51 protein-coding genes and 3 pseudogenes (1 of these 54 only partly in view) are annotated in these 55695 nt (G+C 65.7%); 24 read left to right on the top strand and 30 right to left on the bottom strand.

The genetic code is table 11. The annotated features are described in order from the left end of the window. Positions 1–995 carry the 5' portion of a F0F1 ATP synthase subunit beta gene (atpD, locus tag LJ655_RS23880; protein WP_230563777.1) on the bottom strand. The gene continues 517 nt to the left of window position 1, outside the view, so the window shows 995 of its 1512 coding nt (coding positions 1–995); its start codon is at positions 993–995; its stop codon lies off the left edge, out of view. Positions 996–1128: 133 nt separating this feature from the next. On the opposite strand from atpD, the gene LJ655_RS23875 reads away from it, so the two are divergent. Continuing rightward, entirely contained in the window at positions 1129–1740 is a 612-nt protein-coding gene (locus tag LJ655_RS23875) for a LemA family protein (RefSeq protein ID WP_230563680.1), read from the top strand. 81 nt (positions 1741–1821) lie between these two features. Here LJ655_RS23875 and LJ655_RS23870 read toward each other — a convergent pair whose 3' ends face one another. Further along, complete coding sequence (locus LJ655_RS23870) at positions 1822–2331, bottom strand: DUF1269 domain-containing protein (protein ID WP_230563679.1); 510 nt, start codon at positions 2329–2331, stop codon at positions 1822–1824. Between the two features lie 316 nt (positions 2332–2647). Here LJ655_RS23870 and LJ655_RS23865 point away from each other — a divergent pair, with 316 nt between their 5' ends. The 5 genes from LJ655_RS23865 to LJ655_RS23845 are packed head-to-tail and all read left to right on the top strand — an operon-like array spanning position 2648 to position 7226. Beyond that, entirely contained in the window at positions 2648–3793 is a 1146-nt protein-coding gene (locus LJ655_RS23865; protein ID WP_230563678.1) for a c-type cytochrome, read from the top strand. Positions 3794–3806: 13 nt separating this feature from the next. Continuing rightward, the gene (gene ctaD, locus LJ655_RS23860; protein WP_230563677.1) at positions 3807–5564 is read left to right on the top strand and encodes a cytochrome c oxidase subunit I; all 1758 of its coding nucleotides are present in this window, start codon (positions 3807–3809) and stop codon (positions 5562–5564) included. Continuing rightward, positions 5561–6172, top strand: a complete 612-nt coding sequence (locus LJ655_RS23855) for a cytochrome c oxidase subunit 3 (RefSeq protein ID WP_230563676.1) — start codon at positions 5561–5563, stop codon at positions 6170–6172. Before ctaD ends, LJ655_RS23855 begins: the two co-directional genes overlap by 4 nt. Beyond that, positions 6169–6876: a heme-copper oxidase subunit III family protein gene (locus LJ655_RS23850; RefSeq protein WP_230563675.1), complete on the top strand. Its 708-nt coding sequence runs from the start codon at positions 6169–6171 to the stop codon at positions 6874–6876. Before LJ655_RS23855 ends, LJ655_RS23850 begins: the two co-directional genes overlap by 4 nt. Positions 6877–6884: 8 nt before the next feature. Then, a complete protein-coding gene (locus LJ655_RS23845; RefSeq protein ID WP_230563674.1) occupies positions 6885–7226 on the top strand; it encodes a cytochrome C oxidase subunit IV family protein in 342 nt (113 codons plus the stop codon). A gap of 153 nt (positions 7227–7379) precedes the next feature. On the opposite strand, the gene LJ655_RS23840 is transcribed toward LJ655_RS23845, so the two are convergent. Continuing rightward, positions 7380–7937 carry a hypothetical protein gene (locus LJ655_RS23840; RefSeq protein ID WP_230563673.1) on the bottom strand — a complete coding sequence of 186 codons (558 nt, stop codon included), beginning with the start codon at positions 7935–7937 and terminating at the stop codon, positions 7380–7382. Positions 7938–8032: 95 nt separating this feature from the next. Beyond that, positions 8033–8176 carry a hypothetical protein gene (locus tag LJ655_RS23835; protein WP_230563672.1) on the bottom strand — a complete coding sequence of 48 codons (144 nt, stop codon included), beginning with the start codon at positions 8174–8176 and terminating at the stop codon, positions 8033–8035. Between the two features lie 120 nt (positions 8177–8296). Between LJ655_RS23835 and LJ655_RS23830 the strand changes: the two genes are divergently transcribed. After that, on the top strand, positions 8297–8818 hold the full coding sequence (locus tag LJ655_RS23830; protein WP_268991688.1) for a hypothetical protein: 522 nt from the start codon (positions 8297–8299) through the stop codon (positions 8816–8818). Between the two features lie 268 nt (positions 8819–9086). Here LJ655_RS23830 and LJ655_RS23825 read toward each other — a convergent pair whose 3' ends face one another. The 4 genes from LJ655_RS23825 to LJ655_RS23810 form a co-directional block, all read right to left on the bottom strand. Beyond that, positions 9087–9980, bottom strand: coding sequence for a helix-turn-helix domain-containing protein (locus LJ655_RS23825; RefSeq protein ID WP_230563671.1), 894 nt, complete (start codon positions 9978–9980; stop codon positions 9087–9089). Positions 9981–10016: 36 nt separating this feature from the next. Next, a complete protein-coding gene (locus LJ655_RS23820; protein ID WP_230563670.1) occupies positions 10017–10574 on the bottom strand; it encodes a carboxymuconolactone decarboxylase family protein in 558 nt (185 codons plus the stop codon). Positions 10575–11000: 426 nt separating this feature from the next. Continuing rightward, a complete protein-coding gene (locus LJ655_RS23815) occupies positions 11001–11297 on the bottom strand; it encodes a contact-dependent growth inhibition system immunity protein (RefSeq protein WP_230563669.1) in 297 nt (98 codons plus the stop codon). 4 nt (positions 11298–11301) lie between these two features. Beyond that, positions 11302–12135 carry an RNase A-like domain-containing protein gene (locus LJ655_RS23810; RefSeq protein ID WP_230563668.1) on the bottom strand — a complete coding sequence of 278 codons (834 nt, stop codon included), beginning with the start codon at positions 12133–12135 and terminating at the stop codon, positions 11302–11304. Positions 12136–12409: 274 nt separating this feature from the next. Between LJ655_RS23810 and LJ655_RS23805 the strand changes: the two genes are divergently transcribed. Next, complete coding sequence (locus LJ655_RS23805; RefSeq protein ID WP_230563667.1) at positions 12410–13426, top strand: alcohol dehydrogenase; 1017 nt, start codon at positions 12410–12412, stop codon at positions 13424–13426. A gap of 45 nt (positions 13427–13471) precedes the next feature. Here LJ655_RS23805 and katG read toward each other — a convergent pair whose 3' ends face one another. Further along, positions 13472–15736: a catalase/peroxidase HPI gene (katG, locus tag LJ655_RS23800; protein ID WP_230563666.1), complete on the bottom strand. Its 2265-nt coding sequence runs from the start codon at positions 15734–15736 to the stop codon at positions 13472–13474. 398 nt (positions 15737–16134) lie between these two features. Between katG and LJ655_RS23795 the strand changes: the two genes are divergently transcribed. The 5 genes from LJ655_RS23795 (at position 16135) to acnB (ending at position 25845) form a co-directional block, all read left to right on the top strand. After that, on the top strand, positions 16135–17391 hold the full coding sequence (locus LJ655_RS23795; RefSeq protein WP_230563665.1) for a tyrosine-type recombinase/integrase: 1257 nt from the start codon (positions 16135–16137) through the stop codon (positions 17389–17391). Positions 17392–17631: 240 nt separating this feature from the next. Further along, positions 17632–18207: a DUF2760 domain-containing protein gene (locus LJ655_RS23790; RefSeq protein ID WP_230563664.1), complete on the top strand. Its 576-nt coding sequence runs from the start codon at positions 17632–17634 to the stop codon at positions 18205–18207. Then, positions 18204–20051 (top strand): Hsp70 family protein, encoded by a 1848-nt coding sequence (locus LJ655_RS23785; RefSeq protein ID WP_230563663.1) that lies wholly within the window; start codon positions 18204–18206, stop codon positions 20049–20051. The genes LJ655_RS23790 and LJ655_RS23785 overlap by 4 nt, the downstream gene beginning before the upstream one ends. Further along, complete coding sequence (locus LJ655_RS23780) at positions 20048–22933, top strand: Hsp70 family protein (protein WP_230563662.1); 2886 nt, start codon at positions 20048–20050, stop codon at positions 22931–22933. Before LJ655_RS23785 ends, LJ655_RS23780 begins: the two co-directional genes overlap by 4 nt. Before the next feature lie 326 nt (positions 22934–23259). Continuing rightward, the gene (gene acnB / locus LJ655_RS23775; protein ID WP_230563661.1) at positions 23260–25845 is read left to right on the top strand and encodes a bifunctional aconitate hydratase 2/2-methylisocitrate dehydratase; all 2586 of its coding nucleotides are present in this window, start codon (positions 23260–23262) and stop codon (positions 25843–25845) included. Between the two features lie 178 nt (positions 25846–26023). On the opposite strand, the gene LJ655_RS23770 is transcribed toward acnB, so the two are convergent. Then, positions 26024–27055, bottom strand: a complete 1032-nt coding sequence (locus LJ655_RS23770; protein WP_230563660.1) for a diguanylate cyclase domain-containing protein — start codon at positions 27053–27055, stop codon at positions 26024–26026. Between the two features lie 179 nt (positions 27056–27234). Continuing rightward, positions 27235–28569, bottom strand: coding sequence for an argininosuccinate synthase (gene argG, locus LJ655_RS23765; protein ID WP_230563659.1), 1335 nt, complete (start codon positions 28567–28569; stop codon positions 27235–27237). Positions 28570–28854: 285 nt separating this feature from the next. Between argG and LJ655_RS23760 the strand changes: the two genes are divergently transcribed. Beyond that, complete coding sequence (locus LJ655_RS23760) at positions 28855–29754, top strand: LysR family transcriptional regulator (protein ID WP_230563658.1); 900 nt, start codon at positions 28855–28857, stop codon at positions 29752–29754. A gap of 28 nt (positions 29755–29782) precedes the next feature. Here the strand turns inward: LJ655_RS23760 and phnX are convergent, their stop codons facing one another. Next, positions 29783–30586, bottom strand: a complete 804-nt coding sequence (gene phnX, locus LJ655_RS23755; RefSeq protein WP_230563657.1) for a phosphonoacetaldehyde hydrolase — start codon at positions 30584–30586, stop codon at positions 29783–29785. Between the two features lie 48 nt (positions 30587–30634). Then, positions 30635–31888 carry a 2-aminoethylphosphonate--pyruvate transaminase gene (locus tag LJ655_RS23750; RefSeq protein WP_230563656.1) on the bottom strand — a complete coding sequence of 418 codons (1254 nt, stop codon included), beginning with the start codon at positions 31886–31888 and terminating at the stop codon, positions 30635–30637. Between the two features lie 119 nt (positions 31889–32007). Here LJ655_RS23750 and LJ655_RS23745 point away from each other — a divergent pair, with 119 nt between their 5' ends. Further along, positions 32008–32898 carry a LysR substrate-binding domain-containing protein gene (locus tag LJ655_RS23745; RefSeq protein ID WP_230563655.1) on the top strand — a complete coding sequence of 297 codons (891 nt, stop codon included), beginning with the start codon at positions 32008–32010 and terminating at the stop codon, positions 32896–32898. 62 nt (positions 32899–32960) lie between these two features. On the opposite strand, the gene LJ655_RS23740 is transcribed toward LJ655_RS23745, so the two are convergent. Continuing rightward, on the bottom strand, positions 32961–33707 hold the full coding sequence (locus tag LJ655_RS23740) for a glucose 1-dehydrogenase (protein ID WP_230563654.1): 747 nt from the start codon (positions 33705–33707) through the stop codon (positions 32961–32963). A 329-nt stretch (positions 33708–34036) separates the two neighbouring features. Here LJ655_RS23740 and LJ655_RS23735 point away from each other — a divergent pair, with 329 nt between their 5' ends. Beyond that, positions 34037–34924 (top strand): LysR family transcriptional regulator, encoded by an 888-nt coding sequence (locus tag LJ655_RS23735; protein ID WP_230563653.1) that lies wholly within the window; start codon positions 34037–34039, stop codon positions 34922–34924. A 33-nt stretch (positions 34925–34957) separates the two neighbouring features. Here the strand turns inward: LJ655_RS23735 and LJ655_RS23730 are convergent, their stop codons facing one another. From LJ655_RS23730 to LJ655_RS23720, 3 genes are all read right to left on the bottom strand, one after another. Then, complete coding sequence (locus LJ655_RS23730) at positions 34958–35329, bottom strand: copper resistance CopC family protein (RefSeq protein WP_230563652.1); 372 nt, start codon at positions 35327–35329, stop codon at positions 34958–34960. Positions 35330–35340: 11 nt separating this feature from the next. After that, a complete protein-coding gene (locus tag LJ655_RS23725; RefSeq protein WP_230563651.1) occupies positions 35341–36273 on the bottom strand; it encodes a hypothetical protein in 933 nt (310 codons plus the stop codon). A gap of 108 nt (positions 36274–36381) precedes the next feature. Beyond that, positions 36382–36840 (bottom strand): DUF2946 domain-containing protein, encoded by a 459-nt coding sequence (locus LJ655_RS23720; protein WP_230563650.1) that lies wholly within the window; start codon positions 36838–36840, stop codon positions 36382–36384. A gap of 160 nt (positions 36841–37000) precedes the next feature. On the opposite strand from LJ655_RS23720, the gene LJ655_RS23715 reads away from it, so the two are divergent. Further along, positions 37001–38350, top strand: a complete 1350-nt coding sequence (locus tag LJ655_RS23715; RefSeq protein WP_230563649.1) for a TAXI family TRAP transporter solute-binding subunit — start codon at positions 37001–37003, stop codon at positions 38348–38350. A gap of 31 nt (positions 38351–38381) precedes the next feature. Here LJ655_RS23715 and LJ655_RS23710 read toward each other — a convergent pair whose 3' ends face one another. The 6 genes from LJ655_RS23710 to LJ655_RS23685 all read right to left on the bottom strand — a co-directional run bounded on the left by LJ655_RS23710 (position 38382) and on the right by LJ655_RS23685 (position 43920). After that, positions 38382–39287: a ProQ/FinO family protein gene (locus tag LJ655_RS23710; RefSeq protein ID WP_230563648.1), complete on the bottom strand. Its 906-nt coding sequence runs from the start codon at positions 39285–39287 to the stop codon at positions 38382–38384. Between the two features lie 91 nt (positions 39288–39378). Further along, positions 39379–40743, bottom strand: coding sequence for an ATP-binding protein (locus LJ655_RS23705; RefSeq protein ID WP_230563647.1), 1365 nt, complete (start codon positions 40741–40743; stop codon positions 39379–39381). Next, on the bottom strand, positions 40740–41402 hold the full coding sequence (locus LJ655_RS23700; RefSeq protein ID WP_230563646.1) for a response regulator: 663 nt from the start codon (positions 41400–41402) through the stop codon (positions 40740–40742). Before LJ655_RS23700 ends, LJ655_RS23705 begins: the two co-directional genes overlap by 4 nt. 262 nt (positions 41403–41664) lie before the next feature. Continuing rightward, positions 41665–42495: a hopanoid biosynthesis-associated protein HpnK gene (gene hpnK / locus LJ655_RS23695; RefSeq protein WP_230563645.1), complete on the bottom strand. Its 831-nt coding sequence runs from the start codon at positions 42493–42495 to the stop codon at positions 41665–41667. Continuing rightward, positions 42495–43751 (bottom strand): bacteriohopanetetrol glucosamine biosynthesis glycosyltransferase HpnI, encoded by a 1257-nt coding sequence (gene hpnI, locus LJ655_RS23690; protein ID WP_230563644.1) that lies wholly within the window; start codon positions 43749–43751, stop codon positions 42495–42497. The genes hpnK and hpnI (LJ655_RS23690) overlap by 1 nt, the downstream gene beginning before the upstream one ends. A gap of 19 nt (positions 43752–43770) precedes the next feature. After that, complete coding sequence (locus LJ655_RS23685; protein ID WP_230563643.1) at positions 43771–43920, bottom strand: hypothetical protein; 150 nt, start codon at positions 43918–43920, stop codon at positions 43771–43773. 375 nt (positions 43921–44295) lie between these two features. Between LJ655_RS23685 and LJ655_RS23680 the strand changes: the two genes are divergently transcribed. Both LJ655_RS23680 and LJ655_RS23675 read left to right on the top strand, forming a co-directional pair. Then, the gene (locus tag LJ655_RS23680) at positions 44296–44955 is read left to right on the top strand and encodes a response regulator (RefSeq protein WP_230563642.1); all 660 of its coding nucleotides are present in this window, start codon (positions 44296–44298) and stop codon (positions 44953–44955) included. Beyond that, complete coding sequence (locus tag LJ655_RS23675) at positions 44952–46355, top strand: ATP-binding protein (RefSeq protein ID WP_230563641.1); 1404 nt, start codon at positions 44952–44954, stop codon at positions 46353–46355. The genes LJ655_RS23680 and LJ655_RS23675 overlap by 4 nt, the downstream gene beginning before the upstream one ends. Positions 46356–46382: 27 nt before the next feature. Here the strand turns inward: LJ655_RS23675 and LJ655_RS23670 are convergent, their stop codons facing one another. From LJ655_RS23670 to LJ655_RS23650, 5 genes are all read right to left on the bottom strand, one after another. Continuing rightward, positions 46383–47432 (bottom strand): lysylphosphatidylglycerol synthase domain-containing protein, encoded by a 1050-nt coding sequence (locus LJ655_RS23670; protein WP_230563640.1) that lies wholly within the window; start codon positions 47430–47432, stop codon positions 46383–46385. Positions 47433–47613: 181 nt separating this feature from the next. After that, positions 47614–48774 (bottom strand): bacteriohopanetetrol glucosamine biosynthesis glycosyltransferase HpnI, encoded by a 1161-nt coding sequence (gene hpnI / locus LJ655_RS23665; protein WP_230563639.1) that lies wholly within the window; start codon positions 48772–48774, stop codon positions 47614–47616. After that, positions 48771–50192 (bottom strand): hopanoid biosynthesis associated radical SAM protein HpnJ, encoded by a 1422-nt coding sequence (gene hpnJ / locus LJ655_RS23660; protein ID WP_230563638.1) that lies wholly within the window; start codon positions 50190–50192, stop codon positions 48771–48773. Before hpnJ ends, hpnI (LJ655_RS23665) begins: the two co-directional genes overlap by 4 nt. A 390-nt stretch (positions 50193–50582) precedes the next feature. After that, the gene (locus tag LJ655_RS23655; protein ID WP_230563637.1) at positions 50583–50990 is read right to left on the bottom strand and encodes a hypothetical protein; all 408 of its coding nucleotides are present in this window, start codon (positions 50988–50990) and stop codon (positions 50583–50585) included. Between the two features lie 36 nt (positions 50991–51026). Further along, complete coding sequence (locus LJ655_RS23650; protein ID WP_008922053.1) at positions 51027–51230, bottom strand: cold-shock protein; 204 nt, start codon at positions 51228–51230, stop codon at positions 51027–51029. Between the two features lie 298 nt (positions 51231–51528). On the opposite strand from LJ655_RS23650, the gene LJ655_RS23645 reads away from it, so the two are divergent. Further along, positions 51529–52974 (top strand): NAD-dependent succinate-semialdehyde dehydrogenase, encoded by a 1446-nt coding sequence (locus LJ655_RS23645; protein WP_230563636.1) that lies wholly within the window; start codon positions 51529–51531, stop codon positions 52972–52974. 247 nt (positions 52975–53221) lie between these two features. On the opposite strand, the pseudogene LJ655_RS23640 reads toward LJ655_RS23645, so the two are convergent. Then, positions 53222–53476: pseudogene (locus LJ655_RS23640) on the bottom strand (2-keto-3-deoxygluconate permease); the annotation flags it as partial. Here LJ655_RS23640 and LJ655_RS23635 point away from each other — a divergent pair. Beyond that, a pseudogene (locus tag LJ655_RS23635) lies at positions 53463–53933 on the top strand (IclR family transcriptional regulator domain-containing protein); the annotation flags it as partial. The pseudogenes LJ655_RS23640 and LJ655_RS23635 sit on opposite strands and share 14 nt — an antisense overlap. Before the next feature lie 23 nt (positions 53934–53956). Here LJ655_RS23635 and LJ655_RS23630 read toward each other — a convergent pair. Next, complete coding sequence (locus LJ655_RS23630; RefSeq protein WP_230563635.1) at positions 53957–54169, bottom strand: hypothetical protein; 213 nt, start codon at positions 54167–54169, stop codon at positions 53957–53959. 366 nt (positions 54170–54535) lie between these two features. On the opposite strand from LJ655_RS23630, the gene LJ655_RS23625 reads away from it, so the two are divergent. From LJ655_RS23625 to LJ655_RS23615, 3 genes and pseudogenes are all read left to right on the top strand, one after another. Then, positions 54536–54931 (top strand): hypothetical protein, encoded by a 396-nt coding sequence (locus LJ655_RS23625; RefSeq protein ID WP_230563634.1) that lies wholly within the window; start codon positions 54536–54538, stop codon positions 54929–54931. A gap of 72 nt (positions 54932–55003) precedes the next feature. Further along, complete coding sequence (locus LJ655_RS23620) at positions 55004–55252, top strand: hypothetical protein (RefSeq protein ID WP_230563633.1); 249 nt, start codon at positions 55004–55006, stop codon at positions 55250–55252. A gap of 108 nt (positions 55253–55360) precedes the next feature. Further along, positions 55361–55519, top strand: a pseudogene (locus LJ655_RS23615) (helix-turn-helix domain-containing protein); the annotation flags it as partial. Positions 55520–55695: the final 176 nt, after the last annotated feature.

Raw genomic sequence — 55695 nt, 5'->3', positions numbered from 1 at the left:
ACGTAGACCGCCTCGATCGCGGTGACTGCCGCGTTGCCCACCGACACGATCCGCTCCTGCAGCGCCGCCACCTCGCTCGCGAGCGTCGGCTGATAGCCGACCCGCGACGGCATGCGCCCGAGCAGCCCCGACACTTCCGCCCCTGCCTGCACGAAGCGAAACACGTTGTCCATCAGGAGCAGCACGTTCTGGCCGCGCTCGTCGCGAAAGTACTCGGCGATCGTCAGCGCGGTGAGCGGCACGCGCCAGCGCGCGCCCGGCGGTTCGTTCATCTGTCCGTAGACGAGCACGGCCCGCGGCAGCACGCCCGAGCCGCGCATGTCCGACAGCATTTCGTGCCCCTCGCGGGAACGCTCGCCGACGCCGGCAAACACCGACGTGCCGCCGTAGCGCGCGGCCATCGCGTGAATCAGTTCCATCACGAGTACCGTCTTGCCGACACCTGCGCCGCCGAACATCGCCGCCTTGCCGCCATGCGCGAGCGGCGTCAGCAGGTCGACGATCTTGATGCCGGTCTCGAACAGACGCGTCGCGCCACGCTGCGCCGAGAGCGGTGGCGCGGCGCGATGGATCGGCCGGCGCTCGACGGTGTCGGGAATCGGCTCGCCGCCGTCGCGCATCGCACCGGCGACGTCGAGCAGTCTGCCGAGCACGGCGTCGCCGACCGGCACCTCGATGGGTCCCGCGCCGACCCGTACGGCGGCGCCACGCGCGAGACCCGCGCTCGCCTGCAGCGCCAGCGCGCGCACCGTTCGCTCGCCGGAATGCGACTGCACTTCGGCGAGGATCGGCGTGCCGTCCGGCCGCGCGATCCACAGCGCGGTGGCGACTGGAGGTAACGCGGGTGTGTCGAATTCGACGTCGACCACCGCGCCGCGCACGGCGCACACGCGCCCGCTTGCGGCGAGCGTGGCCGTGGACGGTGCGCAGTGTTGATCGGTTGTGGTCACTGCCGTTGGCACGTAGCGCTCCCCATCTCGGTACTGGTACCCCATCACGATAGCGATACGCACCCGGATAAAAGCTGATCCTGATCAAACATTGCGGGCGACGATCGAGCCCAAGCCGCGCGGCGCGCCTACGCTGTCGATGCACAAGGCAACGTAACCACCCCGCAGCGAGGACGACATGAGAACGGCCCTGATCGTTTCGATTCTGTTGGCGCTCCTTGGCATGTCCGGATGCGAGACCGATTCGGCGCGGGTTGCCGATCACGAACTCGCCGTGGCGTTCGCCGACGTGCTGGATCTGTACAACGCACGCCTCGATCTGACAGCGCAGGCGCTCGCGCTCGCGCGCGGGCATCTGCCATCCGATGCGCCGGTGCTCGCGACACTCGCAAGCTCACGCGCGGCCGTCGCGGAGCTGCATGCCTCGCCGGCGCTGCTCGATTCACCCGCTTCTTTCGAACGCTTCGATGTTGCGCAACGCGAATTGACCGACTCGATTTCGCAGCTGCTGATCGCCTGCGAGGCTGTCCCCCGCCTGAGCGCGAACCCGAAGTTTCGCGCGCTGCAGGCGCGGCTCGCCTCGTCGGCCGGCCGGATCGCCGTCGCGCGCGAGCGGTACGACGAAGCGGCACGGCGCTACAACGCGTCGCGTCAGCGCTTTGCGTTGCATCTCGCGGATGTCATGCATGCGCAGCGTGACAGGCCGGTCTTCACGGTGCCGGACACGACGCCTGTGCACCGTCAGCCACGCACCGATTTCGGCGCGCTGCGCGGTTCGCTGCGGGTTTAGCGCCGGGCGGGCCGACCGTCTCGCATAGAAGCGTTGATGGCGCTTCGATCAACCGCTTGATCGCCTCGCCTTCCCTGCCTCTCAGGGGAAGATCGGTGTCGTCGGCTCCGCGCCTTCGAGATCGGCCTTCGGAAAATGCTGCGCGACCATCTGTTCGATCTCGAACTCGCGCGATCCGGGCACGTCGGCCATGATCAGGAGCTGGCCATCACGTATGGCGCCACGAAAGCGCTCGAGTCGTGTATTCGGCTCGTCGACGCCGATCATCGTCGCCGTCCAGGCGCCGAAGCCGGCACCTGCCAAGGTCAATCCGACGACGGCGCCCCCCGCAATGGCGAGCTCCGCCGGAGGAAACGCCAGCGCCACGAGGCCGAGTAGCGCGCCGGTCGCGCCGCCGAACATCACGCCGCGTTCGAGCGAATGCACGACGTCGCTGCTTTGCAGCAAGGAGGCCTCGGGCAACTGTTCGAGCGCCACACTGTGATTCGCGAGGACATGGATATGCCGCCATGTGATCCGCGCCCGCAGCAAGTCGTCCACGATCGCCTTCGCCGTCGTCGTGTCAGGTACGAGGAAATAGAGACGTCTCATGTCGGCTCTCCGTCAAGCACGCATCCCAACGCGGGTGGATGCCGCTTATCGTACGCCTGCCACGGCCAACGAGGGAGCGCAGGTCGCGAAGGAGGCGGCCGGCTTGCATTGCATCGCAGCAAGTGACTGCTTCGATCGCGCGGTCCGTATCGGGCGCGCGCGGCCCCTTGAGCTGCCTTGCACGATGCACGGGAGAGGACTACCTTTGCACTAGAGACGTGCCGGCGCAGACAGTACCTACTACGGCAAGGCGGCACAAAGACGCCAGGAGCGTTGGGTTGGCGGCTCCAGCGAGTGTCGCGCAGCGAGGTGGCGTATGTCGCTTGCGATTGCCCTGTTCCTGATCATCGTATTGGCGGTGGGATTTCACTTTGCCAGTCCCTGGTGGATCACGCCGATCGCCTCGAACTGGGTGCGCATGGACGACATGCTGACGATCACGCTCGTCATTACCGGCGTGCTGTTCGTCGCGATCAACCTGTTCATGGTGATCGCACTGGTGCGCTACCGCAACCGCAAGGGTCATCGCGCGACCTACGAGCCGCACAACAGGCGGCTGGAATGGTGGCTCATCGGCGTGACCTCGGTCGGCGTGGCGGCGTTGCTGGCACCGGGGCTGTTCGTCTACGCGGACTTCGTACGGCCGCCGCCCCACGTGCTGCAGATGGAAGTGCTCGGCCAGCAATGGCAATGGCGCTTCCGCTTTGCCGGCCCCGGAGGCAAGCTGGGCACGACCGACGTGCGCTACATCAGCGACGACAACCCCTTCGGCCTGAACCCCGGCGACCCCAACGGCCGTGACAACTATCTGATCGATGCGCCCGAGGTGCATCTGCCGCTCAACCGGCCGATCCAGGTTCTGACACGCTCGCGCGACGTGCTGCACGACTTCTACGTACCGCCGTTCCGTGCGCGCATGAACATGGTGCCCGGCATGGTGACGACCTTCTGGTTCACGCCGACCAAGGCAGGGCGTTACGACATCCTGTGCGCGCAGCTTTGCGGTATCGGACACGCCAACATGCGCGGCGTGGTCGTGGTGGAAGACCAGGCATCGTTCGCGCGCTGGCTGGCCCGGCAGACCACCTTCGAGCAGCAGCAGGCCAAGATGCAGACCGCGGCCGCCACTGCAGGCGGCAGCGCCCACGCGCTTGCCGACCAGGGCAAGGCGCTCGCAGCGGCCAAGGGCTGCGTCGCCTGCCACACCGTAAACGGCAGTCCGCTCGTGGGCCCCACCTGGAAGGGCCTGTACGGCAAGACCGAAACGATGGCCGACGGCAGCACCGCGAAGGTGGACGAAGCCTATCTGCGCGCCTTCATCCGCAACCCGAAGGCCCGCGTCGTGAAGGGCTTCGCACCGATCATGCCGACCTTCGACCTGAGCGAGCAGGAGCTGTCCGCGCTGGTGACCTATATCGAAGCCCAGGGCGGCCCGGCCGCCAGCAGCGCAGCCAAACCCTAGCGGAGCAGACGCAATGCCCTACGCACACACCGACCACGGCCCGCAAAGTTTCTGGACCCGCTATGTCTGGAGCCAGGACCACAAGGTCATCGCCTGGCAGTATTCGCTGACGGCCATCGCCATCGGCCTGGTCGGCATGGTGTTGTCGGACCTGATGCGCCTGCAGCTCGGCTTTCCGGGCAAGTTCAGTTTCATCGACGCCAACCACTACTACCAGTTCGTCACCATGCACGGGATGATCATGGTGATCTACCTGCTGACGGCGCTGTTTCTCGGCGGTTTCGGCAACTACCTGATCCCGCTGATGCTGGGTGCGCGCGACATGGTGTTTCCGTTTCTCAACATGCTGAGCTACTGGGTCTACCTGCTGGCCGTGCTGGTGCTGGTGGCGAGCTTCTTCGCGCCAGGCGGGCCGACCGGCGCGGGCTGGACGCTCTATCCGCCCCAGGCCATCCTGCCGGGTACGCCGGGCGTGGAATGGGGCATCGTGTTGATGCTGGTGTCGCTGGCGATCTTCATCGTCGCGGCCACGATGGGCGGCCTGAATTACGTCACCACCACGCTGCAGGCGCGCACGCGCGGCATGACGCTCATGCGCATGCCGCTCACGGTGTGGGGCATCTTCATCGCGACCATCCTGGCACTGCTGGCGTTTCCGGCGCTGTTCGTGTCGGCGGTGATGATGCTGCTCGACAGGACACTCGGCACCAGTTTCTTCATACCGGCTGTGGTGTCGATGGGGCAGACGCTCAAGCATGCCGGCGGCAGCCCGCTGCTATTCCAGCACCTGTTCTGGTTCTTCGGGCATCCGGAGGTCTATATCGTGGCGCTGCCCGCCTTCGGCATTGCGTCGGACCTCATCAGCACGCACGCGCGCAAGAGCATCTTCGGCTACAGGATGATGGTGTGGGCCATCGTCGCAATCGGTGCGCTGAGCTTCGTGGTCTGGGCGCATCACATGTTCATCGCCGGCATGAATCCGTACTTCGGGTTCTTCTTTGCCACCACCACGCTCATCATCGCCATCCCGACCGCCCTCAAGGTCTACAACTGGGTGCTGACGCTGTGGCGCGGCGATATCCACCTGACCGTGCCGATGCTGTTTGCCATCGGCTTCATCAGCACCTTCGTCCTGGGTGGGCTGACCGGCCTCTATCTCGGCAACGTGAGCGTGGACATTCCGCTGTCGAACACGTACTTCGTGGTGGCGCACTTCCATATGGTGATGGCTGTGTCGCCGATTCTGGTGGTGTTTGGCGGCATCTATCACTGGTATCCGAAAGTGACGGGCCGCATGCTCAACGACACGCTCGGGCGCTTGCACTTCTGGGTCACGTTCATCGGCACCTATGCGATCTACTTTCCGATGCACTATCTAGGCATCCTGGGCATGCCGCGGCGGTATTACCAGTACGAGGGCATCAGTTTCATTCCATCTTCGGCGCAGACGCTCAACACGTTCATCACCGTCATTGCGCTGATCGTCGGAGTGGCGCAGTTGCTGTTCCTGTACAACCTGGCGTGGAGCCTCGTGCGCGGCAAACCTGCCGGCAGCAACCCCTGGCGGGCCACCACGCTCGAATGGCAGACGCCGCAAACGCCGCCCGTGCATGGCAACTGGGGCGCCGCGCCGCCCGTGGTCTACCGCTGGGCATACGAATACAGCCCGCCGGGCCACGGCGAGGACTTCGTCCCGCAAAACCAGCCGCCCGAGACGGCGCCTGAACCGGCCGCCCACCCGACGCTTCAACCCGGAGAGGCACGCGAATGACCACACTGCCCCGCTCCTTTGCACCTCACGCGCCACCTGTCTCGCCGAATGCGAGCCGCGTCGGCCTGATCGTTTTCATGGCGGTGGCAACGACATTGTTTTCGCTGCTGCTGTTCGCCTATGCGATGCGTATGCGCGAGCCCGACTGGCAGGCGATCCCGCATCCGCCGCTACTGTGGTGGAACACCGGCGCGCTGGTGCTGGCCAGCATCGCCATGCAGCGTGCCCGGCAGATTACCGCACGCCGTGCGGTGTGGCTGGTGTGCGGCGGCGTGCTGGCGGCCGTGTTCGTGATCGGACAACTGATCGTCTGGCGCATGCTGTCGGCGGCCGGGCAGACCGTCGCCATCAATCCTTCCAATAGCTTCCTCTACGTGCTCACCGGCCTGCACGGGTTGCATGTGCTGGGCGGGCTCGCGGCCTGGGTGGTGACGATCGCGCTGCTCCGGCGCGGGGACCCCTTCCGGGCCCAGCGCGCCATCTCGCTGTGCGCCATCTACTGGCATTTCCTGCTGGCTGTCTGGCTCGTGCTGCTGGCGGCCATGTGGTGGATCACCCCTGGGATCGTCGCCGCGATCTGCGGGCCCGCGTATGGAGCCGCGCCATGACTGCGCCCACGCTCCCGACCGAATCCGCTGTCGGCACGCCCGCCGAGGCCGGGCCTGACGGCTGGCGCGGCATCGTCACGGACTGGTCGGCTGATCGGGAAGCCTTCAAGGTGCCGTGGGGCAAGGCGATGATGTGGATCTTCCTGCTCTCGGACACCTTCATCTTCAGCAGCTTCCTGATCGGCTACATGACGGTGCGGATGTCCACCACGGTGCCGTGGCCTGACACGTCCAAGGTGTTCGGGCTCACTGTGGGCGGCGTGGATGTGCCTTTGCTGCTGATCGCCATCATGACCTTCATCCTGATCAGCAGCAGCGGCACCATGGCGATGGCTGTCAATTTCGGCTACCGGCGCGACGCCAGGCGCGCCGCCGCACTGTTGATCGCGACCGCGCTGCTGGGCGCGACCTTCGTGTCGATGCAGGCCTTCGAATGGACCAAGCTGATCGTCCATGAAGGAATCCGCCCTTGGGGCAATCCGGTGGGCGCGGCGCAGTTCGGCGCGTGCTTCTTCATGATCACCGGCTTCCACGGCTTTCACGTGAGCTGTGGCGTGATCTACCTGCTGCTGATCGCACGCAAGATCACGCGACCGGGGTTTACCGAGCATGGCAACTTCCAGATCGTGGAAATCGCCGGCTTGTACTGGCACTTCGTCGACCTGGTGTGGGTATTCATCTTTGCGCTGTTTTATTTGTGGTGAGGCAGACCATGGAGCACACTGATTCCGCCCATCGGCCCGACGCCGCGCACGGTCAGCAGCATCCGATCGGCATCTACCTGAAGATCTGGGGCCTGCTGTTCGTCCTGAGCACGATGTCGTACATGGTGGACTACTTTCACGTGCAGGGCCTGCTGCGCTGGGTGCTGATCGTCGTGCTCATGATCGCCAAGGCCGGGCTGATCGTGTCGATTTTCATGCACATGATGTGGGAGCGGCTGGCTCTCGTGTACGCCATCCTGATGCCGCCCCTGGGCCTGCTGGTGCTGATGGTGCTGATGGCTGCCGAAGCGCATCACACCTTCGGCATGCGGGAACTCTTCTTCCGTTGACCCGTTTTGCCTGGCAGAGTCAAGTCGGCGAACTCAGGCTGCGAGTCTGGCTCAAGCGTAGCTATTTTTTATCGCTCATTCAAAACGACCCGGCAAATGCCGGGCCGTTTGCTTCCTTGCTCGCAGAAGATCGCCGCGAAAAACATCTTCAGATCACGCGTGCTTCTCACCGAATTCGTCGAGCGGTTCAGGCTGCGTGAACGGATCGAAGTCGGCCCAGCGCCCTTGTTGCCAGCGGCCGGTCGCGCGTTCGATCGACGCGCCTCCCGCATCGCGCAGCACCCGCGCGGCGTCCAACTGGCTGTCCGGCGACACGTGTACGGCCACCAGCACGCCGGAATCACGAATCTGTTCGTCGACGGGTCCACGCGTGCGCACCATCGCGCCGGCCAGTGAGCCGACATACGCGCACACCCCGGCCGCGACCAGCGACACGATGAGCGGCGCCGAAAACACCGCGAAGACTCCTACGCCTACCACGGCGCCAATCGCTGCGCCAATCGCGATGCCCATCTCGGCACCGCTGGGCGTCGCCTTCGCGATTGCGTCGATGATGGCATCGCCGCGGGGCCGAACACGCGCGTGCTGGCCCGGCGGATTGACGAAAAACAGTGTGACGTCTTCCTCGACGAAACCGGCATCGAAGAGGCGTTGCGCCGCATTTTCAGCGGCGGGGAATGTCGTAAAGGTTGCTGCGACGATGAGTGACATGTGGCCTCCTTCCATCGTTGACTAGCGGTTGCGGACTATGCCGCCCCACCTCCCCTGCGCCGAGGCACAGGTGCATGCGGCGGCACGCGCCGGGACTATGCCGTGGTGCCGCGATCGGGTTCCATGCCGTCCACTCCGAACAGTCCACCATGTAAGACTACGCCTTTGCCGCCATTCTGGTCGATCGCTTCCGCGCCGACCGAACGGATACGAGCGCGGCCGTTGTCGAAAGCAGACATTCAGGCGGATTGCGGCGCGCACCGCAAATCGTCGGAGGCCGCAAATCGGTCGTCGATTCGATCTGGGTCTACTAGAATGAATTGTCCCAATCAATCGGGAGAGAAATTGTGGAACTTCACATGGATTCCCATCATTTCACGCGCGGCCACCCCGACTGGCGGGCAGCCGTGCTGGCAGGCGTGATCGCGGGCGTTGTGTTTTTGGCGTTAGGGGTCATCGTGATGGCGCTAACGACGGGCGGAAGTCTGCTGGAGCCCCCGCGCATGGTCGCCGCGATCATTCTGGGTCGAGGCGCATTGCAGTCGCCGCAATCGTTCTCGTTTGGCATCGTGCTTGCGGCCTTTGCAGTGCATTTCGCCCTTGCCATCGCATTTGCGCTTGTCCTCGCCCTGATCATGACGTCATTCCGCCTTGACTCGAGCATGAGGATGGCTTCACTGACGGGTGGCGTGTTCGCCGTAGCCGTTTACGTGGTTAATTTCTACGGCATGACGAGCTTCTTTCCGTGGTTCGCTGAAGCGCGCAACTCGGCTAGCCTGTTCGTTCACATCGTCTTCGGTATCGTGGCGGCGAATCTGTACATGAGACTGGAGCGCAACCCATCGCGCAGCGTCACGGCGGACGTGGGGCGCCCGTCGTAGTGTCGGCCGCGCGCGTACCGATACCGCACGCTGACGCGACTACGGGTGCGAAGCAAAACGCGGGAGCGGCCGGCTGATGGTGCTTCTGCCGCACCATGAAAAACCGGAGGAGCACACCTCCGGTTTTTCATGAAGTGCTAAAGAGGTTCATGCAAGCCGCTACCCATTGCAGTCGCGCATCAAGCCAGGTCGAAGCAGCCGAGGCTCATCGCCTTGACCCAGGCGGACATGAAGTCGCGTCGATCGACACCGTCTTTCGGTTCATCCTTCATGATGGGGGCTCCTCAAGTTGCCCGCCTGAATCGCCGGGCTTCCCTGATGTCGCTCCGTGCGCAGCAAGCAACTGCTGATGAAGTGCCTCGGTGACATCGTCGGCGGGGAACATGCATTCGACGCGCAGTTCCTGCGCGGCCACGTTTTGCGGTGTGCCCACGGTCGTGACCATCGAGAAATAGCGCAGCACCACGCCGTCGCTGACGAGGCCGAGCGGAATCATCGGCATCGCGGCGTGCGTCGCAGACGACCCATGATGCGTTTTCCAGTCGCGCGGTACGCCGGGATACGCGAGCAGTTCGTCGAGCAGACGCCTGGTATGGTCGACGACCACATGACCCACCGACTCGCGATACACCCGTTGCAGCAGGCTGCGCGCGACCTCTTCCCAGTCGGCGACGAACGGCCGCATGCCGCGCGGATCGAAGATCAGATGCAGCATGTTGCGCGGACCTTCACGCGCGGCCATGTCGATGAAACAGTTGAAGAAGCGCGGTGCCGCGTCGTTGCTCATCAGCACGTTCCAGTCGCGGTCCATTACGAGCGCCGGAAACGGTTCGTGCTGACGCACGACCCGTTCGAGCGCGCGCACCACGCTGTGCATTTCCTGCGCATTCCACGGCGCCTCCGAATAGATCGGCGCATAACCGGCGGCAAGCAGCAGCGCGTTGCGCTCGCGCAGCGGGACCTCGAGAGTCTGCGCGAGCGCAAGCAGCGTGTCGCGGCCCGGCACGCTGCGCCCGCTTTCGATGAAGCTGATCTGCCGCTGCGAGATGCCGGCCTCGAGCGACAGATCGAGCTGACTCACGCCACGCGCGTCACGCCAATAGCGCAACAGACTGCCGAGATCACCGGCCTGCACTTTCGGATCGTGGCTCGTGACGTTCATCGCTTTGCCCTCGTCTGCTTGCCTGAACAGGACTGCTCAGCGCGTGGGCGCCTGCCACGCGAATTCTCCGAACTGCGTCTCGAGCGGCGGCTGCGTCACGCTGCCGGTGTAGTTCGTGATCGTCGATGCGGCGGCCACCGCGATCACCTCGAGAAGCTGCTGCGCGCTGAACCCTGCCGCGACGAAGCGTTGCCGGTCCTCGTCGGCCAGGCGCCCGCGCTTTTCGATCAGCGTGCGCGCGAGCGTCGACAGCGCGGCGAGCCGCGCATCGTCGGGCAAGCCGCCGTGGCGGATCGCCTCGACATCGGCGCGTCGCAAGCTGGCCTGTAGCCCTAGCGCGGTATGAAACGCGACCGCCCATTCGCTCGCGTTCGTGACGGCATTGGTGAGCAGCAGCGTCTGGATCTGCGGCTCGGTCAGGCTGCTCGCATGCACGCGCTCGAACAGGCCGATAAAGCCGTTGATCAGCACCGGTGAATCCGCCATGGTGGCCGCGATGTTCGGGATCAGGCCGAACGCCTGTTGCAGTTTGCGCAGCACGGGCTGCGATTGCGCGGGAGCCGACTCGATGGTGTGGACGGGGTAGCTAGACATGGTATCTCCTTGACGTGTGCGCCATCGGATCGAGGACGCGGTAGTCGAAGAGTAGAGGCCGCCACACGGCGCGCCAATTACATCGGATGTCATATGCGCGGCACTGACACAGACGGCGGCGAGTGAGGGAACTGCCGCGCGGGTGCCGCAAACTGCTGGAAAAGCCGCAGATTGGCGACGCCGGGCTTTCCCGAAAATCTTTCCAGTCGGACGCGAAGACTCGCGAATATCGGGCAGCCAGCAGTTTGTGAAGATGCTCGCGTTGCGTGGGGTCCGTGTCCGTTGCCTGCCGGGCGACTCGAGCGGATGCAGGGTTCCGGTGGAACAATGCGAACCCTCATGCTGGTTTCTTGGGACAAATATGAACATCGCCGCGTGTGCATGCGCTGAACTGCATGGGACGGCCCACGCGCGGCGACAAGTGAACTACTCGCTCAGGAGCCGCTTCAGCTCGTCAAGGAACGATGCTGCCGTGTGGCCCCAGAGAACCGGATCTACGTGGCATCCAAAAGCGTCTTCGAATGCCGCGTCCAGGTTGTCGCGGTTATCCTCTTTGAGCTGCTCTATCTCCTTCAGGGCGGCAGCTTTCTCGGTCTGGTTCATCCCCCTTTTATAGGAAAGAACGAGATCGGGTATCGAATCTCCATATAGCGAATAATCCTCATGAAAACGCCCCATGATCAATTGTTCAAGGTTGCTGTATTTCCCGTTATTCATGGTCATAGAGTTACTCGACAAGCATTGCGGTGAATACATAGTAAGGCATGCCGTTGTAGGTCTGGTAACGAAGAATCAGCTTGACCCGGCGCGCTGGCACGTAAGCCCCTGACTTTCTGATCACTGCATGCCCGACGTTCCGACCAACGTCCTTGAATAATGTCAAATCGTTTAGCGGCGATGCCGCCCACGCTTTTATTCGTGCTACGTTTGCATTCATTGTTTCCGATATTGCCCATTCAGCGAACCGAATATCTGTAAATGACGACGCTGCCGGAATGTGGGGGTCGCGTACCAACCTGTCCCGCAGCCATGCTTCGGTTTTGCCGACATGCTTTTCGATTGTATGTCCTCCAAGCTTTGGATTAAGGGCCTTCGCCTCATGCATTTGCAGGTTGATCCGACCCATTGTGATACTGGCCGCGCGTGCAGCCTTGATCGAGCCGGCGAACCCGAACGGCACGGCCATATCGAGCGACAGGCCGATCTTGTCGGCCATATCGGAGCTGACATTGATCGCCTCGGCCAGCTTCGTCGTACCCTGCTGGGTCAGCGTCGCCGTATCACGCCCCGTCCATACTCGACGCAGCCCCGCTGCCGCCGTGTCAGAACCATGTGCGCCGAACACGATGCACCCGGCCTTGCTCGCCATCGTCGGTTCCGGCATCACACACAGCGCCCCGGCTCCGACCATTTCCAGCAGGCCGCCGACGAGTTGCAACCCGCCCCATAGCCGGTTCGAAAGCATTTCCGTCTGGCTGATCGACTGGCGGGTGAGCACTGCGGCGAGCTGCGGCGCACTGAGCACAACGCGCACGCCGTCCGAATCCTGTTGATACGACATTCCGTATTCCTCTGTACCTGTTAAAACACCCAAACTACCAGGCGACTACAGGGACAGGGAATGGGCGATGGATGATTCTGCAGTCCCAATGTCAACGAACGTCAATCTCCGTTCACGTTGGATATTCACATCGCGGTACGGACGGACAGGCGGGATAGTGCCTGTTCTCTCCAGTCCCGCGCCGGCTTCTTTGTGGCGAGCCCATTCGGCGCGGACTATCATGTGGAAGTTTGTTCCCCTCTGTTCCCGTTCGTCACTGGAAAGGAAGGACATCATGCCCAAAATGAAAGCAGTCGAAGTGAAGCAGGCCGGCGGCCCTCTCGAACTGGTTGAGCGCGACGTGCCCGAGCCGGGCGCGGGTCACGTGCGCATCAGGATTCAGGCATGCGGCATCTGTCATAGCGATGTGATGACCAAGGAAGGTTTATGGCCGGGCCTGACCTATCCGCGCGTGCCCGGGCACGAGATCGCGGGCGTAATCGATGCGCTGGGGGCGGGCGTCGAGGGCTGGCAGGCGGGGCAGCGTGTGGGGGTCGGCTGGCACGGCGGGCATTGCGGCAAATGCGAACACTGCCGCCAGGGCGACTTCGTGCTGTGCCAGTTCGCTCTCATCCCCGGCATCAGCTATGACGGCGGTTACGCCGAATATATGGTGGCCCCCGTCGAAGCGTTGGCGCGCATTCCCGACGATCTGTCCGACGTCGATGCCGCGCCGTTGCTTTGCGCGGGTATCACGACCTTCAACGCGATCCGCAATAGCGGCGCGCGCGCCGGTGACGTGGTGGCGATTCTCGGAATCGGCGGCCTCGGCCATCTCGGCGTGCAATTCGCGCGCAAGATGGGCTTTCGCACGGTGGCAATCGCGCGCGGACAGGACAAGGCGCCGCTTGCGAAGCAACTGGGCGCGCATCACTACATCGACAGCAAAACCGAAAACGTCGCCGAGGCGCTGCAGGCATTGGGCGGCGCGAAGCTGATACTCGCCACGGTGACGAGCGGCAAGGCGATGAGCGCCACGCTCGGCGGTCTCGGCCTGAACGGCAAGCTCGTGATGGTCGGCGTCTCCGAAGAGCCGGTCGAAGTGCCGATCACGCAATTCATCATGGGACGCAACTCGGTGCAAGGCTGGCCCTCCGGCACCTCGGCGGATTCGCAGGACACGCTCGCGTTCAGCGCGATGAGCGGCGTCAAGCCGATGATCGAGGAGTTTCCGCTCGCCGACGCGGCCCAGGCCTTCGACCGCATGATGAGCGGCCATGCGCGTTTCAGGGTAGTGCTGAAGACGGCCTGAGGCGGAGGATATGCGGCGAGCCAAAGCTCGCCGCACCGGCTTCAATCAAGCCAGATCGAAGCGATCCAGATTCATCACCTTGACCCACGCGGCAATGAAGTCGCGCACGAACTTTTCCTTGCCGTCCTTGCTCGCATAGACCTCGCTCAACGCGCGCAGCACCGAGTTCGAGCCGAACACCAGATCGACGCGCGTACCCGTCCACTTGACCTCGCCGGTCTTCCTGTCGCAGCCCTCGAACGTTTCCGCGTCTTCCGACATCGGCGTCCATTCGGTGCCCATGTCCAGCAGATTGCGGAAGAAGTCGTTGGAGAGCGTTTCCGGCTTGTTCGTCAGGACACCGTGGGAGTCGTTGCCGGCGCCCACCTTCAGCACCCGCAGGCCGCCGATCAGCACCGTCATCTCGGGCGCCGTCAAGGTCAGCAATTGTGCCTTGTCGATCAGCAGTTGCTCGGCCCTCACCGGGAACTTGCCCTGCAGATAGTTGCGAAAGCCGTCGTGGACTGGCTCGAGCATCCCGACCGATTGGACGTCGGTCTGATCCTGCGACGCATCCATGCGGCCCGGCATGAACGGTACCGTCACCTGCTGGCCGGCGTTCTTCGCGGCCTGCTCGATGCCGGCGCCACCCGCCAGCACGATCAGGTCGGCGAGCGAGATCTTCTTGCCGCCGGACTGCGCACCGTTGAACTCGCTCTGGATGCCTTCGAGCACCTTGAGCACCTTCGCGAGCTCAGCGGGCTGGTTGACGTCCCAATCCTTCTGCGGCGCGAGCCGGATGCGCGCGCCGTTGGCGCCGCCGCGCTTGTCGGAGCCACGGAACGTCGAGGCCGACGCCCAGGCCGTCGTGACCAGTTGCGACACCGACAGCCCCGAGGCGACGATCTTCTGCTTGAGCGCCGCGACGTCCGCGTCGTCGACGAGCGGGTGATCGACGGCCGGAATCGGGTCCTGCCACAGCAGTTCCTCGCTCGGCACTTCCGGGCCGAGATAGCGGGCGCGCGGGCCCATGTCGCGGTGCGTCAGCTTGAACCAGGCGCGCGCGAACGCGTCGGCGAACTCGTCGGGGTTGGCCATGAAGCGCCGCGAGATTTTTTCGTAGATCGGGTCGAGGCGCAGCGACAGGTCGGTCGTCAGCATCGTCGGCAGCAGTTTTTTCGACGGATCGTGCGCGTGCGGGATCGTGGCCTGCGCGTCCTTCGCGACCCACTGATTCGCGCCCGCCGGGCTCTTCGTCAGCTCCCACTCGTGGCCGAACAGGTTCTGGAAGTAGCCCATGCCCCACTGCGTCGGCGTCGAGGTCCACGTGACTTCGATCCCGCTCGTGATCGTGTCGGCGCCCTTGCCGGTGCCGAAGCTGTTGCGCCAGCCGAGCCCCTGGGCTTCGAGCCCGGCGCCTTCCGGTTCCGGCCCGACGTTGGTGGCGGGGGCCGCGCCGTGGGTCTTGCCGAACGTGTGGCCGCCTGCGATCAGCGCGACGGTTTCCTCGTCGTTCATCGCCATGCGGCCGAACGTTTCGCGGATGTCGACCGCCGCGGCGAGCGGATCGGGATTGCCGTCCGGGCCTTCCGGGTTCACGTAGATCAGGCCCATCTGCACAGCGCCGAGCGGTTTTTCGAGGTTGCGTCCGGGCGGCTCGGTGCGGCTCTGCTCCGTGCCGTGCAGTGCCTCGTCGGCGACGAGCACGCCTTCGTCGTCTTCCCTGCCGGCCGCGCCCTTGCCGTAGCGCACGTCGCCGCCGAGCCAGGTCTTTTCATTGCCCCAGTAGACGTCCTCATCCGGCTCCCACGTATCCTCGCGGCCGCCGCCGAAACCGAATGTCTTGAAGCCCATCGTTTCGAGCGCGACGTTGCCGGTCAGGACCAGCAGGTCGGCCCACGATATGTTCTGGCCGTATTTCTGCTTGATCGGCCAGAGCAGGCGGCGCGCCTTGTCGAGGCTCACGTTGTCCGGCCAGCTATTGAGCGGCGCGAAACGCTGCTGGCCGCGCCCAGCGCCGCCGCGGCCGTCGCCGATACGGTACGTGCCGGCGGCATGCCATGCCATACGGATAAACAGCGGACCGTAGTGACCGAAGTCCGCGGGCCACCAGGGCTGCGAATCGGTCATCAACGCGGCGAGGTCTTTCTTGAGCGCGTCGTAGTCGAGGCTCTTGAATGCCTCGGCATAGTTGAAGTCCTTGTCCAGCGGATTGGAGCGTTCCGAATGCTGGTTCAGCAGGTCGACGCGCAATTGCTTCGGCCACCAGTCCCGGATGGTTGTCCCGCCGCCGGCGGTGTGGATGAACGGGCACTTTGCTTCGCTTGACATGCGTTCTCTCCTTTGGAGGATGTCTCCGTTGTCGATCGGAGTCGGTGCTTCGACACTTTCTCCAATCCCATGCAAGGTACTTGTTATGCGTTTGTCATCGTGTCAGGCTTCCGTGGCAAATTGAGGTACTCCTCGCCTATTCGACTATAGGCGAGCGCCATCTTCAATAGAATTGGAATCCGGCAATGCCGGCGATAGGCGGCGACTATATCGGGAGCGCGGCGACGCTCGAGCGCGCTCGCCTGTTTTGCGCCAGCCGCAGCCGACTGTGTGATAGGGTTTCGCGTTTCGTCCGCAATAGAGCGGGCACTGCTTTTCTCTCGGGCAAGCGTCGCTGACGGTGCCCGAGCGGAGCAGAATGACGCCAACCGGCGTGCGCCCGAGGAGTGTCCCGAACCGTGTCCAAAGCCGTGCCGAATACTGCCGCGAACGCTGCCCCGAACGCCGGGCTCGCCACCGTCCAGCCCGTCGAATCGCTCGTCGTGCCCGAGCTGCTCGATGGCCGCGACGGTACCAATCGTGGCGCGGCCGGCAGCTCGCAATTGTCGGCCCGCAACGATCTCGACGCCGTGCGCGCGTGGCTCTCCAATTACGCGGACACCAAAACCACTTTCGACAACTACCGCAAGGAAGCCGAGCGCCTGCTGCTGTGGGCGGTCGTGCAGCTCGGCAAGCCGCTTTCGTCGCTGACGCACGAGGATCTGCTGCTGTTCAAGGCGTTCATCGCCGATCCGCAGCCGGCCGCGCGCTGGGTGTCGGCAAACGGCGGCAAGTACGCGCGCAGCGACGCACGCTGGCGGCCGTTCAATGGGCCGCTGTCGCCGGCCAGCCAGCGCCAGGCGCTGATCATCCTGAACGCGATGTTCACGTGGCTCGTCAACGCCGGCTATCTGCGCGGCAACCCGATGGCGCTGCTGCGGCAGCGCGCGAAGCGCTCCGCGCCGCGCGTCACGCGCTACCTGTCGACATCGCTGTGGGACGAAGTGAAGCTGTTCGTCGAGCAACTGCCTGTGGACAGCGACGCGCAACGCGCGTATTACGCGCGCTGCCGCTGGCTGACCACCCTGTTCTATCTGCAAGGCATGCGCATCTCCGAGGTCGCCGGCGGGCAGATGGGGCAGTTCTTCAGACGGCTTGGCGCCGACGGTCAGGACCAGTGGTGGCTCGAAACGCTCGGCAAGGGCGACAAGGAGCGCATCGTGCCGGTGTCGGCCGAGCTGGTTCAGGAACTGCGCAGCTACCGGACGCTGAACGGCCTCGCCGCGCTGCCGACCCGCGCCGAGGACACGCCGCTCGTGCTGCCTTTCAAGGGCCGCAACCGCTGCCTTTCGCGCTCGGCGATTCACGACGCGATCAAGGGCATCTTCGCGGGCGCGGCCGCGTGGTTGCGCGCGCGCGGCCCGGAGTTCGCCGATCGCGCCGCCGAGCTGGAGCGCGCATCGGCGCACTGGCTGCGGCATACGGCCGGTTCGCATCAGGCGGACGGCGGCGTCGATCTGCGCACGATCCGCGACAATCTCGGCCACGTCTCGCTGAACACGACCAGCCTCTACCTGCACACCGAGGACGACGCGCGCCATACCGAGACCGTCAATCGGCATCGGATGAACTGGGGCGATGCGAAGTCCAAAGCAGGCAAGGCCGGTGGCAATTAAGCGCGAATCGGGCGTCTGAAACGCGCCGGGATGCCTGCGCTCCCGTCTCGTCGTCCTTCCCCCCACGCCCCGCCAATCCCACCCCCTTGCCCGCTAGAATTGCCGGCTTTGCCCGCGTCGGGCGCGCCGCAAGGCAAAATACGGCTTTTGCGCGCGCCGCACGCGCGGCCGAACCGGGTCACCAGGCGTCCCGGCCCGGCAAGGACCGCTCGTCCCAAACAGAGCAGATCAGGAGCCTTTATGAGCGATTCGAACCCATCCTTCCTCGGCCGGATTTCCCTGGCCGTGGGCACATTTTTCAGCATTCTCGGCAATGGCGGCTTCGCCGCCGACGTGCTGCGCCTGCGTAACGGCGAAAAGATCGACGCCGCCGCAACCCCCGCGCCGGCCCCCGCTGCGCAACCGAAGCCGCAACCCGCGCCGGTGCTGAAGGAGGCCACCCCCGACGCCGCGCTGCAACTGCTCGGCCTGCTGCAACGTGATGCACGCTTCATCGATTTCGTCGAGGAAGACATCAAGGGCTATAGCGACGCCGACATCGGCGCGGCGGCGCGTCTCGTGCACGAAGGCTGCCGCGCGACGCTGCGCGAGCACTTCACGATCCGCCCGGTGCGCGACGAAGCGGAAGGCAGCCGCGTGACGCTGCCCGAGGGTTTCGATGCGAGCTCGGTGCGCCTGACCGGCAACGTCGTCGGCAGCGCGCCGTTTAGCGGCAGCATCAGCCATCGCGGCTGGCGCGTCGACGACGTGCGGCTGCCGAAGCTCGCCGACGGCCATAACGCGAAGGTCATCGCACCGGCGGAGGTGGAGCTATGAGCGACGCACGCTATTCGATCGGCATCGACCTCGGCACCACGCACTGCGCGCTGTCCTACGTGGACACGCACGCGAGCGACGGCGAGAAAACCACCCAGGAGGTGCTGCCGATCGCGCAGCTCACGGGCCCGGGCGCCATCAATGACCTGCCGCTGTTGCCGTCGTTCCTCTACCTGCCCCACCCCGATGAACTGGCTTCCGGCGATCTCTACCTGCCGTGGACCGGTCAACGCGAATTCGCGGTCGGCGAATTCGCGCGCAGCCGCGGCGCCGGCACGCCGATCCGGCTCGTGTCGAGCGCGAAAAGCTGGCTCTGCCATCCGGGCGTCGACCGTCGCGCGGGCATTCTGCCGAACGACGCGCCGCCCGAAGTCGCGCGCGTGTCGCCGCTCGAAAGCTCGGTGCGCTATCTGACCCACCTGCGCGAGGCGTGGGACCACGCGCATCCTGACGCGCCGTTCGGCGAGCAGGACGTCACCGTGACGATTCCCGCGTCGTTCGACCCCGCCGCGCGCGAGCTGACCGCCGAAGCCGCCGAGGCCGCCGGTTTCACGCGCATGACGCTGCTCGAAGAGCCGCAGGCGGCGCTCTATAGCTGGATCCAGAAAAGCGGCGGCCAGTGGCGCAAGCAGGTCAAGGTCGGCGACATCATCCTCGTCGTCGACGTCGGCGGCGGCACGACCGACCTGTCGCTGATCGCGGTGATCGAGCGCGACGGCAATCTCGAACTGCATCGCGTCGCGGTCGGCGAGCACATCCTGCTCGGCGGCGACAACATGGACCTCGCGCTCGCGCATGTCGTCGCGCGCAAGCTCGCGGCGCAGGGCACCCAGGCCGACGCATGGCAACTGCGCGCGCTCACCTACGCGTGCCGCGCGGCGAAAGAGACGCTGCTGTCCGACTCCGCCACCGACACCGTGCCGCTCGTCGTGCCGAGCCGCGGCTCGAAGCTGATCGGCGGCTCGATCCGCACCGAGCTGACGCGCGCCGAACTCACGCAGACGATCCTCGACGGCTTCTTCCCGCCGGTCGACAGCGCCGCGCGTCCGGTGAGCCGCGCGCGGGCCGGTCTGACGCAGCTCGGTCTGCCGTATGCGCAGGACGCCGGCATCACGCGCCACCTGGCGGCGTTCCTCGGCCGTCAGGTCGGCGCGCTGGCCGAACTCGAAGGGCTGCGCGAGCACGTCGCGCCAAACGCGAGCTTCCTGCATCCGACCGCGGTGCTGTTCAACGGCGGCGTGTTCAAGTCGGCGCTGCTGGTCGAACGCATCATGGATACGCTGAACGGCTGGCTCGCGGCCGAAGGCGTGGCGCCCGCGCGTCTGCTCGAAGGCGCCGACCTCGATCTGGCGGTCGCGCGCGGCGCGGCCTACTACGGCTACGTGCGACGCGGCCGCGGCGTGCGGATTCGCGGCGGCACCGCCCGGGCGTACTACATCGCGATCGAATCTGCGATGCCGGCCGTGCCCGGGCTCGAACCGCCGGTGCAGGCCCTGTGCATCGCGCCGTTCGGCATGGAAGAAGGCACCGAAGCCGAGTTGCCCGCGCAGGAGTTCGGGCTGGTCGTCGGTGAGCCGGTGCATTTCCGCTTCTTCGGCTCGTCGGTGCGTCGTCAGGATCAGGTCGGCACGCTGCTCGATTTCTGGAGCCCCGAGGAGTTGCAGGAGCTCGAGGAAATCCAGGCGACGCTGCCGGCGGCCGGCCGCACCGCCGGTGAAGTCGTGCCGGTGAAGCTGCATGCGCGCGTGACCGAAACCGGCACGCTCGAACTGGAAGCCATCCCGCGCGGCTCCGACGAGCGCTGGAAGGTCGAATTCGACGTGCGCGGCAACGCGAATGCATGACTGAAATGAAGCGGTACAGCGTCGGCATCGATCTCGGCACCAGCAACACGGTGCTCGCCTATGCGCAAGCCGGATCGCAGCAGATCCGGGTGTTCGAGATCGAGCAGCTGGTGAGCCCCGGCGAGGTCGCCGCGCGGCCGCTGTTGCCGTCGGTGCGCTATCAGGCGGGCGACGGCGAGTTGAGCGCGGCCGACCTGCAACTGCCGTGGTCCGCCGCAAGCACAAGCGCGGACCGAGGCAAGCACGCCGAGCAGCCGGTCGTGGTCGGCCGGCTCGCCCGGCTGCTCGGCGCGCAGGTGCCGGGGCGGCTCGTCACGAGCGCGAAAAGCTGGCTGTCGCATGCGTCGGTCGATCGCGTCGCGCCGATTCTGCCGTGGGGCGCGCCCGACGAGGTCCGCAAGATCTCGCCGCTCGACGCGAGCGCGAGCTACCTCGCGCACGTGCGTGCCGCCTGGAACCAGCACTTCCCGCAGGCCCCGCTCGAACAGCAGGACGTGGTGCTGACGGTGCCCGCGTCGTTCGACGAAGGCGCGCGCGCCTTGACCGTCGAGGCGGCGCGGCTCGCGGGCCTGCCGTCGCTGAGGCTGCTCGAGGAGCCGCAGGCCGCGTTCTACGACTGGCTGTTCCAGCATCGCGAGAGCCTCGCCGACGCGCTCGCGGCGACCCGGCTCGTGCTGATCTGCGACGTCGGCGGCGGCACGACCGATCTGACGCTCGTCGAAGTCGGTCTCACCGAGGACGGCGAGCCGCGCCTGACTCGCGTCGGCGTAGGCAATCACCTGATGCTCGGCGGCGACAACATGGACCTCGCGCTCGCGCATCTGCTCGAGGCGCGGCTGACGGGTGGCGCCAGTGGCGCTGATGGTGGCGCGGCCGGTGGACAGGCGCCGCAGCGGCTCTCGGCGGCGAGCCTCTCGCAACTGGTCGAACGGTGCCGCGTCGCAAAGGAGCAATTGCTCGGCGCGCAGGCGCCGGAGTCGGTGTCGGTCACGCTGCTCGGCGCGGGCTCGAAGCTGATCGGTGGCGCGCGCTCCGCGCAGCTCACGCGCGACGAGGTCGAGAGGATCATCGTCGATGGCTTCTTTCCGCGGGTGGCCGCCAATGAGCGCCCCGGACGGCCGCGCGGCGCGATCGTCGAGTTCGGCCTGCCGTACGCGACCGACGCCGCGGTCACGCGGCATATCGCAGCGTTTCTCGAGCGCTTCGCCGCACAATCGCGCAAGGCCCTCGGCGCGGATGCCCGCTCGGCCGACGCCGCCGCCCTGCCCGTTCCCGATACGCTGTTGCTGAACGGCGGCGTATTCCGCGCCGACGCGCTGTCGCGGCGCCTCGCCGATACGCTGGGTGGCTGGCGCGGCGCGCCGCTCAACGTGCTGCACAACGACGACCCCGACGTCGCGGTCGCGCGCGGCGCCGTTGCCTATACGCTTGCGCGCGCGGGCTTCGCGCCGAAGATCGGCGGCGGTTCGCCGCGCAGCTATTTTCTGGTGCTCGACGAAACGCCGGCTGGCACAGACGACGCCGAGCCGGAAGCGGCGCCGGTGCAACTCGGCATCTGTCTGCTGCCGCGCGGCACCGAGGAAGGCCACGAGATCCTGATCGCCGATCGCACTTTCGCGCTGCGGCTTGGCGCTCCGGTGCGATTTCACCTGGTGTCGTCGAGCGCGGATACCGCCTATCAGCCCGGCGAGCTGGTCGCTCTCACGGGCGGCGACTTCGTGCGCCTGCCGCCGATCGCAACCATCGTGCAAGCGCGCGAGGGCCGCAGCGCGCGCGAAACCGCGGTGCGCATCGCGACCTCGCTGACCGAGGTCGGCACGCTCGACGTGCATTGCATCGAGCTCGACGAGCCGCGGCAACGCTGGCTGCTCGAATTCCAGCTGCGCCGCGACGACGCGCAGGTAAATCTGCCCGCCGATGGCGCGCGGCAACGCCACCCCGCCCTCGACCGCGCGCTCGAACTGATCGACCGCTGCTATGGCTCACGCGCGCAAAAGGTCGACCCGAAGGAAATCAAACGGCTGCGCGCGCAGCTCGAACATCTGCTCGGCCCGCGCGATAGCTGGGGCAGCGCGTTGCTGCGCGAACTGTTCGGCGCGCTGTGGGAACGCGCGCGGCGCCGGCGCCGCTCGGCGGATCACGAGCGGCTGTGGCTGAATCTGGCCGGTTATTGCGTGCGGCCCGGCTTCGGCTATCCGCTCGACGAATGGCGCGTCGAGCAACTGTGGACGCTGTTCGACGACGGCATCCAGTACGTCACCGACAGCCAGGTATGGTCCGAATGGTGGACGCTGTGGCGCCGCGCGGCCGGCGGTCTGAGCGAAGACGCGCAGTTGCGCGTGCTCGACGCGATGGACTATCTGCAGAAGGCGGCGCAATCGCGTCACAAACTGCCGTTCGATGTCGCGAAGACCGGCTTCGCCGACATGGTTCGTCTGTCCGCCTCGCTCGAACGGATTCCGGCCGAGCGCAAGATCGAACTCGGCGAGGCGGTGCTCGCGCGCCTGAAAAAGCCCGCTGAGAACCATCAAAGCTGGTGGGCGGTCGGCCGTATCGGCGCGCGCCAGCCGTTCTATGGCAGCGCGCATAGCGTCGTGCCGCCCGAGCGCGCCGCGCAATGGCTCGACGCGATCCTCGCGCTCGACTGGAAGAAGGTCGACCCCGCCGCGTTCGCCGCCGTGCAAATCGCCCGCATGACCGGCGACCGCTCGCGCGATCTGCCCGACGCGCTGCGCGCGAGCGTCGTGCGCCGCCTCGAAGCGGCAAGCGCGCCGCGTGCGTGGATCACGATGGTCAGCGAAGTCGTCGCGCTCGATAACGCCGACGAAGGCCGCGTGTTCGGTGAATCGCTGCCGGCGGGGCTGAAGCTGATCGGCGGTTAAGGCAAACGGGTGCCTTCGCGAACGTTCGTCGCACGCGGCGAAAAAAGCCCGCGTACAAGATGAATCACCGCCTGCTTGCCGTTCGAAGCAGTCATGAAAGCCGCCATCAAGATCGAATCGACTCAGGTCGGCAGGCCGCCGCGCATCGCTCCACGGCCGCTCGGCTCGAATTCCAACGCGTGCCACGCCCAACTCTTATATAAGACATAAGACATTTGACCTAGCAGCGGTATTGCCATTAAAATCGCGGCCAAAGCAGTGCCCGGCACAGCACCTGGAGTGCCTTGGAAGCCTTCCCCTGAAACGCAAATACCAGCAGGTCCCCCATGCTTGAAAACTTTCGTGCACACGCGGCCGCCCGCGCCGCTCTCGGCATTCCTCCCCTCCCGCTGACCGCTCAGCAGACCGCCGAGCTGGTGGAACTCCTGACGAACCCGCCCGCCGGTGAAGAGCAGACCCTGCTCGATCTGATCACGAACCGCGTGCCCGCCGGCGTGGACGAAGCTGCCCGCGTGAAGGCCGGTTTCCTCGCCGCCGTGGCCAAAGGCCAGACCGCCTGCGCGCTGATCTCGCGTGAGCGCGCCACCGAACTGCTCGGCACGATGCTGGGCGGCTACAACATTCAGCCGCTGATCGAGCTGCTGTCCGACGCCGCAGTGGGCACCGTTGCCGCCGATGCGCTGAAGAAAACCCTGCTCATGTTCGACCAGTTCCACGACGTCAAGGAACTGGCCGACAAGGGCAACGCCAACGCCCGAGCCGTGCTGCAAAGCTGGGCCGACGCCGAATGGTTCACGAGCCGTCCGGAAGTGCCGCAAAGCCTGACCATCACCGTCTTCAAGGTGACGGGCGAAACCAATACCGACGACCTGTCGCCTGCCCCGGACGCCACCACGCGTCCGGACATTCCGCTGCACGCGCTGGCGATGCTGAAGAACGCCCGTCCCGGCATCACCCCGGAGGAAGACGGCAAGCGCGGCCCGGTCAAGTTCATCGAATCGCTGAAGGAAAAAGGCCACCTGGTCGCTTACGTGGGCGACGTGGTCGGCACCGGCTCCTCGCGCAAGTCGGCGACCAATTCGGTGCTGTGGTTCACGGGTGAAGACATCCCCTTCATCCCGAACAAGCGCTTCGGCGGCGTGTGCCTGGGCGGCAAGATCGCGCCGATCTTCTACAACACGATGGAAGACGCCGGCGCCCTGCCGATCGAACTCGACGTCTCGAAGATGGAAATGGGCGACGTGGTCGAACTGCGCCCGTACGAAGGCAAGGCGTTGAAGAACGGCGAAGTGATCGCCGAGTTCCAGGTCAAGTCCGACGTGCTGTTCGACGAAGTGCGCGCCGGCGGCCGCATTCCGCTCATCATCGGCCGCGGTCTGACCGCCAAGGCGCGTGAAGCGCTGGGCCTCGCGCCGTCGACCCTGTTCCGCCTGCCGCAGCAGCCGGCCAACAGCGGCCGTGGCTTCTCGCTGGCCCAGAAGATGGTCGGCCGCGCCTGCGGCCTGCCGGAAGGCCAGGGCGTCCGTCCGGGCACGTACTGCGAACCAAGGATGACCTCGGTCGGCTCGCAGGACACCACGGGCCCGATGACCCGCGACGAACTCAAGGACCTGGCGTGCCTCGGCTTCTCGGCCGACCTCGTCATGCAGTCGTTCTGCCACACCGCCGCTTATCCGAAGCCGGTGGACGTGAAGACCCACCAGACCCTGCCGAACTTCATCAGCAACCGTGGCGGCATCGCGCTGCGCCCGGGCGACGGCGTGATCCACTCGTGGCTGAACCGCATGCTGCTGCCCGACACCGTCGGCACCGGCGGCGACTCGCACACGCGCTTCCCGATCGGCATCAGCTTCCCGGCCGGTTCGGGCCTCGTCGCCTTCGCCGCCGCTACCGGCACGATGCCGCTGGACATGCCGGAATCGGTGCTGGTCCGCTTCAAGGGCAAGATGCAGCCGGGCGTGACCCTGCGCGACCTCGTCAACGCGATTCCGCTGTACGCGATCAAGCAGGGCATGCTGACGGTTGCCAAGCAAGGCAAGAAGAACATCTTCTCGGGCCGCATTCTCGAAATCGAGGGCCTGCCCGATCTGAAGGTCGAGCAAGCGTTCGAATTGTCGGATGCTTCCGCCGAGCGTTCGGCCGCTGGTTGCACGGTGCACCTGAACAAGGAACCGATCATCGAGTACCTCAACAGCAACATCACGCTGCTGAAGTGGATGATCGCCCAGGGCTACCAGGACCCGCGCAGCCTGCAGCGCCGCATCAAGGCGATGGAGCAGTGGCTGGCCGACCCGCAACTGCTGCAGCCGGATGCGGACGCCGAGTACGCCGCCGTCATCGAAATCGATCTGGCCGACATCCACGAACCGATCGTCGCCTGCCCGAACGATCCGGACGACGTGAAGACGCTGTCCGATGTAGCCGGCGCCAAAATCGACGAAGTGTTCATCGGCTCGTGCATGACCAATATCGGTCACTTCCGCGCCGCGTCGAAGCTGCTGGAAGGCAAGCGCGACATTCCGGTCAAGCTGTGGGTCGCTCCGCCGACCAAGATGGACCAGAAGCAGCTGACCGAGGAAGGCCATTACGGCGTCTTCGGCACGGCCGGTGCGCGCACCGAAATGCCGGGCTGCTCGCTGTGCATGGGCAACCAGGCACAGGTGCGCGAAGGCGCGACGGTCATGTCGACCTCGACCCGTAACTTCCCGAACCGCCTGGGCAAGAACACCAACGTGTATCTCGGCTCGGCGGAACTGGCGGCGATCTGCTCGCGTCTGGGCAGGATCCCGACCCGCGAAGAGTACATGGCCGACATGGGCGTGCTCAGCGCCAACGGCGACAAGATCTATCAGTACATGAACTTCGACCAGATCGAGGACTTCAAGGAAGTCGCCGACACCGTCGCGATGTAAGGGTGCTCACGGGCTACGGCGGGTTGTTCTCGCCGTAGCGCCGCAACATGGCGCCGCAGGCTCAACGTCTGCGGCGCTATTTTTTTGTGGTGCGGCATCGGAGCGGGTCAAAAGACCGGCCGATCCGACCCCAGGATGCCGGAAGATCGAGCGATATCGACGCGATCGCCAACACCCGCTAGGCCATCGTCACGCGATTGCGGCCATTGTGTTTCGAGCGATACAACGCCCGATCCGCGCTCGCGAAACCGTCGCGATGCGCGGGCCGCGACAGCTCGCTGATACGTGTCAGCGACGCGCCGACGCTGACCGTCACCACGCCGAGCGGCGACGCGCGATGCTCGATCGCGAGATCCGCCACACCCCGGCGCAGCGTTTCGAGCGTGTCTTCGAGCACCGGCGGCTGCGCGTCGAGCACGAGCAGCCCAAACTCCTCGCCGCCCATGCGCCCGACCACGATGCGCTCGCTGTCGGCGGCGGCCTGCATCACCGATGCGACCTGGCGCAGACAATGATCGCCGGCCGGATGACCGTAGGTATCGTTGTACTGCTTGAACCAGTCGACGTCGACGACCACGGAACCCATCACATCGCCGTCGCGCGCCTCCTTCCAGCGTCGCGCGATGCTTTCGAGCAGAAAGCGCCGGTTGTACAGTTGCGTGAGCGGATCGATCGCGGTGGCCGTGCGCATCTTCAGATCGTTTTCGATCATCGCGCGCAGGTGATAGAACACGCCGCGCTGGCCCGCATCGAGCCGGCCCGGCGCCGGGTCCATCGCACACAGCGCGCCGACGATCTCGCCGTTCGGCGCGCGCAACGCGATCGCCGCGTAAAAGCGCACGAACGGATGGCGTTTGACCAGCATGCATTCGCCAAAGCGGCTGTCGTTGTGCGCATCCTCGATCACGAACAGATCGGCGTCGCGCACCGCGTAATCGGCTAGCGAACGCGCCCGCGTGACGAGCGGCATCGCCATGCCGACCTCGGCGCGATAGTGCTGATGCTCCTCGTCGAGCAGCACGATCGCGGTAATCGCCGCGCCGGTCACGCTCTTCAGAATCTCTGCCGCGTGGGTGAAGCACTCGCGCATCACCTGATCGTCGTGCAACAGCCATTCGATAACCGAAGATTCCACCTCGGGCTCACCGTTGGCGGGCGAGTCGAGTGGCATCCGGCTAGCGAGCCGATCGTTACGGTGAGCGAGTTGCACGGCGGTGTTCCAGAATGGGCTTAGCTTATGTCAACGGCATAGGCGCGCGAAACTTGAGCCAGGAACGCGGGATCGGGCGACAGCGCCGCAGCGCTGCCGGCAGCTCAAAATGAAATGGGCCGACTCTTGCGAGCCGGCCCATCGATGGATGCGACGTTCAGGTGAGCGAACGTGCAGCTTTACTCTTTATCGCCCTTCAACTGCGGCAGCGCCGCCGCTTCGTTCGAGGACAGCAGGCCCACCTGCGAGTAGATGCGCAGCTTGTCGCGCGTGTCGTTGATGTCGAGATTGCGCATCGTCAATTGACCAATACGGTCGCGCGGCGAGAACGTCGAGGCGACCTTTTCCATCGACAGACGCTCAGGCTGATACGTGAGATTCGGCGACTTCGTGCTGAGGATCGAGTAGTCGTTGCCGCGGCGCAGCTCGACGCTCACTTCGCCGGTGATCGCGCGCGCGACCCAGCGCTGCGCGGTTTCACGCAGCATGATTGCCTGCGGATCGAACCAGCGGCCCTGGTAGAGCAGACGGCCCAGACGGCGGCCGTTCTCGCGGAACTGCTCGATCGTGTCTTCATTGTGGATGCCGGTGACGAGACGCTCGTAAGCGATATTGAGCAGCGCGAGGCCCGGGGCCTCGTAGATGCCGCGGCTCTTCGCCTCGATGATGCGGTTTTCGATCTGATCGCTCATACCGAGACCGTGACGGCCGCCGATACGGTTCGCTTCGAGCAGCAGCTCGACCGCGTTCGCAAACGTCTTGCCGTTCAGCGCGACCGGCTGGCCTTCCTCGAAGCGGATAGTGACCTCTTCCTTCGCGATCTGCACGTCGTCGCGCCAGAACGCGACGCCCATGATCGGGTTCACGATCTTGATGCCGGACTCCAGGCTTTCGAGATCCTTCGCTTCGTGGGTCGCGCCGAGCAGGTTCGAGTCGGTCGAATACGCTTTTTCAGCCGACATCTTGTAGTCGAAGCCAGACTGACGCATGAACTCCGACATTTCCGAACGGCCGCCGAGTTCGTCGATGAACAACTGGTCGAGCCACGGCTTGTAGATCTTCAGATCGGGATTCACGAGCAGGCCGTAGCGGTAGAAGCGCTCGATGTCGTTGCCCTTGTACGTGCTGCCGTCGCCCCAGATGTTGACGCCGTCTTCCTTCATCGCGGCGACGAGCATCGTGCCCGTCACGGCGCGGCCGATCGGCGTCGTGTTGAAGTAGGTGACGCCCGCCGTCGAGATATGGAACGCGCCGCACTGCAGCGCCGCGATGCCTTCCGCGACCAGTTGCGCGCGGCAGTCGATCAGGCGCGCGCCTTCGGCGCCGTATTGCGTGGCGCGACGCGGAATCGAATCGTAATCGTCTTCGTCGGGCTGGCCGAGGTTGGCCGTGTAGGCGTACGGCACGGCGCCCTTCTTGCGCATCCAGTGCAGCGCGGCGCTGGTGTCGAGGCCGCCGGAAAACGCGATGCCGACCTTCTGGCCGATCGGAAGACTTTCAAGGATTGTACTCATAAGCAGTAGCGTTAAACTCGACGTACGGGGGGATTTGGGGGTAACAGGTGAGTATCGGGCAAGCCTGGTGATAAGGCAAGTTACGCGGGAGTATACCGTGAACCGCCTTGCAGCCTTGGATTTCGCCGGCTGGCGCGGCCTTGCGCCGCGATATCCCCGTGTCGAATTCGCGGATCAATTCACGTTTTATTTGTCCTGACACGGCCGATTTATTATCGACCCGGCGTACCATCGCGCAGCGCGCCGCCGCCCGGCCGCTACGACAAGAACGTTTTTCGCACTCAGATGATCAATCTTTTTCAGGCCATGCAGGCTTTCGTCAAGGTCGCCGATGTCGGCAGCTTCGCGCAGGCCGCCGCGCAATTGAACGTGTCGACGTCGGTCGTCACGCGTCATGTGTCGAGCCTCGAGCAGCATCTCGGCATTCGCCTGTTTCAGCGCACCACGCGCAAGGTCGTGCTGACCGAAGCCGGCGCGCAATACGCGGACGGCTGCCGCGTACTGCTCGCCGAACTGGAGGAAGTGGAGTCGCGCGCGACCACGGCGTCGCACGAAGTGGCCGGCGATCTGCGCATCGTCGCGCTCGGCAGTTTTTCGCTGGTCCGGCTCACGCCGCTGTTCGCCGAATATCAGGCACGCTTTCCGCAGGTAAATCTGCGCGTCACGCTGACGGAAAAACGCGTCGATCTGCTCGAAGGCGGCTTCGACGTCGGCATCGTGACCGAGCATATGATCCGCTCGGAGTCGCTGGTGGTGCGGCGTCTGATCAACTCGCACGCGGTGCCGGTGGCCGCGGCCGGGTATCTCGCGCAGGCGGGTCATCCGCAAGCGCCCGCCGAGCTGGCGGGGCACAGGCTGATTGCCGCCTCGTTCGACACGACCGGTCCGATGTGGATCTTCCGCAAGGGCGACGGCGACGACGGCGAGAGCATCGCGATCGATGCCTCGTTCACGGTCAACAGCATGATCATGCAGAAGCAGGCCGCGCTCGGCGCAATGGGCATTGCGCTGCTGCCGCTCGAAATGGTCCAGGACGAATTGCGCGCGGGCACGCTGGTCCGCGTGCTCGACGGCTACTCCGTGCTCAATGGCGACGTGGCGGTGTCGCTGGTGTATCCGAGCCGCGAGTTCGTGCCGCGCAAGGTGCGCGAGTTCATCGATCTCGCGGTCGGTTTCTTCAAGTGACGCGAGGCGCCGCTGTCGGCTCGACGCGTCAGGGCCGCTCGCCGCGCGCAAGCCGCGCGTCGATGTCATACACCACCGGCATCAGGTCCGCGACGCTGTCGATCACGTAATGCGCGCCCGCCGCCTTCAGTTTGGCCGTCGCTGCGCTGCGGCGCGCGGCGAATTCGCCGGCCGGCAGCCCCTTCACCTCGGCCTCGCTCATGCCGAACGCGTTGCCGCTCACGGCGACGCCCACCGCCCACGTGCCGCCATTGATGCCCTCTTCGATGCCCACTTCGGTGTCGTCGACCTTGATCACGTCTTTCGCGCGCCACACGCCGAGCTGCGGCAACGTCCGGTAGATCATGTACGGCGCCGGCCGCCCTTCTGGCGTGTCGCCGGTGCACACGATGCTGTCCGGCGAGAACCCCTGGGCGGCCGCGCCCGGCACGATCTCGTCGATGATCTCGCGCGTATAGCCGGTCGTCGTGCCGATGCGGATGCCCTCCTGGCGCAATGCGCGCGCGACCTCGGCAACGCCCGGAATCACCGCGCTATAGCTCGCCGCGACCGCGATGTTCTTCGGCACGAACACCTCGTACACGGCGTCGATATCGGCGTCGCCCGGCGCGTGGCCGTGGCGCTCGGCCCACGCCCGCGCGACGCGCGGCAGCGCCAGCAGCGCCGCGATATGCGGCCGCTTGGCCATGCCCATCGGGCCGCGCGCTTCGTCGATCGTGATCGGCACGCCGAACTGCTCGAAGGTCTCGACGAACGCGCCCATCGGCGCACGTGAACCGTAGTCGACCACCGTGCCGGCCCAATCGAAAATCACTGCCTTGACATGTTTCATCTGCTTCGATTCTCTGCAATCCGAATGTATTGGCTCTGCCGCGACGGGTCAGGCTGCCTGGGCCAGCGCCTTGCGTTCGTCGAGCGCGGCGCGCGGCGGCGCCGCGTGCGTGACGACCATGGTCCGCAGCGCTTGCGCGCAGGCATCGACCACGCGGCGCATCACGTGCTCGTCGACCTGGCCGATGCAGCCGATGCGGAAACTGTCGATCACCGTCAGCTTGCCCGGATAGATGATGAAACCCTGCTCCTTCATCAGTTGATAGAAGCGCTCGAATTCGAACGACGGATGCGCCGGCGAGAAAAACGTCACGATGACCGGCGAGCGCCAGCGCGCGTTGAGCAACGGCTCGAAGCCAAGTTCCCGCATGCCGGCGACGAGCACGTCGCGATTGTTCGCATAGCGCGCGAGCCGCGCCGGCTGCCCGCCTTCGAGCCTGAACAGACGCAGCGCCTCGATGAACGCGGCCACCGTATGCGTGGGCGGCGTGAAACGCCACTGCCCGGTGCGATTCATGACGTCCCATTGGTCGTAGAGATCGAGCGCGAGCGAATGGCTGCGCCCCTTTGCTTCGGCGAGCGCGCTCTTGCGGGCAATCACGAAGCCGAACCCCGGCACGCCCTCGATGCACTTGTTCGCCGACGAGACGAACGCCTCGCACGCGATTTCCCGAACGTCGAGCGGCAACGCGCCGAAGGCGCTCATCGAATCGATCAGCAGCTTGCGGCCATGCCTCGCGACCGCGGCGGCGATTTCATCGAGCGGATTGAGAATGCCCGAGCTCGTTTCGCAATGGATCGCGACGACGTGCGTGATCGACGGATCGGCGGCCAGCATGCGCTCCACTTCGGCACCGCGCGGCGGCAGGTAATCGCCCTTGTCGAGCAGTGTGCAGGTGCGGCCGAGGTAGGCGAGCGTCGTCGCCGCCCGCTTGCCGTACGCACCGTTGGCGAGCACGAGCGCGTGGCCGTCGCGCGGAATCAGGCTGGCAAGCATCGCTTCGACGCAGTAGCTGCCGCTGCCCTGCAACGGCACGCAGTCGTAGCCGCCCTCGGTGTCGCCGGCGATGTCGAGCAGGCTCGCGCGCAATTGCGCGGTCATGGCGCGGAAGTCGCCGTCCCATGAGCCCCAGTCGCGCAGCATCGCTTCCTTGGTCGACAGCGCCGTGCTCAGCGGACCCGGCGTGAGCAGATAAGGCTCGCCGCCCGCCGGCGCGGCGCAGGGCGCCGTGCAACGGGGCACCGAGGTTGCCGCGGCTGCAACGGCCGATGCCGCCGCCGAACCGCCGATCGCGCTTTCCATGTCCGGAACTCCGATATCGCTGAGGTCGATACCTCACACGATACAGAAAAGCCGTCCATCGGTAAAATCGATATAATCGATGACGATATCGTAAAAACTTATCCGACGGCGGAGCACACGTGCAATACGCGCAATTGCGGGCGTTTCATGCAGTCGCTGAACATGGCGGCTTTTCGAAAGCGGCGCAGGCGTTGTCGCTCACGCAGCCGGCGGTGTCGGACCATGTGCGGCGGCTCGAGCAGGATTACGGCGTCAAACTGTTCGAGCGCGGGCCACGCGGCGTCGAGACGACCGAGCTCGGCCTGCGCCTCTTCAGTGTGACGCGGCATATGCTCAGTTGCGAGCGCGACGCGCGTCAGTTGCTCCAATCGGCGGGCGGGCTGGAGTCGGGTTCGCTATCGCTTGCGGCCGATGCGCCCGATCTCGCCGTCGCGCTGATCGGCGCGTTTCGCCGGCGGCATCCGGGCATCGTCGTCACGCTGTCGATCGCCAATGCGGCCGAGTGCATGCAAAGGGTGCTGTCGAGCGCGGTCGACGCGGCAATCACCGCCGCGCCCCAGGTCCATAGCCGGTTGCAGTCGCGCGTGCTGCGCCGCGACCCGCTCGTCGCGATGGTGCCGCTCGGCTACCCGGCCGCGAAGAAGCGCCGGCTCAGCTACGCTGAGCTCGTGAAGCAGCCGATGATTTTTCGCGAACCGCAATCGGTCACCCAGCAGTTGCTCGAAATCGAGCTCGTGCGCGAGTCGTTGCAGGTCGAGCCCGTGCTTTACGTGGATGGCCGCGAAGCGCTGGAGGAAGCGGTCGCGCAAGGCATGGGCGTCGGCGTGATCGCGCGAGCGGAGTTCAGGGAGTCGCGGCGTATCCGCATGGTGCCGCTGCTGGATTGCCGCGTGCAGATGACCGAATCGCTGACCCGGCTCGCCGAGCGGCCAGGGTCGAATCTGCTCGATGCGTTGTTTGCGGTGGAGTTGCCGGGCGCGGAGACGCGCGTCGCGGGCGGCGAAGTTTAGGGCACCTAGCTCGCGCGCCGTCGCAACGCGGCGCGGCCTTCGTGCTGGCAACTCCGTCGGACTCAGTGCGCCCCGCCGCTTGCGATCAGGCTTTCGCCCGTCAGCCAGCGCGCATCGTTCGAGGCGAGGAACGCGACGACATCCGCAATATCGTCGGGTTGGCCGATCCGGCCGAGCGGCGTCGTGCTGATGGTGAGCTTTTCGAAGTCCGAACCGATCACGCCGGCGCTGTGAACGCCCTCGGTCTCGACCATGCCCGGATTCACCGAATTCACGCGGATCTTGCGCGGACCGAGCTCCTTCGCCAGCACGCCAGTGATTGCATCGACCGCGCCCTTGGTGGCCGTGTACACCGTGGTGGTCGGCGGCGTGATGCGGGCCGCGACCGAACCCACGTTGACGATGCTCGCACCTTCGCCCAGATGCTTGAGCGCCGCCTGCGTCACCAGCAGCAGCCCGAGCACGTTGATATCGAAGTGCTTATGGAAGTGTGCTTCGGTGATCTCTTCAATCGGCGCGAATTCATAGACCCCCGCGTTATTGACGAGAACATCGAGCCTGCCATAAGTTTCGATCGCCGCATCGATGATGCCCTTCGCGTCCGCGGCCTTCGACACGTCGCCACCGACCGCGACCGCCTTGCCGCCCGCTGCGGTGATATCGGCCACCACCTTGTCGGCGCCTGCGCGGCTCGACGCATAGTTCACCACGACCGACGCACCCTGCGCCGCCAATGCTTTCGCAATCGCCGCACCAATGCCCTTCGACGCACCCGTTACAACCGCTACCTTGCCTGTGAGCCTGCTCATGATCGTGTCCTTGAAAGAGTTCGCGCCGGCATGCCTCGCGAGGGACCGCGGGGCCATGCTGCGATTGCTGGAAACGCAGTGGCGCTGTCAGTGGACATGAATGTAGGCATCTTGCCGCGCGGGATAAAGCGGCTCGCGACGAATTGATACGCCGGTTCCCGCGAACAATCGATTCGCATCGAATTCAACGACCTCATTTGCGCGCGGGATCTGGCGCCGATTCGACGGCTCTGTTGCTATCATTCGTTGCCCTCGCGCAGCACCGCGGCGGGGCACCGTACGAGACCACGCAATACTGGTCGCCGACGCATCACACCTCAGGGGCACGCATGGAATTTCGCCAACTTCGCTACTTCATCGCGGTCGCCGAGGAGATGAACATCACGCGGGCGGCCAATCGCCTGCATATGACGCAGCCGCCGCTGTCGCGTCAGATCCAGCAGATCGAGGAAAGCGTCGGCCTGCCGTTATTCGAGCGCGGCTCGCGGCCTCTGCGGCTCACCGAAGCCGGCCGGATTTTCTACACCCAGGCGAAACGTCTGATCGATGAAGCCGAGGAGCTTGCGCCGCTCACGCGCCGGCTCGCGCAGCTTGCGGAGCGCATCGTGATCGGTTTCGTGCCGTCGACGCTGTATGGAGCGCTGCCCGCGGTGATCCGTTCGTTTCGCGAGGCCGCTCCCCATATCGAGCTGTCGCTGATCGAGATGTTCACGATCGAGCAGCTGGCCGCATTGAAGGGCGGCCGCATCGACGTCGGCTTTGGCCGGCTGCGGTTCGACGATGCGCAGCTCGCGCGCGAAGTGCTGGTCGAGGAACGGATGATCGCCGCGTTGCCGCAGGATCATCCGCTCGCGCGGCAGAAGAAGCCGCTCACGCTCGCGGCGCTCGCGGGGGAAACGCTGATCGTTTATCCGAGCACGCCGCGGCCGAGCTATGCGGACCAGCAGATCTCGGCGATGCACGATCAGGCGCTGGAGCCGAGGGCGATCCATGAAGTGAGGGAATTGCAGACCGCGCTGGGGCTCGTCGCCGCGCAGGTCGGCGTGTGTCTCGTGCCCGAGAGCGTCGAAGGCTTACGCGCGCATGGCGTCGCGTACCGGCCGATTCCGTCGGCGAGCGCGGCCTCGCCGATCATCATGAGCCGGCGCCTGCAGGACGAATCGCCCGCGACGACGCTGCTCTGCTCGCTCGCGCGGCAGCTCTTCAGGCGGGTTTGAGCGGCGCCCGCGCGAGCACGGCGGCACGCCGCCCTACTTCACGTCGAACCCGTAATCCCCATGCGTGCGATGCCCGTCCGACGCCACCGCGACCCAGTGCACGGTGTAGTGCCCGGCTGCGAGGGCCGGCAGTGGCACCGTCATCACCGCGGGATGCTGCGCATCGACTGAGGACTTCTGCGTACTGACCTGCTTGCCGCTCGCATTGGTGACGGTGAGCGAGCTGAACGCCGGCTCGAGCGGTCCGTCGAAGGTCAGTTTGACCTGCGTGGGCGCGGCCACCGATGCGCCCGCGCCCGGCTCCTGCTTCTGGGGAAAGACATGCGCGAGAGCCGCGCTCGCGAGCGTGAGACCGGCGAAGAACGCCGCAGCGCGCATCGCGTGATTTCTGAAGATCGTGTCCATCGTCATGTTCCTTATTGGAAGAGCGGCTTGCCGAGCGTGGCAGGCGCGATGTCGTCGAAGAACAGATGCACCTGCACCAGAATGCCGACGTGCGAGCCGCTCGCGCGGTTGATCGGAATCTGCGCTTGGACGCCGAACTGTCCGTAGCGATTGATCCAGATGAAGCCCGGATTGACCGTGCCGGTCGTCTGCCCCTGGCTGCGCGACAGTGGTATCTCGACGAGCGGAATCAGGTTCGCGAACGGCTGCGGCAGACCCGCGTCGTGCACGTGCTGCTGCAGATACGGCAGGCTGTACTGCACGGTGAAGCCGTAGTTGAACGCGTTCGGCTGACCCGCGCCGGTGGTGAGCGCGGGGGCCGCCTCGGCCGTGATCGCGAGCGGGCGCAGATACGCGAGCGAATCGGGCAGATCGCCCATGCCCTTGCCGATGTAGACAGTCGGCGAGATCGTCGAGAAGTTGTCGGCGATCGCGCGGCTGCAGGTACCGCCAAGCTCCGCCGTGACGCCGATCGACGTCATCAGCTCGTGCGGTTCGTTCACGTACAGCAGGTACTTGAGGCCGACGCCGAAATTGTTGAAGCCGGCCGCGCGCGGGTTGTTCTGCATTTGATAGGCGCCATCGATCGACACCGCGAGGCGCGGTGTGATCAGCTTGTCGTACTCGAAGCTGAAGGTATTGATGCTCTGGTCGCCGTCGTCGCCAGGCACGCGCTGGTGGCCATACTCGAAGTTGGCTTCGTCGCCGACGCCGGGATCGTCGACCGCGAGCGTCGCGGGGAACACGCGGTCGCCCGCGATCGCATGCGCCCGTGCGATGGACGGCGCGGCGAACAGGCCCGCGAGGCCGCACGCGGCGTAGGCGGTGTAGGCGACATAGGTGGCGGCCGCGACGAGCGGCGCGGCGCACGGCGGACGACCGTCGCGCGTTGCGGGTGTGTGCATGAGTGCATCCTGTCTGATCGCTTGTGAAAATGCGGGCGCGCGCCGTCGAATGGACGCGCGCGAGCATCTGCGATGCGGGTTCGCGCATCGCGTCATACGTGACTCGAATCAGGAAGCGGAAGGCGGGGCGCGCGGCTGCGCGAAGCTGAGAGGTTCGACGCGGCGCACGCTGTCGAAGCGCGCCGCGGCCGTATGGTGTCGCGCATGGACCGCGGCGACGAACAACATGCCGACGCTCGGCATCACCGGCAGATGCGCGAGCAGGCTGCAATAGCCGCAAGCGTCGCCGGACATCTGCGCGTGCTTGCTGGCGGGATCGTTGGCGGCGTCGGATTCGTGGGGCGGGTTGGCGGCGGCCTCGGCGGCATCGGGCGTGTCGCCCGCCATCTGCATGCCCGGCATCGACGCCATGTCGTCCATCGGCGCCATATGGCAATGCTCGCCTGGCATTGCCTCGGCAGGAGAATGGGCGGCGAGCGTCTGTGAGATCGTCGGCGCGAGCGTCGTCATCAGGATCGCGAGCAATCCCAGCCAACCGCCGATCTTCCTGTGCCAACGATTCAACATGCGCCCTGCGCCACGCCGCGAGTTTTTTGAATCCGCTTCTGCCAGACTGCAATTTGCGGCAAATTATGCCACGCACGTCCTTTTTTCCGGCGATCCATCGAGGGCAATGCCGCCCACGCAGGCGACAATGCGTGATCCCGGCTTTTGGCACGGAGTCTTCATGAAAGCGCAGCGTCCGCGTCCTCCGCACTTTCCTCACGAACCTGCGCGCGCTGAATGGCGCGAGCATCTGCTGCCCTACGTCATCACGGCGCTGCTGATCGCGTTCGCGGTCGTGCTGATCATGTGGATCGCCAATCCGGCGCCGCCGCGCACGATCACGATCAGCGCCGGCCCGCGCGACAGTTCGTTCATCGTCACCGCGAACCAGTATCGCAAGATCCTCGCGCGCAACGGCATCGTCCTGAACGTGCTCGAATCCGATGGCTCGGTGCAGAACCTGCATCGGCTGCTGGACCCGAAGCAGCACGTCGATATCGCGTTCGTGCAAGGCGGGGTGGTCGAAGGGCTCGACACCTCGTCGCTGATGTCGCTGGGCAGCCTGTTCTATGTGCCGATCGTCGTGTTCTATCGCGGCTCCGGGCTCACGGAGCTCGGCCAGCTGGAAGGCAAGCGGCTCGCGATCGGCCGCGAAGGCAGCGGCACGCGCCTGCTTGCGCTGCAACTGCTTGCGGCGAACGGCATCGAGCCCGGCGCGGATACGACGCTGGTGCCGAGCGACGGCCTGCAGGCCGCCACGCAACTGGTCGCCGGCGAGGTCGACGCGGCGATCCTGAGCGGCGACTCGGCCACGCGCGGCCTGATGCTGCGGCTGCTGCGCGTCCCCGGCATTTCGGTGATGAATTTCGACGAAGCGAGCGCCTATACCCGCAACTTTCCGTTCCTCGACCAGATCGAGCTGCCGCCCGGCGTACTCGATCTGAAGCGACGCATTCCGCCCGAGACCGTGCATCTGATCAGCCCGACGGTGGAGCTCGTCGCGCGCAACACGCTGCACCCCGCAATTTCGGATCTATTGATCGAGGCGGCGCAGGAAGTGCACGGCTCCGCGGGACTGTTGCAGGGCGCCGGGCAGTTCCCGAGCCCGGTGGCTCGCGAGTACGCGATCAGCGAGGACGCACAGCGCTATTACCGGACCGGCAAAGGTTTTCTATACCGGACGTTGCCGTTCTGGCTCGCGAGCATCAGCAATCGCACGCTCGTCTTGCTGTTGCCGATCGCCGTGCTGCTGGTGCCCGCGATGCGGATCATTCCGGCGCTATACCGGTGGCGGGTGCGCTCGCGTATCTATCGCTATTACGGTTCGCTGATTGCGATCGAGCGGCACGCGCTCGCCGGCGCAACCGACGAAGAGCGCGCGCAGCTGCTAGGGCAACTCGACGAGATCGAGACGGCGCTGAACCACCTGCGCATGCCGCTCGCGTATGCCGATGCGTTTTATGTGCTGCGCGAGCACGTGGGGTTCGTGCGCAACCGGCTGGCGGCAGCGCGACCCGTCATGGCCTCATGACCGGGGCGGTGACGGGCCAGGCCAGGGCTAATCAAGCCTGGGAGGGGGTGGGGGCTGGAGCGGTGGCTTGCGAATCGTCGTGCGCCTTGGCGTTTGCGCTTTCAGCGGCACTCGCCGCTACGGCTTCGGGCGACGCAGCAACGGCATCCCCTTGCGGAATCGCCGGTTCGGCGGCTGCCGATGCCGCGGCTTCGGCGTGCGGCGTGCCAGCGGCCGCATCGTCGCCTGCCGCACCTGCAACGGCCTGCGCATTCGCGTTTGCCGAAGTTTCGGCGGCCTTCTGCGCGCCCTTCGCCGCGCGATGCGCGAGCAGGCGCTGCGCGCCCGCGGCTTCCTGCGCGGTGACCTTGCCGGTTTCGACACCCGCCAGATCGACGCGCGCCGCGCCTTCGACAAGGCTCTTCCAGTAGCGGCCGCCACGGCACCACGTCTTGATCGCGTCGCGCAGCTCGGCTTCGGTGAGCGATAGCTCCTTCGCATGCGCGACGAGATCTTCGAAAATACCGATCTTCAGCGGCAGCTTCGGTGCGGGATTCTTCGGGAAAGCGGCCGGGAAACGCTTTTGCAGACGACCGATCGAGCGCACCACCGGATCGACCGGCTTCGCGTCCGCAGCCGGTTTCGCGCTCGCCGCGCCCGAGGGCGCCGCTTGGCGCGCCGGTCGCGGGCGGCGATGTCCCGTGCCCGGCTTGCCGTCCGTGCGGGCGCCGGCCTGCGCGGCCGGCTTCGCAGCGGGCCGGCCACCCGGCTCCGTGCCGGGATTGGCGCCACGCGGGGGACGCGAGCCAGGCTGTGAACCAGGCTGTGAAGCGGGCTTGCCAGCGGACTTCGAAGCGGGCCGCGCGGCCGATTTGCGATCGGGCTTGCCGGCGGACTCGGCGGCGGCGCGCGCCGCGGCCAGTTGCTTCTTCAGTTCAGCGAGTTGTTCGAAACCCATAGTGCACAACCAATCTGTCGATCCGTAAAGTCCGAATTGTATCAGCGTGCGCCCTCACGCTCCCGACAACTCCGAGCCCTGGCGACGACCTTCAATTCGCGGCCGCCACGGACGCCTCGGCATCGTGCGCGCGCAGCCCCGTGACCGACACCCGCAATCCCGGCGCGCCGACGTTATTGCGCAACGACAGCTCGAGCTGATGCCGCTCGGCGATCCGCGCGACGATCGCGAGGCCGAGCCCGCTGCCCTCGCCCTTCGACTCCTCGCCGCGATAGAAACGGTCGAACACGCGTTCGAGTTCCGCCTCCGGAATTCCCGGGCCCGTATCGACGACGTCGAGGCCGACTCGCTCGCCCTCGCGCCGCAGCACGACATCGACGCGACCGCCCTGCGGCGTATGACGGATCGCGTTGTTGATCAGGTTTCCTAATAGCACACTGATGCTGTGCGGCTCGGCGAGAACCATATAGGCGTCGTTCGGCGTGCGCGCGTGTTCGCATTCGAGGCCTAGATCGATCTCGTGCAGTTCCGCGAGCACGGAACAGTCGCTGACTGCCTGCTCGCCGATACGGCGCAGGCTGACCGGCACCGTCGACGTAACCGGCTGCGCGTCTTCTCGCGCGAGCGTCAGCAGTTGTTGCACGAGGTGGATGATCCGGTTCACGCGCTGCTCGAGGCGCTCGAGTGTCTGCCCCTCGCCCGTCAGCGAGCCGTCACGCGAGGCCGACTGCAGTTGCAGCTTCAGCGCCGCGAGCGGCGAGCGCAATTCGTGCGCGGCATCGGCAATGAACGTGCGCTGCGCCTGCGACGCCGTATGCAGCCGTTGCAACAGGTCGTTCAGCGCTTCGACGAGCGGCCGGATCTCGACCGGCGTGGTGCCGTCGAGCCGCAGCGGTTCGAGCGAATCGATCGAACGCGTCGCGAGCCCGCGCGACAACCCGCCGATCGGCGCGAGCCCGCGCGCGACCACCAGCAATACAAGCGCCATCGTGACCGGCAGCAGTACGCCGAGCGGCCACAGCGTGTGCAGCGCAAGGCGCAACGCGAGATCGTCGCGCACCGAGACCGGCTGCGCCACCTGCGCGAATCGGTCCTTCTGCTCGACCCCGAAGGTGCGCCAGTGATAGTCGCCGCGCCGTACCGTGTTGAAGCCCGGCGGCAGACGCTCGAACACCGGCGCCTGCCCGGAGTGATAAACGAGTGCGCCGCTGCTGTCCCAGATCTCGATCACGATGCGGTCGTCGGCGAGACCGCCGAGGTCGGGACCTCGCCGCTCCCCGTGGCCCGCGCCGCTCAGCGTCGCCGGCAACGACAGCGCGACGGTGCGCAACTCGTAGTCGAACAGCTCGCTCGCCTCGCGCCGCGCGGTGTTGAAGATCGCATAGGCCGCGACCACCGAGGTCGCCGCCATGCCGAAAATCAGCCAGCCGAGCAGCCAGCGGCGAATCGACTTCATCCGCACCTCTTCAGGCGGTAGCCAACCCCGCGCACGGTTACGATCTGGTCCGCGCCGATCTTGCGCCGCAGGCTGTGCACGTGCACTTCGATCGTATTGCTGCCGACTTCCTCACCCCAGCCGTACAGCTTCTCTTCCAGCTCGGCTTTCGTGAACACGCGGGTCGGCTCCTCGATCAGCGCCTGCAGCAACGCGAATTCGCGCGGCACGAGCGGCAGCGGCACGCCGTCCTTGGTGACTTCGTGAGCGGCGGGGTCGAGCGTCAGTTCGCCGTGACTGTAGACCGGCTGCTTCTGGCCGGTGCGCCGGCGCAGCAGCGCGCGAATGCGCGCGGCCAGCTCGTCGAGGTCGAACGGCTTGATCAGGTAGTCGTCGGCGCCGGCGTCGAGACCGCGGATGCGTTCATCGACCGCGTCGCGCGCGGTCAGGATGATCACCGGCGCCGCGCCGCCGTTGCGGCGATACGCGTTCAGCACGTCGATCCCGTCTTTTTTCGGCAGGCCGAGGTCGAGCAGCACGAGGTCGTACACGCCGTTATCGAGCGACAGTTCCGCCGCGCGGCCGTCCTCGGCCCAGTCGATGGCATAGCCGGCGCGGCGCATCGCGCCCAGCACCGATTCCGCGATCATGTCGTCGTCTTCGACCAGTAGCAGCCGCATGGCCTCTTCTCTCCTTCGTGCGATTCCGGCCGCGCATTATCGGCTGCGGCGGCTTAAAGATTCCTTACGGGCCGCCGGCCGCGCCTCGGTTTCCAGCACCGCACTCCGCCGCTGCACCAAGGGCCGCGATCGCGATCCTTTCGAGGCTGATCGTGCAGCGGCCGCGCGTGCCATTGCTGCTGCCTGGGCTATTGAAAGTGTTGATGAAGAAGCAGACGGTGTGAGCGCCGCCGAGGACTGGCCCGTTACCCGAAGCATCGCGCTATGCCAGCACATCCGCAAATCCGCCGATCCGCGCGCCAAGCGCGCGGATCGCGGCGGCCACGCGCGGCGAGAGCAGCGCCTGCAGCTCGTCGGCATGCCGGTAGTCGTGCATGCCCTCGCTCAAGGCCTCGCCCGCCAGCGCCGGATGACAATAGATTTCGCCGACGCCGCGCGGCAGATTCGCGAGCGCGGCGAGCCACGTCGCCTCGTCCATGCGCCCGCTCGCCGCGATGCCGACCACGTAGTCGTTATGCGCGACGCCCGCGCGCTCGAGCCGCGTCTTCACCTGCGCGATCCACGGCCGCAGCCACAGCGGCGCGTTCGCCTCGAACGGCAGACGCATCGCCTTCATGCCATAGTCGCGGCCGATGTCCAGAATCAGGCTCAACACGGTCGGATGCAGATGAAAATGCTTGTGCGTGTTCACGTGGTCGAGCGTGAGGCCGGTGGCGGCGAAGGCCTCGAACTGCGCGCGAATCTCGTGCGCGAGCTGCCGGCGTACGTGCGGCAGAAAGAAAAAGCGCACGCCGTCGCGCACCATGTTGCCGCCAAAGCGGCCATTCTCGTCAAGCAGCGCGGCGATCTGCTCGCGCGGCGCCAGCGCGGCGCCGTCGGCCAGCACCAGATGCAGGCCGACGCGTAGTTCCGGCAGCGCACGCGCGCGAGCGACCGCATCTGCGGCGGCCGGTGCGCCGACCATCAGACTCGCGGCGCGCAGCACGCCGTTGCGATACGCGCGCTCGACCGCGGAATTGACGCGCTCATGCAGGCCGAAATCGTCGGCGGTGATGATCAGTCCGGGCGGCCGTGCCGGCTTTGCGCTCTCCATTACGTGAGGCTGTCCAGCTGGCCGCTGCGCTCGGCGGCCGGCCTGCGGACCTGCATGCGCGCGCCGCGCCACACGACATGCGAACCGAACGCGCTGACGAGCCACTGGAGCGCAAGCAGCGTATCGCGCAACGGCACGAGGGGCAGATCGCGCCAGAACGTGCGAGCGCGGCGCGAGGCGCGCAGATGCAGCAACAGGCGCGCGCCAACGCACACCGCTGTTGCCGACGCGCTCGCGGCCACCGCCGTGACCGACGCATGAGCGAGCGACACGGTCAGCCACGCGCTCATCATCAGCCACGGCGTGGGGAATGTGATCAGCAAGGACACGAAACCGGGCGGGTTGACCGAACGGATCGTGCGCAGCCAGCGCGTTTCGCGCTGCCACAGCGCGGCGAAGGTCGGCTCGATCACGTCGGTGGCGACCATCACGCGCGAGAGCACCGTTTGGAGGCCGAGCTCGCGCACGTGCTCGGCGAGCCAGTAGTCGTCGGCGAGGCAGTTTTTCAGCGCTTCGAAACCGCCGATGCGCTCGAGCGTTGCGCGCCGCAATGCGAGCGTCGCGCCGAAACCGAAGCGGCGCGAGCCCATTGCGTGCGCGACCCGCACAGAGGGTGCGAACCATTCGTTGATGAACAGCGCACCGACGCGCGGCCAGAAGCCCCCTACGCCGCGCGCGACGTACAGGCAGGTGACCACGCCGACGTTCGGGTCCGCGAGCGGGGCAGCGACGCTGTCGAGATAATCCGAGTCGACGGCGATGTCGCTGTCGGCAATCACGATCACGTCGTGGCGCGCGCGCGCCGCCATGTTGATCAGGTTGCTGACTTTCAGATTGCTGCCGTGCACGCGCGTGTCGATCGCGAGTTCGATGTCGCACTTCGGATAGGCGGCCTGCAAACGGCGCACGACCGCGATGGCCGGGTCGTGCGGCGACGAGACGCCCAGCACCAGCTGAAAATGCTGATGCCGCTGCTCGCAGAAGGTCCGCAGATTTTCGTAGAGACGCGGCTCGGCGCCGCATAGCGGTTTGAGAACGCTGACGCCGACCTGCGCGAACGGAGCGGCCGGACGCTCGGCCAAGTCCACGGGCGAACGACTGTGCGCGCGATAGAAGGCTCTGCCGCCATGATGGTTCGATTTATGCCGCGCGGTGAAAAACGGCATGGCGAGCGCGGCGGTCACCGTGTAGATCGAAGCGCTAATGCAACCGGCTAACAGAAGCCATTGGAATGCAATCAACGCGTGCGGCGCCATTATGTGTCGTCCGTGTCCGTTAGTGCTGCTCGCCCAGCACGAACGACGCGGAGCCGAAAAAAGCCCCGGAGACCGGCAGCGCGACGCACAGCAGCGCTTCGGCCCCTGCGGCCGTGACGGAGGCTACCAGCAAATGGGCTCGCAGCATGTCAATGGTGACTCGCTTCATAACGTGCCTCGTGCTTGGCCTTGCGGCCTGAACGGGTGCGTGGCAACAGGCGGGACTCGTCGATGCCGTCCATTGACCAGCATAAAGGATACCTCGCGCGTCGTTCGATCGAAGTCCTTACGACAAGGTTGCGATCATCTGACGGCGGCATGGTCTCGCGTATGCATCACGATCCGCGACGACCATTTTATAGCGCGTCGATGGTATCGATTCAAGCTGAAGGAAACCTTAAGCGGACGCGTGGCAAAAACCGGCTAACGAACGGCGTGGTTACACTTCGCAACGCAGCAGATTGTGTGCCCGCGCGCATCAATGCCGCTTGCGTAAAAGTGCTGGACGTTATGCAATAAGTTCTCACCATGGAAGATCTGCCTCATGCGCTTACTCCTCGTAGAAGACGACGAGCTCATCGGCTGCGGTGTCGAAGCGGGCCTTCGCCAGGCCGGCTTCACCGTCGACTGGGCACGTGACGGTCACAAGGCCGGGCTCGCGCTCGACACGACTCAATATGCATTGGTGGTCCTGGACCTCGGCCTGCCGCGCGTGAGCGGCATGGAACTGCTCAAACGCGTGCGCGATGCCGGCAACGACGTGCCGGTGCTGGTGCTGACCGCCAGAGGCACGGTCGTCGATCGTGTCGGCGGTCTCGAAGCCGGCGCCGACGATTATCTCGGCAAACCGTTCGATCTCACCGAGCTCGTCGCGCGTTGCCGGGCGTTGTTGCGCCGCGCACAAGGCCGCAGTATCGATCTGATTCGTTACCAGAATCTGACAGTCAATCCCGCCGCGCAAACGGTGCAGGTCGACGCGGCGCGGGTGCCGCTCACGTCACGCGAATGGGCGATCCTGTTGCAACTGCTGACCAATCTCGGCATTCCGCAGTCGCGCTCGCGCCTCGAAGAGAGCCTGTACGGCTGGCAGGAAGAAATCGAAAGCAATGCGATCGAGGTGCACGTGTCGAACCTGCGCAAGAAGCTCGGCGCGAGCCTGATCAAGACCGTGCGTAACATCGGCTATGTGATGGAGAAAGAATGATTGGCCCGTCGATTCGTCGGCGCCTCGTGCTGCTCGTGCTCGCGAGCATCGCGATCGTCTGGGGCGGTGCGCTCGTGTCGAGCTACCGGCAGGCGGCGCGCGAAGTCGCCCAGTGGGAAGAAGCGCGCCTCGCCGAACTCGCGCAGATTCTCGCGTTGCTCGATCCCGCCAATCTGATGACGCTCGCCACGGCGCGCATCGACGTGCGCGAAGAAGAGAGAAGCGGCGAGCCTGGCGCCAGCGATCTCGATGACGACGACACGCTACCGCGCGACGCCTTTTTCCAGGTTCGCGCCGCCGACGGCGCCATCCTGGCGGGAAGCCCGCAACTGCGTGCGCTCGATGCGTGGGATTTGCCGCTGCCGCCGAAAACCGGCGCGCAGGACGTCACGCTCGGCGGGCAGCTCTATCACTCGTTCACGTTGCGCGATACGTTGCTTGGTCACACCGTGCGTGTATTCGAACCAGCCAATACGCGCAGCGACCTGGCGAGCGGCGTCGCGAGCCGCATTGCGCGGCCCACGCTGATCGCGGTGCCGGTGCTCGCGCTACTCGTATGGTTCAGCATCGGCTGGAGTCTCGCGCCGCTGAAGGTGCTGTCGGCCGCGCTCGGTTCGCGCGACGTCAACCGCATGGAACCGGTCGGCATCGGCCGCGCGCCGCTCGAAGTGCGTCCGCTCGTCGATGCGATCAACCAGATGCTCGCGCGTCTGCAGCATGCGCTCGAACTCGAGCGAGCCTTCACCGCCGACGCCGCGCACGAACTCAAAACGCCGCTCGCCGCGATCAAGGTGCAGGCGCAGGTCGCGCTCGCCGAGCCGGACGTTGCGTTGCAACGGCTCGCGATGGAGCGCGTCGTGCAAGGCGTGGATCGCAGCGCGCGGCTCGCCGAGCAGTTGCTGCTGCTCGCGCGGCTCGACGTGCAGGAAAAGCTGCCGACCGAGCCGCTGAAGCCGGCGGCGATCGCGAAGGACGCGCTGCTCGCGAACAGACGCAACGCGCAGCGCAAGCACATCAACGTGATGCTGGTCGGCGACATGCTCGCCGAGATCGATGCCGAGCCGGTGCTGATCGGTATCCTGTTCGACAATCTGCTCGATAACGCAATCAAGTACGGGCGCGCGGGCGGCAATGTCGAAGTCGCGGTGCACCATGCCGACGAGCGCGTGCAGGTGACAGTGCGCGACGACGGCCCCGGCGTGGCGCCCGACGATCTGGCCCGCCTCACGAACCGCTTTTTCCGCGCGACCGGCAATCAGGCGACCGGCAGCGGGCTGGGCCTGTCGATCGTTGCGCGGATCGCCGAGCATTTCGGCGCGAGTCTGCAGTTCGGCGCCGGGATCGGCCAGCGCGGGCTCGCAGTCGGGGTGTCGTTTCCGGCCTATCGCGCGGCGCGCTGAAGCCGTTTGAGCTCGCGCGCCGAATCCTCAGCGCCGCTCCGCGTCGGCGACGCTCGAACGCTGCTCGGCCAGTTCGGCGCGCACGCCGTGCGGCGCGACATGCGCGGGCGCGCCGCCGGACGCCTCGGCGAACTGCCACGCGATCAGGCCCGGCACGAACATCAGCAGGTCGCGAATTCGCCTTGCGGCCGCCAGCGCGAGACTGGTGGCCGGGTCGAGTCCGAGCGCGCCACCGATCAGCACGAAAGCGCCCTCCTGCACGCCAAGGCCGCCCGGTACGAAGAACGCGGCGCTGCTGATCGCCTGGATCAGCGATTCGATCACGACCGCCTCGACGAGCGTCACGCGCGCGCCGAGGAAATACAGCGCGAGCCAGATTTCGAGCGACGTAAGCACGCATTGCAGCGGCTGCCAGAAGAACAGATAGCGCAGCACGACCGCGCGGCGGCGCCAGATCAGCTTGATCGACTGATCGATCTGCGCGGACTGACCCACCAGCGAGGCGAGCTTGCCGCTCGTCACATGATTGAGCACGCGCGTGATGCGCTCGAACGGGTTCGCATGCTGCACGAGGCCGAACAGCAACAGCACCGGCGTCAACGCGACCACGCCCCAGGCGAGCTGCCCGGCGAGCCGCAACGCGCCCGATTGGGCATTGGCGAAGAGAAAGCCGATCCCGACCATCGTGAACATCAGCTGACTGATCACGGTCAGCTGCATGTCGACGACGGTGCTGCCGACCGCTGTCGACGGCCTGACGCCCCAGCGTTTGAGCATGCGGAACGATACGAGCTCGCCGCCGATCCGTGCGACCGGCAGCATGCAGTTGACCGATTCGCGCACCCACACCAGATGCAGCATCTTGCCGAAGCTCGGGCGGTTGGCACCGCGAATCAGCGAGCGCCAGTCGCAGGCGTTGGCGATCATGGGCAGCACGTGCGCGAACGCCGCCAGCACGAGGCCTCCCCCAGCCGCGCGCAACGCGCTGAGCACCGCCCGCGGATCTTCCCGCCACACCAGCCAAAGAGAGACGAGCAAACCGGCGAGCGCGGCCGCGCGGCCCAGATGCTTCATCATGCGGACACCTCGCACGCTAGTCCGATCAACTTCGTGCGCCGCACAATGCGTGCCACCGTCTGCCGCGTCGCGCTCGGCGTTGCCCGCAGCGCCGCAGCGCTCACGGCTGCCTTCGAGGCGCTCTCGTGGCGCCCGCTCAAAACCTCTTCGATCATTGCCTGCCCAATCTGCCGTTCGTTCGTCATTCGTCCTGCGCCGCCGACAGCAGCCCATCGCCGTCGACCTTGAAGCTGAAGCCCCGCCAGGTCACGCGCGACGAGCGGAAGCTCGCGACGAAAATCGCAAACGATACGATATCCCATAACGGCAGCAGCCACAGATCGCGGCACCGTTGGCGCAGCGCCCTATCCGTGCGCCACTTCAACGCGAGACGCGCGAGCACCGTCACCGCCGCGAGCAGCCACGCCCACAGGGCCCCGCCCGAACACGCGAGCGCGAGCAGCGCGAACGCCCCCGGATGCACGAGCGCCGTGCCGAAGTGCCCGAGCGGATCGATGCGGCGGATCGTGCGGCTCCAACGCAGCTCGTGCGTCACGAGCTGCGCCGCGCTCACTTCGACACACGCATGCGCGATCGCGAATGGCGGAATCGAGACCTGCTCGCCCGCCGCGCGCACCGCCGCGCCGATTTCGTAATCCTCGGCCAGATGCCTCACGAACGGCTTGAAGCCACCGATCCGCTCGTACGTGGCGCGCCGCATGGCGATGGTCTGGCCGAAGCACGGCCGCGCGAGTCCCAGCGCCAGTCCGGTGACGACCCCCGGCAGGAACTGGTAGTTGGTCCCGAACGCCGAAAGCCGCGGCCAGAAACCCGGTTCTGGCTGACCGCGATACGCGCAGGTAACGAGCCCGACGCCCGGCTTCTGCAACTCGCCGATTACATTGCGCAGATAGTCCGGGCCGACGCACACGTCGCTGTCGGCGAATACGAGCACGTCATGGCGCGCCTGCGGCAGCATGTTGAGAATGTTGCTGATCTTGCGGTTCGGGCCGTACAGACGTGCATCGGTAACCACGGTGATGTCGGCGTGCGGATGGAGGCAGCGCAACGCGCTGACCGTTTGCAACGCGGGGTCGGCGGAGTCGTGCACGCCGAACAGGAATTGCACGGGCCCCGGATAGTCCTGTGCGCAGAAGCTCGACAGATTGTCGAGCAACGCCCACTCGTCGCCGTGCAGCGGTTTGATAACCGTAACGGGTGGATAGCTGATGGGTTCGGCCACCGCCCTCGCGAAGAAGCGCCCGATCAGCGCGCTCGCGAGCACGGTATAGCCGATGCCGACAACGGTCGCCGCCGCGCACGCATACGCGAGCGTGACGGCGGCCAGGTGCGCGGCGTTCACGCCTCGTGCGCGCGCAGGAAGCGGAAAAACTCGACGCCTTCGCGCAGGCGCCGTTTCATCATGTCCCAACTCGTCAGCATTTCGCGCAAGATCTCCCAGATCTTCGACGGCCGGAAATAGAAACGTTTATAGAAGTTTTCGAGCTGGTGATACATCTCGTCGCGCGACAGATGCGGGTAGCCGATCGCCGCCAGCTGCACGCCTTCCTTGCTGACGAGATTGATGACCTTGTTCTCCGCGAGCCAGCCGTTTTCGACCGCCTGGTTATAGAGCCTCGTGCCCGGATACGGCGCGGCGAGCGACACCTGGATGGTCAGCGGATTGATCTCCTTCGCATACTCGATGGTCTTCTGGATCGTCTCCTGGGTCTCGCCCGGCAAGCCGAGAATGAAGGTGCCATGCACCTTGATGCCCAGCGTGCGGCAATCCTGCGCGAAGCGCCGCGCGATGTCCGTGCGCAAGCCCTTCTTGACGTTCAGCAGGATCTGGTCGTCGCCGGATTCGTAGCCGACCAGCAGCAGGCGCAGGCCGTTTTCCTTCATGATCTTCAGCGTCGAGTAAGGCACGTTCGCCTTCGCGTTGCACGACCATGTGACGCCCAGCTTGCCCATGCCCCGCGCAATTTCCTCCGCGCGCGGCTTGAAGTCGGTGAACGTGTCGTCGTCGAACATGATCTCCTTGACTTCGGGCATGTTGTCGCGGATCCACTTGACTTCCTCGAGCACGTTCTCGACTGAACGCACCCGGTAACGATGGCCGCCGACCGTTTGCGGCCACAGGCAGAACGTGCACTTCGAGCGGCAGCCGCGGCCGGTGTAGAGCGACACGTACGGATGCTTCAGGTAGCCGTTGAAGTAGTTCTTGATCGTCAGATCGCGCTTGTAGATCGGCGCGACGAACGGTAGTTCGTCCATGTTCTCGAGGATCGGGCGCGCTTCGTTATGCTCGATCGAGCCGTCGGGCGCGCGGTAGCTCAAGCCCAGGATCTGCGCAAACGGCTTGCCCTCGGCGATTTCCTTACAGGTGAAATCGAATTCCTCGCGGCACACGAAGTCGATGGCTGGGGTCGCGGTCAGCGAATTATGCGGATCGACCGCGACCTTCGCGCCGACCATGCCGATCAGCAGCGACGGCTTGCGCTTCTTGAGATCCTCGGCGAACAGGGCGTCGGTCGGAAAGGACGGCGTGCTGGTGTGAATGATCACCAGCTCGTATTGCGTGGCGATGTCGAGCGCGGCTTCGACGGACAGACCATCTGCCGTGGCGTCGAGCACGCGGCTATCGGGAACGAGAGAGGCGGGTTGTGCGAGCCACGTCGGATACCAGAACGAGCGGACTTCACGCTTGGCCTGATAGCGCGAACCTGCACCACCATCGAAGCCGTCGTACGACGGCGCCTGCAAGAACAGGGTTTTCATGGATGCTCCAGCAAGCCTTAATCGGCGCTTTCGGTTTTCAGTCGGGAATCTATTTGTTCCATTGCCCAAACGCAAGCCGCATAAGCCTGCTACGACATGCACGTAGCAAAGGCCACGGTCCAGAAAGGCCACGGGCAGTGGCGCAAATAGTACGGAGCAAAGCTGAAGGAAACCTGAAGAATAATACTGCGTTCAGGCCGCGCGCGGCAGGCTCTGATGAGTCGATTTGTTGCGATCGCCCCGTTTGTGTGGCCGCGCCGCATCGATGCCGTATCAATATGGTATCGGTGTGGTAGATGAATAGGCCGTCGCGCGATGCGCGGGCGAGCCCAAACCGCGCCCTCTTCCACGCCCCCTCCGAGCGCGCGAGCGCACAGTCTTACGGGAAATTTATCGTGCGACATGCCTCGCCCACTCGAGCCAGCCGAGATTGAGCGCCGCGTTGACCACCACGCCGAGCGCCGACGCAAGCGCTGCGATCATCGTCCAGAAAGCGGAGCGGCTCGCCGCGCGCGCCGACGTGTGGGCCGCGGTTGCCGCGTCGCGCGACGCGCTCGCCGCCGCCTGCGCGATCTGCGACGACGCTTCCATGCGCGCAAGCGACTTTAAAGCGAAACCGCGCTCGTCGTCGTGCGTGGCGGCCGCCTCATGCTGCGCTTCTTCGCGCTGCGCCTGCTCGAACAGATAGCGATGGCAGAACGGCGTCAGCGGATCGTCAGGATGGCGCGCGGCGAAATCTTTCGCATAGGCGCCGCCGCCGTTGCGCTCGATCGCCGCGTAGGCGGCTTCCTTTTCCATTGAAACCTCGCGAGCGGCAGAGCCGCCGCGCCGGCGTCACACGGGCTTGATGTCGGCGGCCTGCTTACCTTTCGGCCCCTGCTTGATTTCGAAGCTGACTTTCTGATTTTCCTGCAACGACTTGAATCCCTCGGTGCGAATCTCTGAAAAATGCGCGAACAGGTCTTCGCCGCCATCATCGGGGGTGATGAAGCCGAAGCCCTTCGCGTCGTTGAACCACTTCACTGTTCCGGTTGGCATGGCGATGTCCTCGTGATGCGCTGTAGTAAAACGATTGAACGGATAAAGCGCTACGTCGCGCAGGCTTTTCGTGCCGCGCTGAGGCAGCGCCCCGGCCCGACTTGCACAGTCAGCCCGGTGCCAAGCCCGAAGCAAGCCGCGTGCCGCGGCCGGGCGCTGCGCCGGCCGCGCCCGATGCGATTGGGCCCAATCAGATAATATAGTTGTTATCGGCAATTCATTCATGGCCGCGCAGGCGTGTCGCCCTCGTGCCGCACGATCGCGCGGCCAGTTGTTTTCCCACTCACAGGAACCCAGCATGGCCATCTCGAGCTATACCGATACCCGTCTTCTGATCAACGGCGAATGGTGCGACGCCGCCAGCGGCAAAACCCTCGACGTCATCAACCCCGCGACCGGCCAGGCCATCGGCAAGGTCGCGCATGCGGGCATCGCCGATCTGGACCGCGCGCTCGACGCCGCGCAGCGCGGCTTCGAAGCCTGGCGCAAGGTGCCGGCCAACGAGCGCGCGACGATCATGCGCAAAGCCGCGGCCCTCGTGCGCGAGCGCGCCGCCGACATCGGCCGCCTGATGACGCAGGAACAGGGCAAGCCGTTCGCCGAAGCGCGCATCGAAGTGCTGGCGGCCGCGGACATCATCGAATGGTTCGCGGACGAAGGCCGCCGCGTATACGGCCGGATCGTGCCGTCGCGCAACCTCGCCCAGCAGTCGCAAGTTCTGAAGGAACCGATCGGCCCGGTCGCCGCGTTCACGCCGTGGAACTTCCCCGTCAACCAGGTGGTGCGCAAGCTGTCGGCCTCGCTCGCGTGCGGCTGCTCGTTCCTCGTGAAGGCGCCGGAAGAAACCCCGGCCTCGCCGGCAGCCCTGCTCCAGGCGTTCGTCGAAGCCGGCGTGCCGGCCGGCACGGTCGGCCTCGTGTTCGGCGATCCGGCTGAAATCTCGAGCTATCTGATCCCGCATCCGGTGATCCGCAAGGTCACGTTCACCGGCTCGACCCCGGTCGGCAAGCAGCTCGCCGCCCTCGCCGGCGCGCACATGAAGCGCGCGACGATGGAGCTCGGCGGTCACGCGCCGGTGATCGTCGCGGAAGACGCCGATGTCACGCTCGCCGTCAAGGCAGCCGGCGCCGCCAAGTTCCGCAACGCGGGCCAGGTCTGCATCTCGCCGACGCGCTTCCTAGTGCACAACAGCATCCGCGAAGAGTTCGCCGCTGCGCTCGTCAAGCACGCCGAGAGCCTCAAGCTCGGAGACGGTCTCGCCGAAGGCACGACGCTCGGGCCGCTCGCCAACTCGCGCCGTCTGAGCGCGATGGCGAAAGTGGTGGAAGACGCCCGTAAGACCGGCGCGAAGGTCGCGACGGGCGGCGAGCGCGTCGGTTCGGAAGGCAACTTCTTCGCGGCGACCGTGCTGACCGACGTACCGCTCGAAGCCGACGTGTTCAACAACGAACCGTTCGGCCCGGTCGCCGCGATCCGCGGCTTCGACAAGCTCGAAGAAGCGATCACCGAAGCGAACCGTCTGCCGTTCGGCCTCGCCGGCTACGCGTATACGAAGTCGTTCGCCAACGTGCATCTGCTGTCGCAGCGCATGGAAGTCGGCATGCTGTGGATCAACCAGCCGGCCACGCCGACACCGGAAATGCCGTTCGGCGGCGTCAAGGATTCCGGCTACGGCTCGGAAGGCGGCCCTGAGGCGATGGAAGCCTACCTCGTGACCAAGGCGGTCACGATCATGGCGGTTTAATCGGGCGCGTCAGGAACGGCGCGGCGGGTTGGCCGCCGTGTCATTCCTGAGCACGGGTCAACTGATCTGACAGGTCCGCGAGTCTTCCGCTCGCGGACCTTTTTTATTGCCATGAACGATATTTCAGCCGAATCGATGCAGCCCACGCTGAGCGGCTCGTTCGTCGAGCTGCGGCCGCTGCGCGAGGACCACGCGCAGGCCAAGCTGGCGCGCTGAGCGGCGCGCCAGCTCCCAGTTGCTGACTTATTCAAACAGGTGCGTCGCGCTGCTCATTGAGCGGCGCCCCCAGCGGCGCCGCCGTGAATTCTTCGAGCAGCGCGTCGCGCGCACGGCGCCGGCGCACCCACAGCGCCGTGAGAATCGGCACCAGAATCGCCGTCACGACGCAAGCGGTGGCGACCATCGCGGTTGCGGCCGGCACCAGCGGCTTGAAGCTCGGAATCATGTCGGCGATGATCGCCGGATTCGCGACCGCGGCCCCCGCCGTCGACGACGCGATCATCTATATCCACAAGTTCGACGCCGACTACGGGCTGCGCATGCAGTCGCGCATTGGCCGGCGCAATCCGCTGCATAGCACGGCGATCGGCAAGGTGCTGCTCGCGTGGATGGACCCAGCCGACGCGCGTGACGTGCTCTCGCACATCGAATTCCGCCGCTCGACGCAAAGAACTCTGACTTGCGCGGAAGCGGTGCTGAGCATCCTGCCGCGCGTGCGCGACCAGGGTTTCGGCGAGGACAACGAGGAGCAGGAAGAAGGGCTGCAATGCATCGCGGTGCCGGTCTTCGACCGCTTCGGCCGCGTGATCGCCGGTCTGTCGATTTCATTTCCGACGATGCGCTGCGGCGCCGACACGAAGCAGCATTACGTCGCGCTACTCAAGGAAGCGGGGCTCGCGACTTCGACGCGGCTCGGTGATCGCGAAGCGAGCGCACCGAAGCCCGCGGCCGCGCGGTAAATCGTGCACGCGCGTTCCATATGTCAATCGACTCCAGTCTGCAACCGAATGTATCCGTGCGGCATTGCCAAGGCGAAATGCGCACCGCTTCTTTTTTCAGCAACCGACCCGGCGAGCCCGTGCTTCGCGCCGATGCGCAGCGTGCCTTTGCATGCGATTCTTTTCATAGCGCCTTCAAGGGCTTGCCCGCGCACTTGAGCACCGCCCGGCACTTCGACGCGCAGCCCCCCGTGCATCTCCTCTTCGTTTGATGCGCGCGCATCGCCATATCGACGCAGGTTCTAACCGACACGTCCTGTTACACACAAACACACTGTTAATCGCGCTGCTCGGTAGAGTTCCGTTCAGGCAAAAGCGGTTCACATGAGGCGCTTTGCACGACAGGCACTCGCATCACGGATATCAGGGAGCAACAACATGAATAAAATCTTCGCACTGGTCATTCTTGCCGTCACGCTCGGCGGCGCATTGAGCGGCTGCATCGTGGTCCCCGAGGACCATCCGCATCACGACCACTACTACGAACGCTATTGAACGGGTCATCACGTGCAGTAAGCACACGGCTCTCCATTCCATCAAAGACTTCCATACAGAGAACAATCATGAGTCATTCACGCAACCGCTGGATATCGTTGACGCTCGTCGCGGGTCTCGCGATCGGCGCATCGTCGGCCGCCTTCGCGCACGTCGATGTCGGCGTGAATATCGGCGTGCCCGGCATCGCGGTCGCCCCCGCCGTGGTCGAAGCCCCGCCTCCTCCGGTCTATGTGGAGCCCGCGCCCGTGTACGCGCCGCCTCCGCCGCCCGCGGTCGTGATTGCGCCCGGCTGGTACGGCGAGCGCTACTACGATGGTCATCGCTACTGGGAGCGTCGCGAGTGGGAGCGTCATCATGACGAATGGCGCGACGCGCACGAGTGGCACGGCCCGCACGGCGACTGGCACGACCGTGGCTGGCACGATCGTGGGCATGACGATCGTGGGCGTGACCACTGGTAGACGACAGGTGGCGTGCACCACGCCACCCCGTCGCGCTGGCATCCGCGCCAACCCTTCGACAGGAGCGACGACATGCTGCGCAATGATCCGAGACGAGTAACGGCGCAAGTCGACGGCGCGCAGATCTGCGCCGAATACAGCGAGCTGACCGGCCAGCTGTGCCTGCGCCAGGACGGCACGTTACTGCGTGAATGGTTTCCGCCGCATTCGTGGATGGCGATCGCGTCGGTGGCCGGCGCGCGCCATTGGGGCACGCGGCCGACCGACGACGAATTGCTCGCGTTGCTGCATAACGAAATGGCGTTGCTGCGCGCCTCCTGAGTCGTCGGGCGCAGCCGCACACCCGGTGACGGCGTTCATTCGATCGCGACGGCGCCGATGCGTTCATCGGCCGATGCGTGCGCGAGCGGCCGATCCCCAGCATCCACGCAACGCGATCTGGTGTACTCGGGTTCGCGCATCAAACAGATCGCGCATGCGCTCGGTTTCGAAGATGCGGCCTATTTCAGCCGCTATTTCCGCAAGCAGACCGGCGTCACACCCAAGGAGTTCCAGGCTGCGGCGCATCGGGACCTGTCGATCAACTAGCGGCCCCGACCAACGCGCCCGATTTAACGACTCTGCATCTCGAGAAACAGTCCGTAGACCGGATTTCTCGTCTCTTCCCAGCACGGATAGCCGAGCGTTTCGATGAAGCGCTCGAACGCCTGGTGATCGCTTTCCGGCACCTGGATGCCAACCAGAATCGAGCTGTAGTCCGCGCC

This window comes from Paraburkholderia translucens, from assembly GCF_020881035.1.
Classification (GTDB): domain Bacteria; phylum Pseudomonadota; class Gammaproteobacteria; order Burkholderiales; family Burkholderiaceae; genus Paraburkholderia; species Paraburkholderia translucens.
The sequence above is the reverse complement of the archived record's forward strand: the minus strand, read 5'-3'. Positions and strand labels throughout refer to the sequence as shown.

Bases quoted from the DNA above. Each gene is read 5' to 3' on its own strand.
- LJ655_RS23875 (WP_230563680.1), top strand. From the start codon at position 1,129: ATGAGAACGGCCCTGATCGTTTCGATTCTGTTGGCGCTCCTTGGCATG.
- LJ655_RS23870 (WP_230563679.1), bottom strand. From the start codon at position 2,331: ATGAGACGTCTCTATTTCCTCGTACCTGACACGACGACGGCGAAGGCG.
- LJ655_RS23865 (WP_230563678.1), top strand. From the start codon at position 2,648: ATGTCGCTTGCGATTGCCCTGTTCCTGATCATCGTATTGGCGGTGGGA.
- ctaD (WP_230563677.1), top strand. From the start codon at position 3,807: ATGCCCTACGCACACACCGACCACGGCCCGCAAAGTTTCTGGACCCGC.
- LJ655_RS23855 (WP_230563676.1), top strand. From the start codon at position 5,561: ATGACCACACTGCCCCGCTCCTTTGCACCTCACGCGCCACCTGTCTCG.
- LJ655_RS23850 (WP_230563675.1), top strand. From the start codon at position 6,169: ATGACTGCGCCCACGCTCCCGACCGAATCCGCTGTCGGCACGCCCGCC.
- LJ655_RS23845 (WP_230563674.1), top strand. From the start codon at position 6,885: ATGGAGCACACTGATTCCGCCCATCGGCCCGACGCCGCGCACGGTCAG.
- LJ655_RS23840 (WP_230563673.1), bottom strand. From the start codon at position 7,937: ATGTCACTCATCGTCGCAGCAACCTTTACGACATTCCCCGCCGCTGAA.
- LJ655_RS23835 (WP_230563672.1), bottom strand. From the start codon at position 8,176: ATGTCTGCTTTCGACAACGGCCGCGCTCGTATCCGTTCGGTCGGCGCG.
- LJ655_RS23830 (WP_268991688.1), top strand. From the start codon at position 8,297: ATGGATTCCCATCATTTCACGCGCGGCCACCCCGACTGGCGGGCAGCC.
- LJ655_RS23825 (WP_230563671.1), bottom strand. From the start codon at position 9,980: ATGAACGTCACGAGCCACGATCCGAAAGTGCAGGCCGGTGATCTCGGC.
- LJ655_RS23820 (WP_230563670.1), bottom strand. From the start codon at position 10,574: ATGTCTAGCTACCCCGTCCACACCATCGAGTCGGCTCCCGCGCAATCG.
- LJ655_RS23815 (WP_230563669.1), bottom strand. From the start codon at position 11,297: ATGACCATGAATAACGGGAAATACAGCAACCTTGAACAATTGATCATG.
- LJ655_RS23810 (WP_230563668.1), bottom strand. From the start codon at position 12,135: ATGTCGTATCAACAGGATTCGGACGGCGTGCGCGTTGTGCTCAGTGCG.
- LJ655_RS23805 (WP_230563667.1), top strand. From the start codon at position 12,410: ATGCCCAAAATGAAAGCAGTCGAAGTGAAGCAGGCCGGCGGCCCTCTC.
- katG (WP_230563666.1), bottom strand. From the start codon at position 15,736: ATGTCAAGCGAAGCAAAGTGCCCGTTCATCCACACCGCCGGCGGCGGG.
- LJ655_RS23790 (WP_230563664.1), top strand. From the start codon at position 17,632: ATGAGCGATTCGAACCCATCCTTCCTCGGCCGGATTTCCCTGGCCGTG.
- LJ655_RS23785 (WP_230563663.1), top strand. From the start codon at position 18,204: ATGAGCGACGCACGCTATTCGATCGGCATCGACCTCGGCACCACGCAC.
- LJ655_RS23780 (WP_230563662.1), top strand. From the start codon at position 20,048: ATGACTGAAATGAAGCGGTACAGCGTCGGCATCGATCTCGGCACCAGC.
- acnB (WP_230563661.1), top strand. From the start codon at position 23,260: ATGCTTGAAAACTTTCGTGCACACGCGGCCGCCCGCGCCGCTCTCGGC.
- argG (WP_230563659.1), bottom strand. From the start codon at position 28,569: ATGAGTACAATCCTTGAAAGTCTTCCGATCGGCCAGAAGGTCGGCATC.
- LJ655_RS23760 (WP_230563658.1), top strand. From the start codon at position 28,855: ATGATCAATCTTTTTCAGGCCATGCAGGCTTTCGTCAAGGTCGCCGAT.
- phnX (WP_230563657.1), bottom strand. From the start codon at position 30,586: ATGAAACATGTCAAGGCAGTGATTTTCGATTGGGCCGGCACGGTGGTC.
- LJ655_RS23750 (WP_230563656.1), bottom strand. From the start codon at position 31,888: ATGGAAAGCGCGATCGGCGGTTCGGCGGCGGCATCGGCCGTTGCAGCC.
- LJ655_RS23740 (WP_230563654.1), bottom strand. From the start codon at position 33,707: ATGAGCAGGCTCACAGGCAAGGTAGCGGTTGTAACGGGTGCGTCGAAG.
- LJ655_RS23735 (WP_230563653.1), top strand. From the start codon at position 34,037: ATGGAATTTCGCCAACTTCGCTACTTCATCGCGGTCGCCGAGGAGATG.
- LJ655_RS23730 (WP_230563652.1), bottom strand. From the start codon at position 35,329: ATGGACACGATCTTCAGAAATCACGCGATGCGCGCTGCGGCGTTCTTC.
- LJ655_RS23725 (WP_230563651.1), bottom strand. From the start codon at position 36,273: ATGCACACACCCGCAACGCGCGACGGTCGTCCGCCGTGCGCCGCGCCG.
- LJ655_RS23720 (WP_230563650.1), bottom strand. From the start codon at position 36,840: ATGTTGAATCGTTGGCACAGGAAGATCGGCGGTTGGCTGGGATTGCTC.
- LJ655_RS23715 (WP_230563649.1), top strand. From the start codon at position 37,001: ATGAAAGCGCAGCGTCCGCGTCCTCCGCACTTTCCTCACGAACCTGCG.
- LJ655_RS23710 (WP_230563648.1), bottom strand. From the start codon at position 39,287: ATGGGTTTCGAACAACTCGCTGAACTGAAGAAGCAACTGGCCGCGGCG.
- LJ655_RS23705 (WP_230563647.1), bottom strand. From the start codon at position 40,743: ATGAAGTCGATTCGCCGCTGGCTGCTCGGCTGGCTGATTTTCGGCATG.
- LJ655_RS23700 (WP_230563646.1), bottom strand. From the start codon at position 41,402: ATGCGGCTGCTACTGGTCGAAGACGACGACATGATCGCGGAATCGGTG.
- hpnK (WP_230563645.1), bottom strand. From the start codon at position 42,495: ATGGAGAGCGCAAAGCCGGCACGGCCGCCCGGACTGATCATCACCGCC.
- hpnI (WP_230563644.1), bottom strand. From the start codon at position 43,751: ATGGCGCCGCACGCGTTGATTGCATTCCAATGGCTTCTGTTAGCCGGT.
- LJ655_RS23685 (WP_230563643.1), bottom strand. From the start codon at position 43,920: ATGAAGCGAGTCACCATTGACATGCTGCGAGCCCATTTGCTGGTAGCC.
- LJ655_RS23680 (WP_230563642.1), top strand. From the start codon at position 44,296: ATGCGCTTACTCCTCGTAGAAGACGACGAGCTCATCGGCTGCGGTGTC.
- LJ655_RS23675 (WP_230563641.1), top strand. From the start codon at position 44,952: ATGATTGGCCCGTCGATTCGTCGGCGCCTCGTGCTGCTCGTGCTCGCG.
- LJ655_RS23670 (WP_230563640.1), bottom strand. From the start codon at position 47,432: ATGATGAAGCATCTGGGCCGCGCGGCCGCGCTCGCCGGTTTGCTCGTC.
- hpnJ (WP_230563638.1), bottom strand. From the start codon at position 50,192: ATGAAAACCCTGTTCTTGCAGGCGCCGTCGTACGACGGCTTCGATGGT.
- LJ655_RS23655 (WP_230563637.1), bottom strand. From the start codon at position 50,990: ATGGAAAAGGAAGCCGCCTACGCGGCGATCGAGCGCAACGGCGGCGGC.
- LJ655_RS23650 (WP_008922053.1), bottom strand. From the start codon at position 51,230: ATGCCAACCGGAACAGTGAAGTGGTTCAACGACGCGAAGGGCTTCGGC.
- LJ655_RS23645 (WP_230563636.1), top strand. From the start codon at position 51,529: ATGGCCATCTCGAGCTATACCGATACCCGTCTTCTGATCAACGGCGAA.
- LJ655_RS23630 (WP_230563635.1), bottom strand. From the start codon at position 54,169: ATGCACGGGGGGCTGCGCGTCGAAGTGCCGGGCGGTGCTCAAGTGCGC.
- LJ655_RS23625 (WP_230563634.1), top strand. From the start codon at position 54,536: ATGAGTCATTCACGCAACCGCTGGATATCGTTGACGCTCGTCGCGGGT.
- LJ655_RS23620 (WP_230563633.1), top strand. From the start codon at position 55,004: ATGCTGCGCAATGATCCGAGACGAGTAACGGCGCAAGTCGACGGCGCG.